This window comes from Paenibacillus sp. 1_12 (assembly GCF_900114475.1).
Classification (GTDB): domain Bacteria; phylum Bacillota; class Bacilli; order Paenibacillales; family NBRC-103111; genus Paenibacillus_S.
Map to the genome: position 1 here is coordinate 1 of NZ_FOTE01000009.1, position 57,671 is coordinate 57,671.

Genomic DNA, 57,671 nt, shown 5'->3' on the forward strand with positions numbered 1-57,671 from the left:
CAGGTCGGCTACGCATCGTCGCCTTGGTGAGCCGTTACCTCACCAACTAGCTAATGCGCCGCAGGCCCATCTACAGGTCACAGATTGCTCCGTGTTTCTTGATCTCAACATGCGTCAAAATCACTTATCCGGTCTTAGCTACCGTTTCCGGTAGTTATCCCGATCCTGTAGGCAGGTTGCCTACGTGTTACTCACCCGTCCGCCGCTAACTGTTCCCGAAGGAACAATCCGCTCGACTTGCATGTATTAGGCACGCCGCCAGCGTTCGTCCTGAGCCAGGATCAAACTCTCCATTAAGGTAGAACTTGAATTGCACTCATTCGTCTTGCTGGCGAGAATTCGCATTCTCTTGTACTGCTATTTTACTCACTCGTTGATTCAGTTTTCAAAGGACAATCATTTATATTTTTCGATCATTTTCGACAACCTGTCAAAAGCGACCTGATCAATATACCACATTCATTCAATCAATTGCAAGCATTATTTTTTAACACTTTTGATTTTATGAACATTTTCGTCTTCTTCAAAGCTTCCAAATTTCGACTGCCTCAGAAGCGACAAGAAGTAATATAACAAATCCCGATACAGAATGCAAGCACTAATTTCATTTTAATTTTGGCGATCAAGAAAAACCAGATTTAGACTGCAAAAAAGCCGCCCTACTCATAAGCAGGACGGCTCGAAGACGCAAATTATACGGACCACTCTTCAAGACTAAGCAAAGGCTCAGCTTTGAAATCCAATGATGTAAACTGACCACGCTGAAACTTCAAGAATGCAGCAGCTCCAATCATAGCCGCGTTATCCGTACATAAGCCAAGTGGCGGTGTAAGCAACGGCACGTTCGCTTCCGCACAACGCACAGCCAGCTGCTGCCGCAGTCCTTGATTGGCTGCTACTCCTCCTGCTAACAACAGCTGCTTAGCACCGTACGCCTTGACGGCACGCAGTGCTTTTTCTACCAGAACCTCAACAACCGATGCCTGAAAGCCTTTGGCGACAGATCGAGGATCCAGCGGCAATCCTTTCATATTAGCCTGATTTAATGCTGCCAATACAGCTGATTTTAATCCGCTGAAACTAAAATCGTAAGAATCCGGCTCGAGCCAGGCGCGAGGAAGAGGCAGCGCCTCGCCATCTTCCTCGGCAAGACGGTCTATATATGGACCACCGGGGTAAGGAAGCTTTAAAGCTCGCGCCACTTTATCGTACGCTTCACCAGCAGCATCATCACGCGTTTGACCTATAATCTTGAAGCTTCCCTCAGCCTCAATGTAGACAAGCTCCGTATGTCCACCCGATACAACGAGCGAGACCAATGGGTACCGCAGCTCATGAACAAGCTGATTGGCATAAATATGACCGGCAATATGATGAACAGCAATTAAAGGGAGCTCTAATGCATAGGCCAAAGCTTTGGCAGCCACCACGCCAACTAATAAAGCTCCAATAAGCCCGGGTCCCTGCGTAACAGCAATCGCCGAAAGCTCGCTCGGCGCTACACCTGACTTTTCAAAAGCTTCTTCAATGATCCAAGTTATGCTTTCCACATGCTTGCGTGATGCCAGCTCAGGCACAACGCCGCCAAAGCGCTCATGGGTTTCGATTTGACTGGAAACAATATTAGCCTTAATAACCGTACCGTTCTCGACAATAGCTACCGAGGTTTCATCGCAGCTCGTCTCTATGGCTAAAATATATATGGGTTTGTTCGAATCGGAAGAGGACTGATTTGCTTGCATATCGTTGCTATTCATTTTAATTCCCCTGTATGTTATTTGACATGCGCTTGGAATCAGGCAAATCCGCCCACATGATGATTGCATCTTCTTGATTATCTGTGTAGTACCCTCGTCGTACACCTACTCCGTAAAATCCGAGCTTTTCGTATAGTCCTTGGGCTATGCGGTTAGAGGGTCTTACCTCCAGCGTCATACGCGCAGCTCCCAAAAAAACAGCTGTTTTTTGCATCTCCATCAGCAGTCTTTCACCAAGCTTTTTGCCTCTGTGATTTTTACGGACTGCGATATTCGTAATGTGCGCCTCATCGATAATGATCCACATCCCGCCATAACCAAGCACACCTTCATCTGAATCCATCACCATATAACGGGCAAATTGATTGTTCGTTAATTCATTATAAAAAGCAGCAGAAGTCCAAGGTGTTGTGAAGGCTTCCTGCTCGATCTCACAAATAGTCGGGATATCCTCAAGGCACATGGAGCGAAACTCTAGGTTTCTGGGGGCATCTGCGGATTCGTTATGATTCACTTATTATTTCCCCTCCTGTGCTTGAGCTTGCCATTTGACCTCAGCTTCTGTCAGCTGCGTGTAATTGGGAATTAAGCCATGCGGCTCCTGGATATGTCCGTTTTTCCAATGTTGTCGCCCCAAATCAGCCGTATAACGGGCTCTCATTTCATGATGAACGATCTCTGCTCTGCCCGACCAGCTTTCACAAAATTGCTTAATGGTTGCTTCATGCAATCCGGTCTCACCTGTAAAAATAATACGATCCGGTCGCTCAGCCATCCCATTCATATCCATTGCTCTCTCCAGCAGCTCGTCCGACCAGTTAGACATAAGACGAATGCCATCGGTCGCCAAGCAGCTCCATTTATGGTTCGCAGCCTCATAAAGAGCTGTAAAAGCCTGACCTCTCCGAGCCTCAAACATCGGAACCACCCAGACAGTTTCCTGAAGCTCATCTAATTGGGCAAGTGCTGATGCTCCCAAAGTATGAACCTTTACCGTGTTGGACTGAGACTCCATCATCGTATGGACGCCGCCTAATGCCAAAGCTTCCAGACTCGATACGGCTAGCAACACCTTATGATGTGTCCATGCTAAGGTTTTAGCTACGGTAACTCCTATTCTTACACCTGTGTAAGATCCGGGCCCGACTCCAACCGCGAACGCATCCACATCACGAGAATGAAGTCCTGCAGATGCAAGCACCTGCTGAATATGAGGAAGCAAATGTATCGAATGATTGCGTTCTGCATTTGAATTCAGTTCGCCCAGCAGCTCACCGCCGTTCGTTAATGCAACTGACATTGAACTCGTGGAAGTATCTATGGCAAGCAAAGTGCCTTGTAAGATGGTTTGATCGTTATTCATATTAAAACTCCGTTCTCCTTAAGCTGTTCGCACCATTGTTCATAGGAATCCCCGTGTGGGTTCAGCCTGAATAAGCGGGTCTGGTCTCCACAATTCTCGATGGTTACGGACAAACGATCTACAGGCAACAGCTCCTCTATGAGAGAAGACCATTCTATCAATGTTACGCCCGATCCATAGAAATACTCGTCCAATCCGAGATCATCCGCCTCCTCTATTGAAAGACGGTATACATCCATATGATAAAAGGGGAGCTTCTCCCCTTCGTATTCTTTTATAATAGTAAAAGTAGGGCTGTTCACAATACCATGTACGCCAAGAGCTTTGGCGACCGCTTGAGCGAATGCGGTTTTGCCTGCACCCAGATCACCGTCGAGTGTAACTACAGTGCCGGGTATAAAGCAGGATGTAAGAGAATCCGCAAGATATACGGTTTGCTCGAGACCAACTGATTGATAGGAATAAGAGCGCGTTGATGGCATACAAGGTCAATCCTTTCGAAAATGATTGTAGCCTTTTTTCTCAATCGGAACGACATATCCGCTGCTTTGCACAAGACGCACTCCGCTATCTTCCGCATTCACATAGCCGATAATATATAGCGAATGCCCGGCTTCCCTGAATTTAATTTGCATTTCAATTGCATGCTCAGCCTGCATCGTACCGATAAGCTTGTAGTCTTCACCGCCGTAAAGAATATAATGGAGCGGATCTTTTTCTGCTTTCTCGGCATAAGCCATCAGCTCATCCGCAATCGGAATGCGATCCTCAATCAAGTCGATCCCCACACCGGATGCCTGGGCAATTTCCCAAGCCTCGCTGGCAAGTCCATCGCTCACATCGTTCAAAGCCCCACAAACTTTAGACTGCTGCAAGAGCTGCCCTATTTCAATCTGAGGCTCAGGCCGGCAATGAGCCGCTATCAAACGAGCTTCTGCTGAGTCCTTGTCAATATTAGGCCACTGTTCAAATGGCAGTGCTTGCTGCAGCAGGTAATCCAGACCCGCGGCAGAGCAGCCAAGTTCGCCTGTTGCGAACAAAACATCACCTGTTTTGGCCGATGAGCGGAGCAATGCCTGACCCTCGGAAACTTCACCGATCACGGTAACAGTCAGAGTCAGCCCACCGATACATGAGGTTGTGTCACCCCCGACAATGACGACACTCCAACGATTGGCACATTCATATAGACCTTGATAAATAGCTTCCAATTTATGCAGTGGCGTTTCCTGTGGTATGCTGAGTGCAACCAGCGCATAGCGCGGTATCGCCCCCATTGCCCCTATATCGCTAATCGCTGCAGCCATGGCTTTATAGCCCACATCGCTGTCACGCATCGTATTCGGTTGAAAATGAATGGATTCAGTCATCGTATCGCAGGTCATTACAAGCTGGCATCCGGGAGCTAAATACGCGACTGCCGCATCGTCTCCGATACCTTTATCGACCCCGCTAGCCTGCTGAAAAGCAGCCGACTGTTTTCCTTCTGTCAAACGCCTTATAAGTGCAAATTCGTCCAAAGAACTCAACGTTTAGCCGCCTCCGTATAGGTTTCCCCCTATTATATCCCTCTCCATCAAAGGTGGCAACAAAGAGGTGTGCCCCTCCCCATAAAGGGAGGGACACAGAGAGCATGGCTACTTCGATTCCCGTGTAGTGAGTGATGATCGTAATGTGTTCGAAGCGATTTCGTCCCGGACGGACGAGCGCTGACGCGGACGCGCCCGATTCTTGTGGAGAAGTTCTGTTGGGTTGAATACGGATATGAATATACCTAATAAGGCTTAACTCGTCTCTTCTTTATGATTAAGGACAGATTCAAGATACGTCATCGTATCCGTAGTCGATTCTCCAATGTGACCGTTGCTCAATGTGACATTACCACCGCCTAATCCCTCGTTGACCATCCGATCGATATCCATGAAATAATCCTCACGGCCCTGAGCATCTACGCTTGTACCTGGTGAGGCTGAGCTCATTGATGAAGCGTCAGCTTCGGTTCGTGCCTTTGTGATTTCATTGTTCGGTTTTTTTGCTTCGGATTCGTTCGTTTCTGAATAGGAATTGCTCATTGGTTAACCTCCCTGGAGTTTACGTTTCTGATGGACTACCCAGCTTCAATGTGGATGGAAGAAACCACACTGCCATACAGCGTGCCGCATCGATCCAACTGCTTGAACACGCTCTTTTTAGCATGTCCATTCAACTCCTGCTACCATTCATTTCGCCACGGACAACGCCCTTAAAAAAGCGGTGAGAGCAATCGGGCTGCGATTTCTTTAGTTCGATGCCAGCGGGAACGACGTTGGAAGTCCTCTAGTACCAACTCGGTGCTGTTCCGTAAGTCTGCGTCACAATCAGCTTCAAGGCGGCCAATCGTCTTTTTGTCGAATAATAAAGCATTTAATTCAAAATTGCTGTAAAAGCTGCGGAGATCTACGTTGGCACTGCCAACAGAAGCAAAGTTGTCATCAATGATCAAAATTTTGGCATGCAAAAAACCTTTTTGGTACACGTAGATCCGGACTCCCGCCTCCAGCAGTTCCCCGAAATAGGAGTTGGCCGCATAGTTAACAGCAGGGGAATCCGATTTCAACGGATATATAATTTTCACATCCAGACCGCTGATCGCTGCTGTTTTCAAAGCCATTCGCAAACTCGGATCCGGTATAAAATAGGGAGTAACCAGAATAATCCGTTGCTTCGCACAAGTAATGGCTCCAAAATACAGCTGTAAAATATGCTGCTGCTCCGTGTCCGGACCACTGCTTATGATCTGAACAGAGCTACTTCCACATATCTGAAGATCGGGGTACAAGCCCTCATTAACTTTATTAATATCGTTAACATCCACCACATGCTTACCGCTCACAAACATCCAATCCTTCAAAAAAATAGACTGCAGGGTATGTACAACAGAGCCAACAAGCTCTACATGTGTGTCTCTCCAAAAACCGAGCTTTGGGTTACCACCCATATACTCCGCCCCAATGTTAAGCCCTCCCACATAACCCTTGTATCCATCAATGACCAGTATTCTGCGATGATTACGGTAGTTCATCCGTTTATCGAAGAAAGCAATCAAAGGCTTCAGAAAGAAATAAACCTCCACCCCGCTCTGGCGCAGCTGATCGATAAACCGATGCTTCAACTGATAACTGCCAACCCCGTCAAATATACAGCGCACATGAACACCTTGCCTCGCTTTTCGAGTCAATAGCTCCAGAAAGGTCAGACCTATAGCATCGTTTCGGAAGGTATAGATTTCAAGATGGATATGCCGCTTTGCACCTTCTATTGCCTCCAGCATCGCTGGATAGGCTTCGTCTGCATTAGTCAGAACCTTGACTATGTTATTGCTTGAACGCGGAGCATCCGTTATTTGGTCGAGCAGTTCATCCAAACGTGCCGTCGTAGACAGCACATCAGGCTTTACCTGTGGAATAGGCTCGTGTTTCCTGTTATTTATCGCTACAGCAGATGACGAATCTTCATAACCTGCTGTAGCCAGTAAAGTTTCGTAATTATGCTCATGCTGCCGAACCTTTTGTCTTCGTGAATATTCTGTAGCCAAAAAATAATACATAATAAATCCGATGATGGGGAACACAAACAAAATAAATAGCCATGCGACGGTCTTGGCGGGTTTACGGTACTCCATCAACAATATGGCTAATATTTGAATAATAAATATCAATAGTGCCGTCACCAGCCATGCCATTGTATCGCCCCCCTTTTACTCATGTAATCAGCCTTTATCTTTCGTCCTCTAGCTTTGACCTATCGTGAAGGCGCTATACAACAGGATCAAGGGGCGCAGAGAAGTTAGATCAAATTTTTCAGGGGAACAGACATAAAATTTTCAATTTAAGGCAACCTACACGGGAGACGCTCCGCCAATAGCTGGCAGCATAGGAAACTCAAGGAGGTCGTCACCATGTTACGTAGGCGTAAAGAAAGCAAGTCCAACAAACAACAGGAAGACAAGCTGCAACGTTTCGATTATCAATTTATTGACGAGTTAAAATCTGTACCCATCTTCGTAACGCTTGAGGAAAATAAAAACTATTTGACGCATTTGTTCGAGGACTGCTCGGATTTTGTCGTTCGGGAGTTCACTATTGAAGGCGGCATCGCGGCAATTATTGTTTTCGTGGATGGCATGGTCAATACCCAATTTGCCAATGAGGCTATGAAATCGCTCATGATCCTTGAAGGACGGGAGCAGTTGATCGATGCCATCGTTGAAGCCACGCTGCCCATTAGCCAAACACAGAAAACAGATAACTATTCAGATATGCTCCTCTCTATATTGAGCGGTGATGCCGGATTGATCGTTGAAGGTAACAATCAGGCACTGCTCATGGGTATTCGTGGCATGGAGAAGCGTTCTATTAACGAACCGGAGACGGAATCCGTCATTCGCGGTCCTCGTGAAGGTTTTGTGGAAAATATTCGCACCAATACGTCGATGATCCGGCGCAAGCTGAAAACTCCACATTTGAAAATGAAGCCCATGACAATCGGGAGAGAAAGCAACACCAGTATTGTTATTACTTATCTGAACGATATTGCTGATCCAGAGATTGTCAAAGAAGTGGTTCGCAGGCTGGAGAAGATAGATATTGATGCGGTACTTGAATCCGGCTATATCGAAGAATTTATTCAGGATTCAGCTTTTTCTCCTTTTCCTCAGATTCAATATACGGAACGCCCAGATACGGTCGCTGCAGCTTTATTGCAAGGTAAAGTTGGTATTATCGTCGATGGAACGCCGTTCGTTCTGTTAGTGCCCTTCGTCTTTACCGATATTTTGCAATCGAATGAGGATTACTACGAACGGTTCCAGATTTCATCTTTGATTCGAATCCTGCGTTATCTATTAATGCTTCTCTCATTATTAACGCCAGGGTTATATGTGGCAATCACCACATTTCATCAGGATTTGCTGCCAACTACCTTACTTCTGTCCGTAGCTGCTGCTAGAGAAGCCATCCCGTTTCCTGCTGTCGTGGAGGCGCTAATTATGGAGGTCACATTCGAAGGGCTGCGTGAGGCAGGCATCCGACTTCCCAAAACCATCGGCTCTGCCGTCAGTATTTTGGGAGCATTAGTCGTGGGTCAAGCGGCTGTGCAAGCGGGGATTGTTTCCGCACCCATGGTCATTGTGGTGTCGCTAACAGGAATCGCTTCTTTCACAATCCCCCGCTTTAATGGAGCTATTGCGATTCGGATGCTGCGCTTTCCGATCATCATCGCCGCATCCATATTCGGAATGTTTGGCATCTTGATAACGGTACTAATCATTATCGGTCACGCAGCTAATTTGCGCTCGTTTGGGATTCCTTATCTGTCACCACTCGGTCCCTTGTCCGTCAACGACTTGAAGGATACCGCTATTCGTCCTCCCATGTGGCTTAATAAGCTTCGACCCAACTTTATGCCAGTTCAGGATTCTGTCCGTTTGGGAGACGAGCTGCCTAAAGAAATCATCGAGCAAAGCGGGCAAAAGGGGGAAACTATCCGTCACGATAAGAAGGAGGATACGCTATGAGAAAGCGTAGTACCATCTTACTTCTGCTAATGCTTGCTTCGACCTTACTTTCGGGTTGCTGGGACCGTACGGAAATAAATGACGTTGCCTTCATCCTGATTTCAGCTATCGATTTGGAGAAGGACGGCAAACTGCGTTACACCGTTATGGTGCCACTGCCTGGACAAATGGGAGGAGCAACTGGAGGTGGCGGAGGTGGCGGTTCCGGAGGTGGCAAGAGCTACTACATTGATTCCGAGGTCGGCAATACATACCGTGAATGCCATATGAAGCTACAAGGACGGATGTCTCGGCGGATGTTCTTAGCGCATCGAAGAACCATTCTAGTCGGGGAAGAAATGGCACGAAAAGGGATCCGCGATCTATTCGACACTGTCCCGCGAAGCCCGGAGAGCCGGATGACCACTTACCTCGTTGTCACTCAGGGAAAAGCTTACGATATGTTGCAGTCGACACCCAAATTCGAGCATTTCCCCTCCGAGGCTATACGTGAATTGATAAAATCCAAGTCTGTTATGGATATCAATTTCAAAGATTTTGGGATTGCCTTGAGCTTACGAGGTGCCGATCCTGTCGCCGTGTATATGGATGTGAAAAACTCGGAAAAGGGTATTGAACCTTCCAAGGAGGTCTCTCTCAAAGGCTACGCGCAATTCCGTAAAGATAAAATGGTCGGCACGCTGGAGGATGATGCCGCACTGGGCCTCGGTATCCTTAATGGACAGAAAATGATCAGCCACTCCATTGCACTTCAGGCAGGGGATGGTCAGTTCATGTCTGCACGGATCTTTGAAGCGTCAACGACTATCGATACGCTGCTAGTCGATCAACAGCTGCAATTTAAGATAGGTGTAAAAATAAAAGCTACGCTCATGGAGGATTCGACTCACTATGATCTGAGTCAAACGGAAAAGAGTCTCAATGTAGAAGCTGACATCTCCAAGCGCATCAAGCATGCTCTACAGGAGCTAATCGATGCATCCATCAAAAATAAAGCCGATTCCGGTCAGTTTGGATCTGCTGTTTGGAGAACGTATCCCGCTGCATGGAAGTCACAATTCGAGAATGACTGGCCTCAAGGACTGAAGGACGCCAAATTTGATATTCAGGTCCAAAGCAGCCTGGTGGATACGGGGCTTATTTACGATAATGTAACGAGGGAGCGTCTTACAAATGAATAGCCTGTTTCTTACAGTGGTTTTTATTTTGCTGATGGCCAATCTGCTGTTGAACCTGAAAAAGATGCGTAAGCAGCCATTGACGCTTAGATGGCTGTGCCGTATCGCATACGCCGTATCGACAAGCCTGATTATATGTACCGTACTTCATATTGAGATTCCGATGCCAACCCGTTTTTTTGTTAACCATGTATCGCCCTGGGTGTTCTCTCTGCTCGAAATACCAGCGGCCACATTTAAATAGAAATTTACAAAGGCAGATGAGCTGATGGATTCTAAACAAATTATTAATTACCGCCAATTCGCATGGTTGACCGCTGCCATATTAACAGGAGGCGGACTCGTCAGTATCCAGCAAATATTGGTCCGGGTTGGGCACTCCGACGCGTGGTCGGCTTACATGATTCCCATGCTGTATGCTCTTGTGGTTGCTGCTTTGTTCGGTATGCTGGTCAAACGTTTTCCCAATAAACATATATTTGAAATTAACAAAATCGTCTTTGGCTCTGTGATCGGAACCATCGCAAATTTGGTGCTGCTCTTTCACCTGTGGCTTATTCTGACACGTGATTTATCATCGTTTGGCAAATTTGTCGGGATCACACTGCTGCCAAATACACCTGGGGAAATCATCATCCTTCTATTGGTACTGCTGCTGATATCATTTGGGAATACAAGTATTGAGGTATTGGCCCGAGTGAATGATCTGTTTTTCCCTGCTTTTGTGGTGATCACACTGCTGACACCGCTTGCCCTCTCCAATGAAATGGACTTGCGGTTAGTCCAACCTATACTCACCCGTTCTTGGAGTTCTATTTTTTCTATTAATGTGCTGACGCTTGGCTGGTATGGGGATATCTTTGTCATGGGCGCCTTTTTGCACACATTATGGGGCTCCCAGCACGTCCGCTCAGCCATCCGCCATGGTGCCCTTCTGGCGACTCTCATGATCAGTTTGTTCATCCTGCTCGAAATTGTGGTTCTAGGCTCAACCATCCCTGGAAATCTAGTCTACCCCAACTACAGTCTGATTCAGCAGATTCATATTAGCGACTTTCTGGACCGGATGGATTTGATCATTCTGAGCATTTGGTTCCCGGTTACTGCCTGTGCCGTGCTCATTATTTATTTAGCCTTTCAGATCGGAGTTGCCAGCTTGGTGAGCCAACGTGATTACAGCACGATTAACACGCCAATCGCTTTATTAGTCCTAATAACGACCGTGCTCGCTTTTAAAAGCACCACAGAGGTTTTCAGCTTCGGCAACTTCAGCTCTCCCGTCATTATGCTCAGCTATCAACCTGTCTTATTTGTGATGCTTGGGCTGTTATCCCTGCGCCACCCGATTCCACAGCCAAAGACGAATAAGCAGCCAGAAGACGAGAAGGCTAGTACATCCAAGGACAATGAGGCAGCACAATCATCCAAGACTTCCAAGCCAGCATCTCCATTACAACCAAAACCCTTTCAAGGCTGGGAGCAATGGACCCATCTTTTGCTGACTATTAGCTTGGCAGCCTTAATCATCGGGCTTTGGAAGGGCAATGGGTGGGCAAGCCTTGGCCTTGTCTGTGGATGCATTTATGGGCTATGCTCCATCCTGCTCGTATATACCTCTTATATGGAGACGCATTCGCTTCAGCAAAAGTTGACCAGCTCGCCACAGAGCACAAGCCAGCAATAAACACATATCATTGCGACACTCGCTCCAGGAGGACATACTGAGGATAGGATTTTCCCTGAAGCCGTGATATAATCTGCATAAAAAATAACGGAGACAGCCTATGACAAAGCAAACGATATTATTTGATCTGGATGATACATTAATTCACTGCAATAAATACTTTGATCTGGTCGTCGAGCAGTTCGCGGATTTAATGGAGATGTATTTTCATACCTACCATGTCCCAACCAGTGAAATCAAAAAAAAACAGGCGGAGGCTGATCTGGACCGTGTGATGCGGCTCGGCTTTGACCCTAATCATTTTCCCGAATCGTTCGTTGAAACTTATGACTATTTTTCCGACTTGACCGGACGACCGAAAAATTCCGACGAAATTGCCCGATTGACTGAAGTCGGCAAGACCGTATACGGTCACAGCATTGAGCCGTATCCAGGTATGAAAGAGACATTAACCGAGCTGGAATCCGAAGGACACGAGCTTCATCTCTATACAGGCGGCGACCAAATGATTCAGATGCGCAAAGTAACAGAAGCCGATTTGGTACGTTTTTTCGGTAACAATATTCATATCACCCGCCACAAAACGGACGAATATTTGGAGCAGCTGATTATTGAGAAGCAGTTTGATCGCAAATCGACCTGGATGATTGGCAATTCGCTTCGCACCGATGTTACTCCCGCTCTAAAAGCAGGTCTGAACACGATCTTCATGCCAGCCCTTCAGGAATGGATCTATAATAACGTCGATGTTGACACCGAGCCGCAGGGGGCCTTCTTCACATTAGCCTCACTATATGAAATACCGGCCGCGATCCGCAGCTATCTCGAATAATTTTCCAATGGTTCCAATGGGATACCCTGCAGCGCTCTATCAGCCTTCCAAACGGATAAATTGAAAGACACCCATGACGTCTCTCCGTGCAGCGGAAGGCGTCTTTTCATCATTTGGATTGCTTTATTCGTTCCATCCAGTTCGGGGTGCTTCTTTTTCAATTCTATTAAATAAGGCACGGCATCGAAGCTTAGAGAACTCAGATAATCGGTATCGATACTGCCAACGGCCTCAAAGCGATTGATATTGTTGGAAGCTACGATGGCATCCACCTGCATATAATTAACGATCAAATACGCGGCCAGCGCCAGAATCGCATACGGCTTCATCAGTTGGAGACGATCCTTCCACAGCTTCACTAATGCAATTGCAAACAATATAGACAGGAATACGATAAATACATCGACCAACAACCGCGTCTCCGAAAAACCATAAGCTTCCTCATACATGAACATCCGCATAAATGCTGAACAAAGCATAACGCCAGTACAACCGATCAGTACAGCCAACAGCAACCGCAGGAATATGTCCATCGAGCGTACGGAACGGTCCGTCCCATGCAATGTGATCATGAGCAGCGTGAAATTAATGACCGTTACGACAACCAGCTCAGCAAAGCCGCGGTGAGCATAGTCCGCATAGGTCATTTCAGCAGGAAGCGCAGTCACACCTCCTCCAAAAAAATAAGAAAACTGTACCACAGCAAACAAAACATACATGGTGTTCAAAATCAGCAGCATCGTTATCGTCACCGTTGCGTCCATACGGACTTTCTTCCTGGGTACAGCAGGTATGTTAGCAGAAGACGGATTAACAAATTCAGAGAGATCCGCTTTACCTTCTGATGCTTGAGCCTCGTAACCCCAAAGCTCTACCTCAGGTTTATGTCTTTTCTCCAGCGGATACAATAAGCCCCATATATAAGCGAACAGCACGGTTGCTATGAAACCTATCCATATGATCCTGAATATCGTTTCACCTAAATGAACATCGCCCAGAAGCTCCGGAAGCTGAGACAGCAGACGATCAAACATCGTATCCGCTGAAGCCAGCAGCGCTCCGACAAGCAGAACAAGCGGCAGGGAAATGACGATCCCGATGAGTATTTTCCACATTCGCTGCGAGCGTCCGGTTTGGATTCGGTCCTTGATGCAACGAATCAGTACGACAGCGGGCCGTGGTACATGGCGCATCGTATGTACGAGCAGCTGCTCCAGCACAGCGACCACCATACTCGCATCGTACCAGCGAATAGCAGGCCGCCGCAGCGTCCATGTCGTATGCACAAAGATTAGGCAAGGAATTGCTAACGCATTCAGCACCATGAACAAAGTATTGGAAAATACCGCATACGTTAATGAGAGCAGAGCTATCGGTATAAGCAGCATGAAGGAAGCATCCAGACGCAGCACGATTTTCTCTCTCAAAGCCCAGTAGTAATATATATAAAAAACAGCGATAAATAAGGGATAAGAAACGCCCCATTCTTGATCATAAAACAAGAGATGATGAATACAACCGCAGACGAGAGCGCCTATGAGCAGCAGGGCTTGCTGTTTGCTTCGTTGTTCGTCGAATATCAGCATGTACTTTATACCTCCGACTATTTATTTTAATGCAGCCAATAGGTTCCAAACCCGTTAACTTTCTCTTTAATCTGGCTGATGTACCTACTCGCAAATGAATGGATATACGTACGCTCTTCGAGAGTCAGCAAGCTCTCTTCATCTTCTATTACCGTCCTAAGAGACAATTTCAGTAGGGGATGGAAGGATTCCGCCGTGATCTCCAAGGCAGCTTTCACTACCTCCTCCTCGGGAGCAAGCAGCCAATCGTTAATCGTTTCTTTCTGCGCCGATACAGCTTGTAGAGTACCATTCAGCTGTTGGACTTGAGAAGTGGCTTGTTGTTTTTCTATTTGTACATGCATACCTGCATAAAACAGCACAGTCTGCGCGGTCGTCCTCACATTTTCCAATTCCAGGGCTTGCTCTGCTTCCATTACAAACTGCTCAATCCACTGCATGTGTAAAGTAAAGCCTTCTGTGGTTCTCATGGTTTTCATTATTATCCCTCCATTAATAGCCCAGTCCGTGAGCATAGCTCTATTGTAGACGTAAAAACAGGAATAAAAAGGGCAACTTTCGAAATGTAATTTTCCTGTTTTTCCGATTCAGGTTAGGTTATGCTTAATCCTATAAGAATTGCCCTACACAGTGCGGGGCGATACTCTGTATTTAGATGAGGTGATAGCATGAAACTGGCAAGTCATTATGTACGTTTGCGGGAAAAGCTGCCTTATGCTAAAGAGCATCAGGAGCAGGAAATCATGCTCGATGAGATCGCAGCGATTCTGGATTGTACGCATCGGAATGTAACTATGATAATGCAAAAGATGGACAAGCAGGGTTGGCTGCGATGGACGCCAAGAAAAGGTCGCGGCAATCGTTCCTTGTTACAGTTTCTGACACCTGTGGAGGAGGTCGTGCTGTTCTTGGCCAAAGAGCTGGTCGAGCGCAAAGACCTTCGTGGCGCCTTGGAGCAAATGAATATTTCTTCGATACCCGATTCACTGAAGGAGAACTTTCACAGCTGGCTAAACGGCTATTTTGGTTATAGCAGTGAGCTGCGGGACAGTAAAAGGTTTGATACGCTGCGGTTTCCTTTGACGCAACCGATCCAATCGCTTGACCCCGCTTTTACAAATTTTTCAGCTGAGTCGCATCTCGTCAACCAGTTGTTTGACAGCTTGGTAAGCTACAATCGGCTGACGCAAACGGTTGAGCCTCATTTGGCCCATGCATGGGAAGCCAACAAGACGAGAACGGCATGGACTTTTTATGTGCGCAAAGGGGTCCGCTTTCATCATGGCAAGGAGCTGGCTGCCGAGGATATTGCATTCACGCTGGAGCGTTTAAAGCTCTCTTCTGCACGTTCCTTATATCGCTGGGTGTTTCAGCAAATCGAACGGATCGAAATCATGGATCCTTTGACCTTAACGATCCATTTGACTGAGCCTAATGAGCTGTTTCCTCAATTTATGAGTACGAACCGTGCTGCTATTATTCCTTCCAATGCTTATCGGGAAGGAGAATCCGCTTTTGCCCTGGCGCCTATTGGTACCGGGCCGTTTAAGCTCAACTTTCACGATGCGTCGATGTCGATTCTCGATGCTTTTCCTGATTATTTTCAGGGGAGAGCGCATCTGGATAGGGTCGAGCTGTGGCATGTACCCGATATGCAGGAGCAGCAGAAGGATCAGCTTCGAACATTGGAAAGCTTTCAGATTATTCATAATTACCGGATGCCGGATTCCAAAGAAAACGATTATATGCAAGTACAGCAGCAGGGCACTACCTGCAAATTCGTTACCTTCAATTTATTGAAGCAGGGTCCTCTCAAGGACCCGGCGATTCGGGAGGCGGTATACGAGGCGTTTGATCAAGCCAAGCTGCTGAACCTCATTGACGGCGATGCGATCTATGCGGCAGACAGCTTCATCCGCCATACACCTGTCCACCCCATCGAAACGGAGCTGGAGCACGTACGTGCGAAGATTAAGAAATCGGGATACGAAGGGGAGCGCCTTGTACTCTGCACTATCCCCCATTACGAGCGGGATGCGTTGCTTGTGCAAAGCCTATTGCGTGAGGCAGGCTTAAACATTGAGGTGGTACTGCTTCCGGTTGAGGAATTCAAGGGGGATCGGCGTCTTCAGGCCGATCTGCTGCTGTTCTCCATCATGCTTGATAATGATGCCGAGCTGCGGCTGATTGATTTGTACAAAAGCATGCAGCATCATTTGGAACCCGCCTGCAAGGCTGCCGTTGAGCAGTTCATTCGTGCCGCGCTCCGCGAGCCGCAGCGCGACGGGCGTGCAGGGCTGCTGCACAGCATCGAGCGGCGCCTGCATGATGAGCATGTGCTCCAGCTGCTTTATTTTAAAAGACTCAAGACGGCCTTCCATTCCTCGGTCAAAGGGATTACTCTCGATTCTCTCGACTGGGTGCAGTTTAAGAATATTTGGTTCAAGCCTCATAGCGACAGACAGGGTGTACAGGACTTATGATCCATGAAAATTTTGTCGAAAATTACGCAGCAAGGACTATTTAAGCCACTTCCGGAGTCAACTATAATAAGAGCAGGTTGCCAAAAATAGGAAATGGGAGTGATCCCTGTCAGCTTCGATACAACTGACTGATTGAAATGAACAACTATGAATCGAAGGAGAATGAGCTTGAATTTCATCAACCGAAGCAGTGCCCGTATTCTGATCAATTATGTAATTGTTACGGTATTGCTCTTATCCGTGGTCTCTGCGGCGTGTGAGGCTGCACCGCTGCGTTCCAATCAAATGAAAGCCACATGGCTGTGGGATACATCATTGATCAGCACTTTGGAGAACCGGCAAGCTGTCCTCAAATTTGCTAAGGAACAGTCGGTCGGCCGCATTTATTTACAAGTGAATCCAGACGCAGCCAAAAGCACCTATCGCGCCTTTATCCAAGCAGCAGCAAAAGCAGGGATTCAAATTCACGCTTTGGACGGCGCTCCGAATTGGATACATTCTGATCAACATCAGCAAATCCTCAACATGGTTAAATGGGTAAAGGACTATAATGCAAGTGTTCTAAAGGATGAACGATTTACCGGAATCCAAGTCGATATTGAACCTTATGTACTACCGGAATGGCATGACGAGCGGGATGTAACAGTGATCAATTGGATAAACGCTATGACATTATTTACAAAGGAAGTCAAACAAGACTCCACTTTAACCGCCAGTGCCGCCCTCCCCTTCTGGCTTCAACTCATATCGGTTCCCGATGACAGCAGCCTCAGGCTGAATGAGAAGCTATTCAATCTGCTTGATGAAGTAACACTGATGTCCTACCGGGATCAAGCGCAAGCTCTTATAGAGATTACCGCTGCAGATGTAGCTTTAGCTGACCGTCTGAATAAAAAGGTTTTTGTCGGTGTCGAAACAAATCCTTCTTCGGAGGCAGCTTTTGTATCCTTTTACGAAGAGGGCCGGGCAGCTATGAATAAACAATTAACTTTAGTGGATGCTGCATTGAAGGGCCATCCCTCATACGCTGGTATAGCCATTCATGATTATACAGGCTGGAAAAATCTGAAGCCTTAGCAGTCTGATCCATCAAATACCATCACCTTGAAATTAGGGGTGCTTGCAAATCGATGTTCCTGAATGCGTTAATGTCAGCTTGTCCTCGCATTGCAGCGGGCTTTCCTCGACAAATGCGATACCAAGCTTGGTGAGTCTTTCCCGATTTGACCAGCTGTACGTAAAATCGGCCTTAACCGGCTCTTGAGTATTCTGAATTGTGGTTAACTGCTCGCGAAGCGTCTGGTTCCACGTATATTGGTAATACGTATAGGTACTGCCTACGATTACCGTATTAATGGTAATGACCGCTATTAAGAGCCAGCTTACCCCCGCTACTACCCGGTTACCTTTTATACTAAAGCCAAGCCACACACAAATGAGTGGAATGAACCAAAACTGCGGTACGTAGCGGGCCCACCATGCAACCGGATTAACAAAAGCCGAGATAGCCAGTATACCGATCAACCCAATTGCAGCCAGCGCAGCTCCTTTACGATAGTGATATCCAAGCGCCAGCAGCACGAGGGAGAGCAGCAGCACCCCACTAAATAGCGGACCAAAGCCCGAGACTGCCGCGTCCGGTGCACTCAAGGCAACCAACTCACGCTTCGAGAACGTAAAAGGCAGCTTGATCTGTGTAGGCGTCTTCTCCAAGGTATTTTCCGCCATAACGGAAAAGTAAGAATTCACGGCCTGCTCGAAACGATTCATCGACTCCAGATTTCGCGGAATGAAGTCTTCGACCACATCAACCGCCCCAGCACCCGCCAATGGATAGAGCGGATTCCCCTTCGTAAGGGTATTGGTGACATAAGGATTATAACCTATGAGAAACACGCCAAGCAGTCCGCCTACTGCCGCAACTTTAAATAGCTGCTTCAAACGCCCGAACTGCTCACTCATGTATAAAGCCACCAGCAGCCCGATAGTCAACACACCTGCATAAGCAATCCCAGTAAACTTAATATTCATTGCAAAAATCATCAGAGCCGAATAAGCGCTCAATAACAGCCACCCCGGTCTAGTAAAGATCAGGCATGCCAAAGCCACTAAGCATAAAAGAACCGAAGCTAACAATCCATCGACATAATAACTGAACACTTGATACACGCTGACCGGATTCAACGCAAGCAATGCGGCAACGATAACAGCACGTTTAGTTTGATCCGGTCTCAACGCAAGCAGCGCTGACATACTGAGCAGGAAGGAGGCAACAATCATCAAGAGGTTAAATACTTTGCTATGTTCAATCAATCCGGTTGCTGTATAGATGACGGCCGAAGCGATCTCAGATGCCCGACCATAGTGGTTGATCCACAGGGAATGTCCGGTCGATACGTTCAATGCCTCGTCATACACAGGGTTCCAGCCGTTTGCAAGATAAATAACCGACTCCTGATGATAAGCTTGCCCATCATAGGATAGATCATAAAAGCTGCCGCTTATCCAAAAGCATAAGGCGAATAGTACAACAGAAACAGCCAGCGCTTCCCCACACAGACGACCTGGACGCTCCACCTGTAGCATCTTCGCTGCCATCCACGACATACCGACAGACAATGCCGCAACAAGCCAAATGTGCAAACCCGTTATAGAAATACCGAACATGAATAACAGCGAAGGCACGATCAAGGAGCCCGCCGTTACTGTCAATAGCGTCATTCCGCTAACCATACTTATTGCTACCATCCGATTTTTCATATACTTTCCACCTCACCGTTTTATCTCCTGTCATTGTCATACTGAACATCCAATGTGCGTGATCTGGTGCTTTCATACAGCTGAAGCTTTATACATCAGGTCTTTAACAAGATGATTTCAAATCACAGCAAGCTCGAAGCTGCCCAAGCGAGCAGCAATCCAACCGCCAAACCTCCCGTGTTCTCCATGCGTGTATGCCCCTGCTTTTCCCGTAAATGTACCTTTCCTTCCGCTAATGTGTTAATCCACCGAGCATTCTCACCAACAGCACGGCGAATGCCAACAGCATCAATCATCACAATATAGGTAATTGCCGCAGCCAGACCGAATAACGGGGTACCCCAGCCCTGCTCAAAGCCGATGAATAATGTGATCGAGGAAATCACCGAGGTATGGGTACTAGGAAATCCTCCATTACCGATATGCTGTCTGGCATCAGCACCATAACGAATCCGATTTATCACATATTTCAGTGTGCCGGAGCATATCCAAGCAGCGAATGGTAAAAGCGGATACAGATACCCTGCATCTAAACTCATCAATATCAACCTCCTGAACGGGCTATCAATGCAACACCACCCAAAATAACCGCTGCCCCGAGCCATTTTTGCATCGATATCGTTTCTTGAAACAACCAGATGCTCATCAGCATCACGAAGACATAACCTAAGCTAACCATCGGATATGCCGTGCTTAACGGAAACTTCCTTAACGCAAGCAGCCAGCATATCGAGCTGAGAGCATAGCTCCCCAAGCCTGCTGCAACAGGCCACGCACGAAGCAAGCCCAACCCTGTTACTGTAGTCGTGTCACCCACCTTCAACGATTCTATCCCCCACTTCATCAACACTTGTCCCACAGCCCCCAACACAATGGAGGCTATCAACACTATGTAATTCATACTCGGTACCTCCATTGCCGTTTATTTATCAAAAACGATCAAAATAAACATCACCGATATCGCATACAGCACGACGGTTACTAAAATATGCTTATCTTCCAAAAGGAGCTTATCCGGTTTACCTCCCCTGCCTTTCACATGAATCAAATACAAATACCGAAAAATACCATATAGCACCAAAATCAACGTCCACATCAGATGGATCGTATGTCCGGAAGTGAAGGTAAAAAGTGCATAGCTCATGATCGTGGCTGTCGTAACGATAGCGTTCATCTGATTCAGCAAATCCATCGAATAATGCTCCAGTACTTGACGGTGTTCGCCTTTATCGGATTTCAGCAAAACCAATTCATGCCTCCGTTTACTAATCGCCAAGAAAAGCGCGAGCAACAGCGTGCAAATAAGAAACCAGGGTGTCAACGGAACTCCAATGATAAGTCCGCCACCAACAGCCCTCAGCACAAATCCGGAAGCCACAATCAATAAATCCAGGATAACTACATTTTTAAGACGAAACGAGTATAGAACATTCAAGACAAAATACAGCAGCAATATAAATCCGAATGGAGGATGGAAGCGAAAAGCTGCAAAAAAACTGGCTGCCAATATAACAACACCGAGCGCTAGTGCTTTCTGCGGGTTCAAAGCACCTGAAGCCAACGGTCGGTTCTTCTTCTCGGGATGCATGGCATCCCGGTCCCGATCCACATAATCATTCAAGATATACACGCAGCTGGAGACGAGGCAGAACAAAATAAATCCAGTGAAAGCTTGTACCAGCATATCCGCTTTGGCGATTCGAATCGAAAAGATTAATGCTGCGAATACAAGCACATTTTTGGTCCATTGTTTAGGCCGCATTAACGTAAAGAACAACCCGAGAAGCGGTTTGTTCACCTCTTCTTTAAGCTTAATATCGGCTTTGGTAGGCGCCATAACTGAATTCTCCTTTGTTCGTTCAAGATAAGCGAAAGAAAGCGAAAGATAAGCGAATAGAAACCCATCCGTTCCGGAATTCATTATAACGAACTACGTTTTTGTTATAAAGAACGAATTTGAGGTGTTATTTGGAGTATATCAGCGAAATAAGTAGGATATTGTTCTTTAAACCGAACTAATCCAAGTTCAAACATTTTTATTTTTCGATAATTTACGTTATAATCCTCTCTAGTGTTCGTTATTAAGAATAATGGGTAATGGTAATTGTTGCTGATCACCAGAGGGTAAGTCAGCCAAAAAGGATCTGAGGAGGAAACATAAACATGTGTGGTATTGTCGGATATATAGGAAATAGAGATTCGCAGCTTATACTGCTGGAAGGTTTGAAAAAATTGGAGTATCGCGGTTATGACTCTGCGGGAGTTGCCGTACAGACCGATGAGGGTCTACATATTCGTAAGGCTAAGGGAAAAGTATGCGAGTTGGAGTCACGGCTCGCGGATTTTCCATTGATCGGCTCCGCTGGTATTGGTCACACACGTTGGGCAACGCACGGCAAGCCTTCAGATACAAATTCTCACCCGCATGTAGATAACGAAAAGAAAATTTCCGTTGTACACAACGGTATTATTGAGAATCACATGCAGCTAAAAGAAGAGCTTGAACAGTTGGGTCACCACTTCGTATCGGAAACCGACACTGAGGTCATTAGCCATCTTATAGCGCATTACTATACGGACAACCTAATCCAAGCGGTGCAGCAAGCGGCAGCCCGAATTCATGGTGCATATGCTATCGTGGTGTTATCCGAGCATGAGCCGGACAAGTTGATTGCCGCTCGCTTGGCAAGTCCTTTGATTATTGGCGTAGGTGAAGGTGAGAATTTTATCGGCTCAGACATCCCAGCTATCTTGGAATATACACGGAATGTATATGTATTAGAGGATGGGGAAATGGCCGTGCTGTCACGAGAAAACATTGAATTAATGACATTAGAAGGAAACTTTATCACCAAGCAGATGCTTCATATCGACTGGGACATTTTGATGGCAGAAAAAAATGGTTATGATCATTTTATGTTAAAAGAAATTGAGGAGCAGCCTCGTGCATACCGAGACACCATTCGTGGTCGGATCGACGAGGAAAGCCACAGTATCACACTACCCGATATGATGATGAGTCCTGAGCTAGTTCGCAAAATTCAACATATTCATATCGTTGCTTGTGGAACCGCCTATCACGCAGCATTAGTCGGTAAATCCATTATCGAACGGTTGACGAGAATCCCGGTTGAAGTCGATGTAGCTTCTGAATATCGTTACCGTCAACCCATTATTCAGGAACATACACTCGTCATTGCTGTCAGTCAATCTGGTGAAACTGCCGATACGTTAGCGGCGATTCGCGAAGCCAAGCTGAGTGGTGCACGAGTGCTGGCGATTACCAATGTTGTTGGCAGTTCAGTAGCGAGAGAGGCCGACCATCGATTGATGACTTGGGCAGGCCCCGAAATCGCGGTAGCTTCTACGAAAGCTTACACCTCCCAATTAATAGCCTTCTATTTATTGGCCTTGTATATAGGTCAAAGCATTGGTTCTATGGACCTCGCTGCACGCTCGAATCTGCTTGCGCAAATCAAAGAGCTTCCGGATCAAGTGCAAAATATGCTTGCGCAACTGACACAAATGGATCAGATAGCTCAACAAATTGCAAGTTACAATGATCTATATTTCATCGGTCGCGGACTCGATTACATGGTTGCCATGGAAGCCTCGCTTAAATTAAAAGAAATATCCTACATTCACTCAGAGGCTTATCCAGCTGGCGAGCTGAAGCACGGATCACTAGCTTTAATTGAAGATGGAACACCAGTCATTGCGCTTGCTACGCAGGAAGTTGTGCTTGAGAAAACCATCAGTAATATTCGAGAGGTCAAGGCGCGCGGCGCTTATGTGATTGCGGTCGCTTTCGAAGGAAATACAGAGCTTGCTAAAGCCGCTGATGAAGTGATTTATGTGCCTCGTACAGATGCTCTGCTTGCACCCGCTATCGCCGTTATTCCTATGCAGCTGCTTGCTTATTTTGCAGCCTTGGCTCGGGGCAACGATGTCGATAAACCGAGAAATTTAGCGAAAAGCGTTACCGTAGAATAGGTAATGTCATAAAGCTGAATGAATACTTAGCGGAAGGAGCTGACTGAATGCCCACGGATTCCTTACAACCCATGATTGTGATAGCGGCGATACTCGGGTTCCTTATTATGGTCATGTTTGTTATCTTGTTCACATTACGTGCAAGAAGCCTTTCCTTAGAGCAGCAAACAGCCTCATGCTTGCTCCAACATCAGGAATACTTTCAATATCTCAGCATTCATATGGATAGCCCGGACCGATTATTACCTCCACCCGGTAAGCTTACCAACAAGGAGCTCAAGGCCATTCAACAAAAACTATTGGAATGGATCGAGGTACTTGAGGGCTCTCATCGCGATAAGTTATGCGAACTATGCCAGCAGATGGGACTTGTCGATCTGGATCGCGATCGCCTGCATAGCCATCTACACTGGGAACGTATAGATGCCGTATATCATCTTGGTGTGATGCGAGCCAAGTCATGCACGGGCGAATTGCTTTCTCTGCTGGAACGCGAAACGGATGAATCCACTGCCTTTGTGATCGGCCGCGCTGCTGCCAAATGCGCACAACAGCCGGGTGAGCTGCGCAGACTCATATTGAGACTCGTCAAGCATCACCCGCAGAGCCATCATCTGATTCTGGACATTATAGGATCATCCGACTTAGATCCTGTCCCTGTCTTTCTGGAAATGCTGCTGACACAGGAAGAGGACCTGATCACCGTTGCATTAGTCGGACTTTCCGGGCGTAATGTACCAGAAGCCATTCCGTTTCTAGACAACCTTGTACACTCGGAGAACAAGGAGTTACGTGTCAAAGCCTCCAAGCTGCTGCTCCAGTACACTCATTTGCTTCTCCCTGATAAGCTTCTTGCTTTTATGCAGCATTCGGACTGGGAAATTCGGGCAGCAGCAGTGAAAATTGCAGGAGAGCAGCCTGCTGGTGATTTCATAGATATATTAAAACATGCCATGTTGGATTCTGAGTGGTGGGTACGTCATCACGCTATAGCAAGCTTGTCCAAGCTGGGTATTAGCGGTTTCCAAGCCATTTGCGATGCTGCCATCGCTGCCAAAGAAGAGCCCCATCGTGATATGGCTCTTGATGCTATACATGAAATGATGAAATCCGCGGAGGCCTTAGCCGTCCAAGATATCAAGCAGCTTTTGTATTTCAATGAGTGCTCCCACTTGTATGAAAAAATGTTCAATGAGTCTTATGTTGACCGCAACGAGACACAACTGCGAATCAGTTCGTAGAAAGGAGAACCAGATGAGAGCTTTTTTACTAGAATATGGGTTTATCACCACCTACCTGATCGCAGGTTCCAGCCTCTTATACTTTTTGATTATGGCCCTTTCCTCACAACGAATGCGGACTCAAATCAAAAGCACGATGTATTCACGATTTCGCGAGTTATCCGGCTCAGAGCATGTCCCACCTGTGTCGATTCTCGTTCCTTCCTACAATGAAGAACTGACCATCATTGATAATGTCCGTTCCTTGATGGCGCTGGAATTCCCCCAATACGAAGTTGTAGTGATTAACGATGGCTCACAGGATAGCACCCTGCAGGTACTGGTGGAGGAATTTCAGCTCACAAGCAGCCGTCCGAGCGCCTTTCGCAATCTTGTAAAATCAAAATCCATAGAAGAAGTGTATGATAATCCGCAGTACCCCAAGCTGGTCGTGATTAACAAGAAAAACGGAGGCAAGGCCGATGCGCTCAATGCCGGTATCAATGTAGCCCAGTACCCACTGGTCGCTACCATAGATGCCGATTCCATGCTGGAGAAGGATGCACTGATCCGTTTGGTCCAGCTGTATATGGAAAACCCGGAGCAGCATATCGCCATTGGAGGGAATGTGAGGATTGCGAACGGCAGTACCATTCAGGGCGGGCGTGTTACGAAACACCGCTTATCCCGTAAAGCTTTGCCGGCTATGCAATATGTAGAATATATGAGAGCCTTCCTTGGTGGCCGTATCGGCTGGAGTGCCTTAAACGGCCTGTTGATCGTATCCGGTGCTTTTGGTTTATTTCGAAAAGACTATTTGGTAGAAGTGGGCGGGTATGAGGCGGATTGTCCAGGTGAAGACATGAACATCGTCATGAAGCTGCACCGTTATATGCTTCAGCAAAAATTGCCTTACCGGATACTTTTTTGCCCTGATGCTGTGTGCTGGACACAAGCACCCGATACGTTAAGCATACTTAGATCTCAGCGAAAGCGCTGGATCCGAGGGAATTTATGGAATGTTATTCATTTTAGAGCAATGCTCTTCGTTCCCAAATATAAAATCATCGGGTGGCTGGCCCTGCCCTATACCATCCTGTACGAAACATTAAGTCCTTTTATTAAGCTCTCCGGCCTGATAGCACTTGTAGCTTATGTGGTGTTGAACATGACGCAATGGCCGATTTTGTTAGCTTTTATTTCAATCAATTTGCTTATCAGTCTGTTATTCACAGCCGGGACGCTCATCATCGAGGAAATTGCTTTTAAACGCAGCACACAGACTACTGACATTTGGAAAATCATCGGATATTCGATGCTTATGACGGTCGGCTATGACCAATTGAACGCGCTCTGGAAGCTCCAGGGGCATGCGGACTACGTACGTCGTAATAACAGTTGGGGCACTATGGTACGCCGCAGCTGGAAAGAGGATGTCACCGAGCAGCCTCAAACTCAGCTATCACCAGGACAATCAACCAAAGCGACGGTTATGTAAGGTTGTTCACCAAACATAAATAAAAGGAGTGTTCCCCTTATGAATATGTCAGTCTTAATCCAAAATGATTTAACCAACCTTCTATATGAGCAGGTCACTGAGCAGTTGCTCGCTTCCGGGCATAGTAAATGCGGACTCATTCTGGCACATAGCAGTCACGTCGGATCGATTGAGCTTCAGGATTTGGAAACACGCCTCCGAATGGAGGATTCGACGCTAAGCATCCAAACGAGCTATGAACCCAAGGAGTCGCTTCTGATTGTTGTATTGCCTGTGCAGCCTCTCTCTTACACACACTTTCTCTCCCTCCTCATTAAGGACTTCCTGCAGCGGGCTGGCCTCTTGGAAGGACCCCTTACCGTAGCCAGCTTTCCTGAGAGCGCGGTACTGAATGCGGCAGCAATTTCGGAAATGATAGCTATGACGAATAGACAAGATACGATAGATCGGGAAATCCGCGTGTTTCATCGCCATATTCAAGTTGAAGCCGCGCCCTCTATCGTCATGATTGATCAAAATACCGATCTGCTCGATTTCCTGTCAGCACGGCTTAGTCACCGCGGCTACGATGTGCGCCCGGCTCTGGACGGGATGGAAGGTCTACAATTAATTAATGAAACACCTCCAGACCTTGTGATCACGGAGCTCAATCTACCCGCACTTGACGGTTATCAGCTGATTCACAGAATTCGTCAATCCCGCGCATTAAAAAATCAATGCAAAATCATGGTGCTTACCGATCTGGGACTTGAGCAGGAGTTCAGCAAATGCTTTGACTTGGGCGTCTCCGATATCCTTACAAAGCCATTTTCCCCCATTGAGCTGGAGGCCCGAATTCATCGGCTGCTAGCATAATGAAATAAAGGAGCACACCCGATATGGATGCGAAAACAACCGTATATGCCAAATGGCTGATCCGAATACTTGCAGCACTTGTTGCAATCTACCTCGTCTGGCATTATTGGCCCGCCAAAAGAGTGGAGACTGTTCTGGCCGCCGACGGGACGCATTTGAAATTCCGTACACAGCAGGATCATATCGAAATGTATGATCAGCAAGCCTGGAACCCCTTCTTTGTTAAAGGGGTTAATCTGGGTGCCGCCCTCCCAGGTTATGAACCTGGGGATCTTCCAATTACAAAGGACCACTATTTGCTATGGTTTGGGCAAATTCAGGACATGGGCGCGAATACAATCCGTGTATATACCATTCTGAAGCCAGTCTTCTACGATGCACTGGTCGAATACAATCAACAGCATGCCGGGAATCCACTTTATTTCATACAAGGAATATGGTCCCCTGAAGAAGAGCTGATTGCGAAGAAAGATGCCTATATCGATCAAATCTACGATCGTTTTAAAAGTGAGATCACGGATGCTGTCGGAGCGGTGTATGGCAGCATTAATATCCCCGAGCAATTTGGACAAGCCAGTGGAATTTATCGTTCCAATGCGGGTCCTTACCTGCTGGGCTGGCATATCGGAACCGAGTGGGATCCGGCTATGGTAAAAAACACAAATGAGCAGCATTTGGATAAAAAAGACTTTATGGGTACTTATCTGTCCGCCAAACCTCAAGCAACCCCATTCGAAAACTGGCTGGCAGAAATGCTGGATCATCTTGCCAACACGGAAGCTCCGTTCGGCTGGAAACACCCGCTCTCTTTTACGAACTGGGTAACGACCGATCCGCTGACCCACCCCGGTGAGGTACTGATCGAAGAGGATATGGTTAGTGTGGATGCAACACATCTTCAGGTCAAGGATTGGGCGGCGGGTTACTATGCGACTTTTCATGCTTATCCGTATTATCCGGATTTTTTTCGTCTGGATGAAACGCTGCAGGATGTCCGTGAAGCTGACGGTACGGTCAATACCTACAAAAGCTACCTCCGCAAGCTGAAAGCGTATCAAGCAGGTATGCCCGTTATCATAAGCGAATTCGGTGTCCCTTCTTCACTGGGCGTTGCCCATCTTGGAGGGATGGGACGCGATCAAGGCGGACATGACGAACAGGAACAAGGCCGGATTAACGCCTCTTTGCTGCAGGATATTTACAGTGAAGGCTTTGCCGGAGCTGCCGTGTTTTCCTGGCAGGATGAATGGTTTAAACGCACCTGGAACACCATGCACTTTGAAATTCCAGCGACCCGACGCAAGCTATGGCACAATGTATTGACCAATGAGCAGCATTTTGGACTTCTCGCTATGCTGTCTTCCAAAGATGGTCCACTTATTATCGATGGTGCTACCCGTGATTGGGATACTTTGAAATCTGCGGACAAGCAGAAGCTGGATATGACCTATCCTGGCATGAAAGAAATCACGATGACCCATGATGAATCCTATGTTTATATCAATGCCAAATTGGAGCAGCCGTTTGACCCGGAGCGCGAGCTATTGTACTTTGGTGTAGATACACTGCCTGGCGGGAACAAACATGCTAAAGAGCTGGGTGATAAACAGCTTGATGAAGGCTTGGAGACCTTGATTGTATTAGGTAAGGACGGCGAATCCGAGGTGCGAATCGCCTCTAACTATGATATGCATACCCGGGTATATGGAAGGCAGTATGGGATGAAGGCTTGGACACCGGAGGAGTTCACTGACAATACGGGTGTATTTAATGCTTGGAAGCTGGCAGTTGGCTTGGAATTCAGCCCTCCCGATTCCAAGAAATACGGTCCTTTCGAGGAGGTTACTGTCGGCGCATTGCGTCGCGGTACTACGAATCCAGATTCGCCGCAATATAATTCGCTGTCCATGTGGCAAGCGCAAGGCGATACGATAGAGGTTAGAATTCCCTGGATGCTGCTTGGTTTCACAGACCCAAGCTCACTGCAGGTCATCAGCTACGAGGATAAAGATAAGAGGTTGTTTGCACAGCCTACAGAGGGCATTCGTCTGGTTCCATGGATTGTCGATCGTGCGACAGGCCAAATTACCGGTTTGGAAGGAACTGGCAGCTATCCGGTATCCCAACTGCCTTTGTACAGTTGGAAGGCCTGGGATCAAGTAACTTATGTGGAACGTGTCAAGCAAAGCTATAAGCTGATGCAGCAAGCCTATCAATCGATAGGCCAAAAGTAGAAGCCACACGGTTTCATTCCTTCTGGTGATCTTTGCGCCATTTATTATATTGTAGAAACTCCAGAAACTGATCTTTGCTAATTCCCGATTCCATAGCTTCCCGCACGAGCTTCAGCCACTCCTCATCGAGTTCCTCTTGGGGAGTGGTTTTATTATGCAAGAACGTTTCCATGGGAACCTCAAGCACAGCGCAAATTTTCTCAAGAAAATGGATCGATGGGTTGGATTGGATATCCCTTTCGATTGAACTTAGGTAGGACTTCGCAACACCTGCCCTTTCCGCTAACTCGGTTAACGAGTATCCTTTTTCCAGACGCAATTGCTTGACTCTTTTGCCTAACATAGCAGCTACTCCCCTATCTAGTGACTGACAAGACTTTTAATTATTTTAACATATTTCTATCACTCTGTAGCTGTATGGGCAAAAAAAATAACACAGCAAGCGCTTGACGCTTCGTGTTACAAGATGGGTATGGACTTGGCTTCCCTAATATTCATCTAATTTTTCGTTTATTTTGTTTTTGTAATTGTCGGATACAATGCAATACTTCTTTCTTGGAAATACCCATGCTGCGGGCCGCAATCATTAGTTGGACCCAGTTTTCGTCGAGGCTCTTCTTGAGTGCAAGTGTTGGTGAAAACGACATTTGCCTGATCCCTCCAGATTCCTAAAACTTAACTTGGCATAAAATAGTATTCGCCGCGAGCATTCGGTTAAAGGGGGTATGGGACAGGAAGGGCTTCTCGCTCCTTGTTACTTAATCAGACGAATTGTTAAGGGATATCGGTACATTTCACCTCTATAGGCTTTAATCGATGCGATAATGATGAGGATCAGCGTGGCGATACCGATCAAAGGCAGAAGCAGAAAGCCGATAAAAACCAAGCACAAGATTCCGGCAACAGCCGAATAAATGATGACCGATATTTGAAAATTAAGTGACTCCTGCGCATGCTCGCTTATGTAGACGGATTGATCTTTTTTAATGAGCCAGATGATCAATGGGGCAAGAAAACCTACAATCAGGCATAAAATGTGTGACAGCAGCGCTAATATTTTGTCTTCTTCTGTTAGCATACCATTCACCTCCTGAATAATTGATTAGGTTAATTTTGGATCATTTATCCGTTTAATATATAGAAGCATTCGAATTAAACCAGCATAGGTCCTTAAAATTATCCCTATATAGAGTATGTTCAAAAAGGGAAGTCGAGAACTGGGTATCTTCAAACAAAAAAACGATTACCATAGTCGGTAATCGTTCCTGTACGATGAAGCACTATCACTATGGCAAATTCGAAGACCCCATCAAAAACCGGTCGCATTCGCGTGCAGCCTCACGACCTTCATTGATGGCCCAAACGACCAAGCTTTGCCCACGACGCATATCTCCAGCCGCAAATACACCCTCCACATTAGTCGCATATTTGCCGTAATCAGCTTTGGCATTCGACCGCGCGTCTTTCTCAACGCCTAGCTGATCAAGAACTGTAGATTCCGGCCCCATAAAGCCCATTGCCAGCATAACCAGCTGAGCCGGATACACCTTCTCACTGCCTGGTACTTCAACGGGAATGAACCGTCCCTGCGTATCCATTTGCCATTCGATCAGAACCGTATGCAGTTCCTTCACATGCCCGTTCTCGTCACCGACAAATTTCTTCGTATTAATCAAATATTGACGCGGATCCTGTCCCTGAAGCTGGGTGGCTTCCTCTTGCCCATAATCGACCTTAAGCACTTTCGGCCATTCCGGCCAAGGGTTGTTCGCGGGACGTTTTTCCGGTGATTTGGGCATGATCTCGAATTGCGTAACGCTTCGGCATTTATGGCGGATCGAGGTGCCTACGCAGTCCGTCCCTGTATCGCCGCCACCGATTACAATAACATCCTTGCCTTCCGCACAAATATATTGTCCATCCTGATGCTTGGAGTCAAGCAGGCTTTTCGTGTTCTTGGAGAGGAACTCCATCGCAAGATGTATACCTTTCAGCTCCCGACCCTCAATATTAAGGTCACGGCCTTTCGTAGCACCTCCGCACAATACTATCGCATCAAACTGTTCCTTGAGCTGCGCAGCCGGAATATCCTTGCCGATCTCGGTGTTGGTGATGAATGTTATGCCTTCCACTTGAAGAAGATCGACCCTCCGCTGAACATACTTTTTGTCCAACTTCATATTCGGAATCCCGTACATCAGGAGACCGCCGATACGATCGGCTCGCTCGTAGACAGTTACGGTATGACCCGCTTTATTAAGCTGTGCTGCGCAAGCCAATCCGGAAGGACCTGAGCCTATAACCGCCACCTTCTTGCCTGTTCGAATAGTCGGAGGCTCAGGCACAACCCAGCCCTCTGCATAGCCTTTATCGATAATCGACTTTTCAATGTTCTTGATGGTAACAGGTAATCCGCTCAAGCCCACTGTACAGGAGCCTTCACATGGTGCTGGGCAAACACGACCGGTAAATTCGGGAAAATTGTTCGTTTTATGCAGACGCTCCAACGCTTCACGCCATTCACCGCGATAGACGAGATCGTTCCATTCAGGGATCAGGTTGTTGACCGGACAGCCGGCTGCCATACCGCTAATCAAGGTGCCTGTGTGACAAAACGGGATTCCGCAGTCCATACAACGTGCACCTTGCGTTTGCAGCTTGTTTTCTGACAACGGAACACTAAATTCATTCCAATGACTAATGCGCAGCAATGGTGCAATCTCGCTTGGTGTTTGGCGCTCATATTCAATAAATCCGGTTGGTTTACCCATTCCCATACCTCCATATTGGATTGTGAAAGCGCTTTATTATTAATGTGCTTAAAGGTTTCATGCCATCAACATAGAGAGGTAAGAGCTGTCCGTCACCTTTACTTATCCGCTTAGGAATGGTAAAGGTGATGGAGCCAACTCGAAGCGATCCATATTTTCAAGTGATGTCATGAAACCTGATCTAGAAGTGTAGTGCATAACTAGCGGATTGGCCAAATGATCCTGGAGAAGCGTGATTGCTCACCTTTGTTTCCATATTTTTACCGAAAAATTAGTTGCCGCCGACGCGGGATACATCCTTCATATTTTCTTCAAAGGCCACAAGCATAGCTTCCTGTTGACTTAAACCGGACCGTTTGACGCGTTCAATCGCTTCAAACATCCGTTTGTAGTCCTTCGGAATGACCTTGACGAATTTCCATACGTACTCTTCCCAATTTTTCAGGACACGGTCAGCCACAGAGCTTCCTGTAAAGGTTGCATGGCGCTGAATCATATTGCGCAGCTCCTCTGCCTCAAAGGTCTCTTCGACCTGCTCCAGATAAACCATCTCCTGGTTGCATTGGTCTTGGAAGGTGCCATGCTCATCAAGCACATAAGCCGTACCACCCGACATCCCTGCAGCAAAGTTACGTCCTGTTGGACCTAATACCACTACACGTCCACCGGTCATGTACTCGCAGCCGTGGTCGCCCACACCTTCTACTACAGCGCGCACACCGGAGTTCCGTACGCAGAAGCGCTCCCCTGCCATACCGCGAATATAAGCATCTCCATCGGTAGCTCCGTAGAAAGCAACGTTCCCGATAATGATGTTATCTTCCGCCGTGAAGCCCGATTGCTCCGAAGGAAAAACGATGACTTTACCACCGGACAAACCTTTGCCCACGTAGTCGTTAGCGTCCCCTTCCAGCGAGAGCGTAATGCCTTTAGGTACAAAAGCACCGAAGCTTTGACCAGCAGAGCCATTAAAATGAATGCGGATCGTATCGTTAGGCAATCCCTCACGTCCATAGCGGCGTGTGACCTCACTGCCAAGAATCGTTCCAACAACGCGGTTCACGTTACGGATCGGAAGGATCGCATGCACGTGTTTCTTTTCTTCCAGTGCAGGTGCACAAATACTTAGCAGCTCTTTCATATCCAATGAATTTTCAAGTCCATGGTCCTGAGCCATCGAGCAGTAGCTGCCTACATCTTCACCAACCTCCGGCTTGTGCAGGAGCGGCGTCAAATCAACACCTTTGGCTTTCCAGTGGGCGATAGCTTGCTTGGTTTCCAAATATTCGGTGTGACCTACCATTTCTTCAATGGTGCGGAATCCGAGCTCAGCCATCAGCTCACGAGCATCCTGAGCCACGAAGTTCATGAAGTTCACCACATGTTCAGGGTCACCCGTGTATTTGGCACGCAGCCGCGGATTCTGTGTAGCGACGCCAACTGGACACGTATCCAAATGGCATACTCTCATCATGATACAACCAAGCGCTATCAATGGCGTAGTCGCGAATCCGAACTCTTCGGCACCCAGCAGAGCAGCAACCACCACATCGCGACCTGTCATCAGCTTGCCATCGGTTTCAACCACAATCCGGCTTCTGAGGTTGTTCAGCATCAACGTTTGATGCGTTTCGGCAAGACCCAGCTCCCATGGAAGACCTGCGTGACGAATACTTGTTTGCGGTGAAGCACCTGTTCCTCCGTCATAACCGCTGATCAAGACGACATCCGCTTTACCTTTGGCTACACCAGCCGCAATTGTACCGACACCTACCTCGGATACGAGCTTAACGCTGATTCTTGCACGCGGGTTAGCATTTTTCAAGTCGTGAATAAGCTCAGCCAAATCCTCGATTGAATAAATATCATGATGCGGCGGCGGCGAGATCAGACCTACGCCTGGTGTAACACCGCGAACCTCGGCTACCCATGGATATACTTTCGTACCCGGGAGCTGACCGCCTTCACCCGGCTTGGCGCCTTGCGCCATTTTGATCTGAATTTCATCCGCATTCACCAGATAGTTGCTCGTTACGCCAAAGCGGCCCGATGCAACCTGCTTGATGGAGCTGCGGCGTGAATCGCCATTCTCGTCCGGTGTGAAGCGATCATAATGCTCGCCGCCCTCACCCGTGTTCGACTTGCCGCCGATTCGGTTCATAGCAATCGCCATGTCTTCATGGGTTTCCTTGGAAATGGAGCCGTAGGACATCGCACCGGTTTTGAACCGTTTGAACATCGATTCTACCGATTCGACTTCATCAATCGATATCGATGCACGCTGCGATTTGAATGAGAACAAAGCACGAAGCGACATGAATTTCTCATCTTGACCTTGCACCAATCCAGCAAATTTTTTGTACATCTCATAATTGTTCGTTCTTACCGCCGCTTGCAGCGCATGAATCGTTTCCGGATTGTACAGATGCTCTTCGGCATTTTTACGCCATTGCAGCTCTCCACCTGTATCCAGTCCACGATCACGACCCTCTTGCTCAGAGTAAGCACGTTCATGGCGTAAAATCGCTTCCTGGGCAATCGTATCGATCTGGATTCCACTCACTGGCGTATAGGTCCATGTAAAATATTTATCGATAACGGATTGATGCAAACCGACAGCCTCAAAAATTTGTGCGCCGCGATAGCTTTGAATCGTGGAAATTCCCATTTTAGCTAAAACTTTAACAACACCTTTAGTTGAAGCCTTAACATAATTGTACAGGGCTTTTTCGATAGTCATATCTTTCAATTTGTTCTGGCTGGACAAATCAATAAGTGTTTCCATCGCGAGATAAGGGTTAATGGCGCTCACACCATAGCCAAGCAACAGAGCAAAATGATGAACTTCACGCGGCTCCCCAGATTCTAGCAGCAAGCCGACCTTGGTACGCGTACCAACGCGAATCAGATGATGATGCAAACCAGACACAGCCAACAAAGCAGGAATAGCTGCGTTATTCGCATCCACGCCACGGTCGGACAATATGATCAGATTAGCCCCATCAACAATAGCCTCATTGGCAGCTGTATACAAAGCTTCCATGGCTTCTTCCAGCGCCTGTGTGCCCGATGATGGATTGAATAATATCGGTAGTGTTACCGTTTTAAAGCCATCACGCTTGATCTCACGCAGTTGAGCCAGCTCGCCATTGGTTAGAATTGGAGTCGCCAAACGGATTTGACGGCAGCTTTCCGGCTCCGGCTGAATCAGGTTGCGCTCCGGTCCTACTGTTGTTCCTTGAGCCGTAATGATTTCCTCAAAGTTGGAGTCAATCGGCGGATTGGTTACCTGTGCGAACAACTGCTTGAAGTAGCTGTACAGCAGCTGCGGTCTGTCGGAAAGGACGGCAAGCGGCGCATCATAGCCCATCGATCCCAGCGGATCGACGCCAGTCTTGGCCATTGGCTCAATCACTTTACGAATATTCTCAAAGGTATAACCAAACGCTTGCTGACGCTGCAGTACAGTAGCGTGATCCGTTTGCGGTACGACTTCAGCCTGTGGAAGCTCCTCCAAGGAAATGAGGTGCTCATCCAGCCATGCACGGTAAGGCTGCTCAGCCACGATCCCAGCCTTAACCTCTTCGTCCGGAATAATACGTCCGGCGACCGTATCGATCAGCAGCATCTTGCCCGGCTGCAGGCGCTCCTTGCTAGCAATTCGTTCCGGAGCAATGTTTAGTACCCCTACCTCGGAAGCAAGTACGATCAAATCATCTTTAGTTATATAATAGCGGCCAGGACGCAATCCGTTACGGTCCAAAACAGCTCCGATCATTCGGCCATCTGTAAAGGAAATAGCTGCGGGTCCATCCCACGGCTCCATGAGACAGCTGTGGTATTCGTAAAAAGCTTTTTTCTCGTCGCTCATAGTCGCATGTTTGGACCAAGGCTCAGGGATCATCATCATCGCCGCATGAGGCAAGGAGCGTCCGGAGAGCATTAAGAACTCCAGCGTGTTATCGAACATTTGGGAGTCAGAGCCGTCTGCATCAATAATAGGTAGAATTTTTTTGAAATCATCACCGAACAGATCGGTATCACACATTGCCTGACGCGCATGCATCCAGTTCACATTGCCGCGAAGCGTGTTGATTTCACCGTTGTGGATGACATAACGATAAGGATGGGCGCGTTCCCAACTCGGAAAGGTATTCGTACTGAACCGGGAATGGACAAGCGCAAGCGCCGTCTCAAACTTCGGATCTTTCAATTCAAGGTAATAATTGTCTACCTGTTCAGGTGTAAGCATACCTTTGTATACAATAGTACGATTGGATAAACTAGCAAAATAAAAGGCTTGATCCTGATCCAGCGCACGAACCGCATTTTCCGTCAGCTTACGAATGACAAATAGCTTGCGCTCAAATGCCAATTCCTGTGAGGCACTCACCGTCGATCCGATAAATACTTGACGAACGAACGGTTCTGAAGCTACTGCGGAAACGCCTAACGAGGAGTTATCTGTAGGAACGGTTCTCCAGCCGATCAGCTTTTGCCCGGTTTCCTTGATTTGCGCTTCAACCACCTGCTCACAGGCAGCACGCAAAACCGCATCCTGAGGTAGAAACACCATCCCAACAGCATATTGGCCAGGCTCTGGCAATTCAATATGTTCAAGAGCAAACTCCGCTTTAAAAAAGCTATGTGGAATTTGCAGCAAAATACCTGCACCATCCCCTGTATTACTTTCACAGCCTTGACCGCCGCGGTGATCCAGATTACAAAGCACATTCAATGCTTGACCCACAATTTCATGGGACGGCTTTCCCTTAATGTTAGCTACAAAACCGATGCCGCAGGCATCATGCTCAAACTGTGGATCATAAAGACCCTGTTTTATTGGTAATCCTTTTCTGCTCATGTTGTACAACCTTTCTTCCTGTAAGATTAACTTCCATACCGACAAAATTATTCCGAATCTACGAACGTTATAAATGATAATATGTTTTATATTAACACCTGAGACCTAACATATCAATTTAAAAAATATCATTTTTACGATAAAAATTTATCTTTTTTTTAATGATTTCACTTAATATTCGGTTTTTACTGCTCAAAAACAGCAAAAATCTAACATAAGATCCTCAAAAATCACGAAAACAGGATCGTTTTTATGATAAAACATTCAATAATCGATAATTTTTAAAAGACATGAAAATTTATCTCTCCCAAGCCCCTGAAGCTTCATTATTCTTGGTCTGAACACCTTCAGATGTTCGAAACCCTGACATTAAAAGTGTTGTGATCAATGAGCGGAGCGACCGTGACTTCTTGGATATAGCGTCAGCGATCGGAAGCATATTTGGCCGCGCACCAGGACTTATTCACCGGACTTTTAGAAATGGTCTGAACTTACAGACATGGACCTATACATTTATAAGGCATCCTGTGCTATGATAATGGTCATATTTTAGCGGAGAGGACTGTCTGCACCAGTGGCCAAACTATATTTTCGATATGGCACCATGAACAGCGGTAAATCAATCGAGGTTTTAAGAACCGTCCACAACTATGAGGAACAGGGTAAAAAGGTGCTGCTGTTCACTCCGTCCGTCGATAATCGACATGGGGTCGGTACGGTAGCATCAAGAATCGGTATGCAAAAAAAGGCGATTATCATTGATGACCGTCTGAACATGATCGAGCTCGCCTCCTTGGAAAAGCCGAACTGTATTTTGTTGGATGAAGCGCAATTTTTAACGAAAGCCCAAGTTCAGCAATTGGCGGACATTGTGGATACGCTGGACATCCCTGTTATTGCTTACGGTCTGCGTGCCGATTTCATGGGAGTCTTGTTCGAAGGCAGCTATCATCTGCTGGCAATCGCCGATAAGATTGAGGAGATCAAAACGGTGTGCTGGTATTGCGATAAGAAAGCGATTATGAATATGCGCTGCAAGGATGGGGTTGCCCTATTCGAGGGAGAGCAGATTCAAATAGGCGGTAATGAAAGCTACTTGCCTGTGTGCCGCAAATGCTATGCATCAAAACGCAAGGCGACTCATAAGCTGTAGCAGGGATGTCCACACAAGGGGATGAGGCAATCGGATCGTTCGACCTGCCTGGTCCTCTTTTTTGCATAAAAAAACCGGCCACAGGCACCCGCATACGCGGAGCTTACCTATTGACCAGCTCTTTAACCTTTTTGTAGGAAAGACCTGTATGATGAACCAGATCCATGACGTTGGCTTGAGGATGTTGATTCAAAAAGTTTTTCACGGTATGCGTGTCCTCAATAAATTGCTTGAGGCATTCCACACATAAAATTTCCGCGTGTTGGATTTGCAGCTTTCCGCAGCTGCTGCAGTTGGATAGAACCATCACTTCTCACATCCTATGTCAGCTTAATCGACCGTGGCAGCTTTCTTACAGATCATTACCCTTTTGTTCGACAAAAGAAACAAAATAGACTCTAAATAATAGACAATTTCGTCGATCAAGCTGATTTTAAAGGGGTAGAAGTGAAATCATTGTTAAAAATTGTTTTTTGGAGTCTCATAATCTACAGATTCTGCCAGGAAATCGATCAAATGTACCGCTTTTCTATGCTGGCCCTGTTCGGAACGTAAAATTCCCCACTGCATTTGCAGCAAACAACCCGGATTGGCTGTAACAATTGTTTGCGCTTGAGTCTGATCGACCAGCTCCATCTTGTGATCAAGTACCTGTGTGGACATTTGCGGTTGTGTAAGATTGTAAATACCCGCAGAGCCGCAGCACGTATCCGCACCCTGCAGCTCATTCAGCTGCACACCGGGAATGGACTTTAACAAATCGCGCGGCTGCCGGTTGACCCGCATCACATTCCGCAGGTGGCAGGAATCCTGATATGTCACCCGTTTTACGGGAGAATCGGGTTGCGGCTGCTTCAAGACCAGTGGACGGCCATAATCAATCAATAGCTCTGATACATCCTTCAGACGGCTCACAAAATCCTTTGCTGCGGGGCCAAGCGACGAATCTGCATGGAGCAGATGATCATACTCCTTCAGGCTGGCTCCGCAGCCACCCGCATTGCTCGCGATATAGTCGACCTTGGCATGGGCGAATACATCCAAATTCGTGCGAGCCAGACGGCGGGCACTCTCCGCTTCTCCGGCATGGGCATGCAAGGCTCCGCAGCAGGTTTGAGCTTCAGGAATCGCAACCTCGAAGCCTGCTTCACAGAGCAGCTTAACGGTATTAATATTTGTAGATGTAAACAACACATCCATGATACAGCCGCGGAACATGCCTACACGAGCCTGCTTGGCACCGACCTGTGGAATAACTAGAATCCGCTGTCCATTGGCTGCAGTTTCCCAGGCCGCCGGCAAGCCCAGCTTCTCCCACGCAGCAATGACGCCATCAGAGGAAGCCTGCGGCAAGATTTGCTCCATTTCCCGCATATGCTGGGGAAACAGCTTCATCACGCCGCTTTTGCGCGTTAGGGTCTGGATTCCAGACCGCTGGTACAGCTTAAGCAATCCGCCAACCATCCGCATACGACCATGATTCGGGAACAATCGTTCCATGAATAATGTCCGAACCGCTTTGACATGCCAAGGAAATTCAGCTTCCGTCGCTATCGATTCTCTCGCTTGCTCAATCAATTGGCCATATTTCACATCGGACGGACAGGCCGGCTCGCAGGCTCTGCAGCCCAGGCATAAATCCATCTGCTCCTTGAACTGTTGGCCCGGCTCCATGAATCCATCGGCGACCGCCTTCATCAGCGCGATCCTTCCTCGGGGCGAAGCCGCTTCAAGCCCAGTTTCATTAAAGGTAGGACAGGCGGTCTGACAGAAGCCGCAGCGCATACAATTCGTCAGCTGATCATAGTCCAAGGTGGCGACCAATTTATCTTTGAGTGCTTGTTGATTAGTGTCCACCCTTTTCCCCTCCCCCTTGATTGAGCTCGTTATGCGTCCGATCCACGTTCTGTTCCGCCCCCGAATGGGACCCAAGCAGCGCTGACTCGTCTGATTCGCTCTTAAATACGATCCGCTTGCGCGTTTCGGCGAACAGCTTGCCGGGATTCAGAATGTTGTCCGGATCAAAAGCCGTTTTTAGACGTTTCATGATATCAATACCAGCAGCCCCCACCTTCCATTCTAAAAAGGGCGCCTTAACCATACCGACACCGTGCTCGCCGGTAATCGTCCCGCCCATGCCAATAGCCGCCTCAAAGATTTCCTCAAAGGCCAACTCAACACGGTGCAGCTCTTCTTCGTCCCGCGCGTCCGTCATTGCCGTTGGATGTAAATTGCCATCGCCTGCGTGTCCGAAGGTACAGATCTGTACATTATGTTTACTGGCGATCCGCTGTATCTCCAACACCATATCAGCAAGCCTTGAACGAGGTACGGTCGCATCCTCCAGAATCGTCGTTGGACGCAAGCGCGACAAGGCGGCAAGTGCCGTACGGCGTGCCTCCATAACCTTGGCACCCTCCTCAGGAGTAGCTGCGACCTTGACCTGAATCGCTCCTTGTTGACGGCAAATATCGGCGATTTTCAGCAAATCGCGCTCTACCATCGCCTCGTCCCCATCCTGCTCAATAGCCAGAATCGCTTCTGCATCAATCGGCAAACCGATCTTGGAAAAGTCCTCAACGACACGAATTGTCGCCTTATCCATAAATTCCAGCGTACAGGGTGTAATCCGGCTGGCAACAATCTGGGATACGGTTCGCGCTGCCGATTGAAGATCACTAAATATCGCTATCATGGAGCGTCGATACTCCGGCCGCGGAACAAGCTTCACTGTAGCTTCTGTCAAGATGGCCAAGGTACCGCCAGAGCCGACAAGCAGCCTTGTTAAATCATACCCAGCTACATCCTTGACGAGCTTGCCACCCGTACGTAAAATTTCGCCATTGGCCAATACAGCCTCTAGACCGATCACATAATCCTTGGTTGTTCCATATTTTAGTCCGCGCAAGCCCCCTGCACCAAGTGCAATATTGCCACCCATCGTGCAAATGATCATACTGCTTGGGTCCGGTGGATAAAATAAGCCCGTCTCCTCGACGGCCAAATGAAACTTTTTCGTATTCAAGCCCGTTTGGAAGGTCGCAGTCAAATTGTTCTGATCAATCTCGATCAGCTTGTTCATCCGCGTCATCACCATCACGAGTCCACCCTGCATCGGAACTGTGCCTGCGCATAGATTACTGCCTGCGCCGCGTCCGATAACAGGAATCTGGTTGGCGGCACATATCTTCATAACAGCCGACACCTCAGCAGTTGAAGCCGGAAAAACGACGCCGTCAGGCATTGCCTGATAAAGCGGGGTCGCATCATAGCTGTAGGAAACGAGCGTTTCATTATCATATTTGTACCAGCCTGGGCCCACAGCAGCCTTCAGCTCTTCATGTATGGATGGTGTTATCATCGAATACAACCCTCCTTATTGCATATGGAATCGTTCTGAATTACAATCATAAATAGATAAAATTAGTCAGGTCATCTGATGACTTTAATTATAAGAGGTCGCTTTCATCTATGTCAATATAGATTTGCCACAAGCTCCCAAACCGATTTCAACACTTGTAATTTTTCAGTGGAGCGCCTATATTCAGGGATAAACTCGATTTAGACTTCGAACAATGAAAGGACGGCTCCCATGCTGATTCCAAAAGCTTCCGCTGTGGTTTCCGAAGCCATACGCGAACAAATTAATAAAGGTGATTGGCCTATAGGTTCCCGGCTTCCGTCTGTTGAAAAGCTGGCTGAGCTCTTTCAGGTAGGACGCTCCACGATCCGCGAAGCACTTGCCTCGCTGAAGGCACAAGGCTGGGTTGACGTACGACATGGCGGAGGCACCTTCGTGCTCAAGGATAAAGAGCCCGTCAATGGTGTATGGCAAGCTCCTGAAATTCACGATATCAAACAGCTACAGGCTTGGATTGAGCTTCGCTACATACTTGAAACGGAAAGCGCAGGCTTGGCAGCCAAACGTCGTTCGGCTGAACAGATAGCACAGCTTAAACAAATCATTCAGGAAATGATGACGCTCCAGGAGGAGAGCCAGCTCGATCAGGCCGACATCCGCTTTCACGTTGCGATTGCCCAAGCGTCGGGAAATCCGCTGCTTGCGGGAACGCTCGAATCGTTATTTTCTTCGATGGGCCCGATCATGCGTGAAAGCCGCCGTCTGTGGCTGTTTGCCGAGCAGAGCGAAGCGTCCAGATTGTCAGACGAGCATCTTCAATTGGTTGAAGCGATTGAAAATGGCTCCTCCACACTCGCCAAAAAACGAATGGCCTCTCATCTGCGCAAAGTGGAGCAAACGCTGCAAAGGCTCAGCAATAGCTGAATCAATAGCTGAATGGAGTTATTATTGGCTATCCGATAATGCATGATGGTAAAGCTCCAACTTGTCGTTACGGTCTTGAAGAAAGTATCCGCGCCCTAAATATTGATAGCTCGTATTGAACTTAAGCTGAGGCTGAAGGCTTTGAGGTTCCAACAAATAGCGATTCAGAGATTGACGCTTACTATTCATCGTTAATACCTGAAGGCTCGAATTGATATCATCTGGATACAATCTGTTGCTTTTTTTCTCACCCAAATAAGCCTCTGAGACAAGCTCGCCCTCTGGCATGAACGAAGCTTGAACCTCTCCTGTTTGGTTATTGATTTTATTGAGAACTCCGCTGCTGTCATGGTAATAAATATCGTTGCCCATCGTAATCAGCCTGGCGCGCGAGCCCTTTGCTAATGATAGAGACCACAATGGAACTCCATCCTCATAAACGACTATTTGTTGTTCTGCATTTGAAGTATTTTCCGCTGTGAGTTCGCCCGGAGGTTTCGATGAATGCAATATCGTCTTTCCATCCTCAAGCAAACGCAGATCGGCAGATTCATACCGTTCCGGCGCATAATAAAGGGTTTCATTTCCGCTCCACTCATACATTCTAAACGCACTATAACCACCGTTTTCATTCCCTGACTTGACAAAGGAGCTCACTAAATAACCATTCGAAAATAATGTAACCGTACCAGGTAACTTATGCTTCTCAAGTAAGGAGCCGTTCACGTCGAATTTGCAAAGATAATTAAACGAGTTGCTCACATCGCCAAAAACGGTGATCCAGAAAGATCCATCTTCATTTAGATAGAGCCCCCCAATCCGTTTCGTTCCAAAATCCCCTTGGGCCCAGAGTGCAGATGGTTCCCAGGCTGCTTGACCATCGGGCTGGATAACTTGCAGATCATCTTGGGTTTCATTGCCTGAAACGATAAAGACATGACCATCTGCCCCCTCTGCCAAGGTGTCATCAAAAAACTTTGCATAAAAAGAATACTGCCATAACAAACGCCCATCGGAGCCAATAGCCAGAACCACAGTATCTTGAGTTTCTCTATCTCTTTGCCATACATATAAAGTTCCATCTTTTCCAATATGTTTAGTTGAGTTATAAACAGAGTTCAGATTGATAAAATCCTTCTGATCGATCGTCCACTTATGTACAAAGGTATCGTTAGTATTCGCTAGTTCTGCAGCTTGAATGGGTTGAACTGTTAGTAGCGGTGTTAGGGTTAGGGTCATGACTAAGAGCAAGAGTCTTCGCAGTTTCATTGTAATCTCCCCTATATAGAGTTCGTTGTCGCTGTTGTTCATCATTCCTTGCCTATTCATTACATTACAAAAAAGCCCCTCAATCCTTGGTCCACAAGCATTGAGGGCCTCTCAGCACACCTTAAATCTTCTATTTACGCTCTAGCTCCTGCCGTGCCAGAACTAAAGAGCCGCTCAAGCCAGCATTGTCACCCAAAGCTGGAGGCACAATGTATTCCCCGATTTTTTCAGGTGTTAGCTCTTCCTTTTGGACATAGCCGTTTAATATACTCATAACATGACGGTGGACTAACGGAAATAATTGCTTTTGCTTCATAACGCCGCCGCCAAGAATGATTTTTTTAGGGGAAAGAATATAGATGAAATTCGTAACTGCCTGCGCTAAATAGTAAGCTTCAAACTCCCAGACCTGTTCATTCTGCTCCAGCTCAATGCCTTTACGGCCCCAGCGCTTCTCGATGGCAGGACCTGCAGCCATACCCTCCAGACAATCGCTATGATACGGACAAGCTCCATTATACGTATCCTCTGGATGACGTTTTATTAAAATGTGTCCCATTTCCGGATGGAGCAAACCATGCAGCAGCTTTCCTTCGACAACGGCTCCTGCACCGATTCCGGTACCTACAGTAACGTATACGCAGCTATCCAGTCCTTTGGCTGCCCCCCATTCCGCTTCTCCAAGCGCTGCAGCATTTACATCGGTATCAAATCCGATAGGCACATGAATATGCTTGCGCAGTTCATTCAGGATCGGATATTGACTCCAATACGGCTTGGGTGTTGTCGTAACACTGCCGTAGGTAGCACTTTCCTTGTTCAAATCGATCGGACCAAACGAACCGATTCCAATCGCCTCAACATGCTTGTCTTCATAATAACGAATCACTTGACCCAAGGTCTCTTCCGGTGTTGTTGTCGGAAAGCTGATTCGATCCATAATTTCCCCATGCTCATTGCCAATCCCACAAACAAATTTAGTTCCTCCTGCTTCTATTGCTCCCAAAATCATAATAATATGTCTCCTCCATCAATAGCGATTGGCTTGATTTTTAATATACAATAACACCTTTGTTTACATTCATTTTGGGATAGTCACCCATCACCTGCGGAATTTCCGTAAGCTTAAACTTATGGCTGATTAACGGTTCTATACGGACGATCCCCTGTTGAATGAGGGCAATGGCTTCTTCATGCGTGTGAGGATTAATAAAAGAGCCCAATATACGAAGCTCCTTGGCAAATATTGCAAACGGCGACACCTTGATCTGTGTAGTAGGAGAAGCGACTCCAAACAGCAGTACCTGACCGCCTTTGGCTGCAGCTTCAATCGCCAGTTCCATCGACTCCGGACGTCCAACGCATTCAATAACAACATCGGCCTGACTACTCAACCGCTCCACAACATCCGCAGTCGGGCTTACAACCTCATCTGCCCCCAAAGCAAGCAAAGCTGCATGCTTCTCTGCCGCAGGGTCACTGACAATAATTCGGGCTGCTCCCTGCTTCTTAACCAGCTGTAGGAAGAGTTGTCCGATAAATCCGCCACCAATCAATAGTACGGTATGAATCGGACGAATATCAAGCTTTTTGAAACCATGCAGCACACAACCCAGCGGCTCAACCATAGCCCCTTCGATATAGCTCAATGAATCTGGAAGCAGGTAACAATTGGCTGCAGGAGCTACGCAATATTCGCCCATTCCGCCGTCCCGCGTAACGCCGACAGCCTGAAGATGATCGCACAGATTGATCTGACCATTGCGGCAATATCGGCAGCTGCCGCAGTAGATGTTGGGATCCACCGATACACGATCCCCTACTCTAAGAGCAGTGACACCTTCTCCGCATTCCGTTACTTCTCCAGCAAGCTCATGACCGAGCACAATGGGAGGAGTCACTGCTGCAGAACCCGGATTTCCGTGATAAATATGTTGATCCGTACCGCAAATACCACAGCCCTGAACACGAATTCTAACTTCTCCGGGTAAAAGCTCGGCTGACTCCCACGCGACTACTTCGATATGATGCTTCCCTTGCAATACCGCTGCCTGCATGTCTTCATCTCTCCTTTAGTTTAAATGCACTTTATCTATAGCTTACACCGTATTGGGACTTTAAAAGATCATTCCAGCTGGTGCCATATACTTCTCAAATCTTAACAAAAAAACAACAGCCCTACAATACGAAGCAAGTCACATGAACGACTTTGTATTGTGAGGCTGTTTATTCAACTTTTTAAGGCGTGATATTCAGATGCGGCCGTCCTCCGATATCAGTGCTTTCTCTTGAAGTATAGGAGACATTCCCGTTCGAATTCACAGGGGATGTACTATAAACCCGAATGGAAAGCTTCTTTCCGCTCGACATAGCCGCTTGTAACTGAGTAGTCACATTAATTGTGATCGGCGTGCCGGCCGTAATGGTATAGGTACCAAGAACTGTGCTGGAGGCTGGCTTGGTGTTCCATGTTATGGCCCCTTCTGTCCATGTGTTGTCGCTAACCAAGGCTACCTCATTCTGGATACCGGCTGAGGCCGCCACTGTTGGTGTGAGTGTAATCGATGCCGCTGATACGGTTCCGCTATAACTGCCAAAATCAAATTTAAAATAACCATCACGCTTGTAGCTTGTTAAGTCGTTCTTGGTATCTATCGTAACTGCAGTAGTTCCTGCCTGATTGATTCCGGCATAGGTTCCATCACGCACCGTAGCATCATCCACAGCAGTCCATACATTGGGAAGAGCCACGCCGGCACCATTGTAAGCACCGCGGTTCGGAGCGCTCGAAGCAGATACGGTATTCCCCCAGTAGTCCTTGCCGCCATTACTGCTCATGAGCACACCTGATCCCAGAGCAGGCGAACCCGTTCCGAGCTTGTAACCATTAACCGAATTTAATCCTGTGCCTCCGCTGCCTGCACCTGCTAAGAGAGGATCGGTAGTAAGCTTGTGTGCGTCGCTCGGCTCGCTCGCAGGATGATTCCCATAGAAGACGTTATAGTCGTAAACATCATTAGCTTTCACTGAATATCCACCGCTGCCCGAGTTGTACACGATATTATTTTTGAAATAGAGCGGATTGCTGCCGCTTAAGCCAGTCGTAATGCTTGTGCCTAAGCCTGAGCGAATATAAAAGGTGTTATTATAAATATTTGCATTTAGCGGCGTGTAGTCGCTATTAAATTGAAAAATCCGTGCACGGTCATTTTGGCTGATGTTATAACGAACAATCATATTGTCGTTACGGATCGATCCGTTGCCCATGACTAGAAGAAACCCACCTTCATTGTCATGGCTGTAATTGTATTGGACCGTACATCCAGTCAGATTATAATCACAATCGAAGCCCTGTCCATCATTGGTCGTCTTCGTATTATAGGCTTCATTATACTGCATCACCGGATTGGTGCTGTTAATGGCCCATATCGCAACATTATAGTGGGTATCCCGCGCATGGGCTGTGTTTACAACATTATTTTGGATTAGGCCATTTATCGATGCACGCATCACAATGCCATCTCCGCCGATATCATTCAACGTATTATTACTGATGACGAGATTCGTATAAGGCTCGAAATATCCGCTGCCGTCATTATTGCCCCAGGAGCTTCCATTGCTAATTCCGGTCCGGTCGGCGCTTTCCACTGTATTGCCGTCGATCAAAACATCGTTCCACTTCGTGCGTACAGCGTTACCAGACACCGTAATATAAATGCCCCCAGTAACTTTTAGTGCATCCGTGTTCGTTCCCTTAATATCGTGAATATACAGATTCTTAATATAAAAATGATTATAGGACCCTACATCCTGCGCTTCGACTTTAACCCCGTATCTGTCACCTTCGGCTGCCGCTGTATTGGTTACCTCCAAATTATTAATTTCCCAATACTGCTGGTTGTAAAAGTATACAGTCGCTCCGGTCAACCCGTTACCGTTAATAATCGGCTTATTCCCCGTACCGTACTTATCAATAATAATTGGAGATCCGGCTGAGCCGGAGCCAAGCGGATGTAATTGCCCCGACCAGGTAGAACCTGATTTAAAAAGAATTTTATCACCTGGCTGAAAGGTAATGCCGTTTACTTTCATTAAGCTTTGCCAGGCAGTTCCGGTGCTAATTCCATTGTTGCTGTCGCTGCCGCCTGCAGAATCTACATAATAGGTCGTATTGTTGGCATAGGTGGTAGCCGTCCAGGAAGGTACGGACAAAACGAACGTCAGCATAAGTGAGAAGACCAGACCGAGCGGCAGGCAAAAACGAAGGGCCTTGGTTAATATCATTAATCATTCTCCTCTTTAATTAAAATAAAAGCGTTTACAAGATCCTGATGCAAAAAATATAATTATCGCATCTGGATTTGTTGATATCCCTGCTCCATAATCACCACCTTTGCTGCCTCAAGAAGCTGCTTCACCTTGGACTCGTACCTATCGTCAATCATTCGCTGCCTGACACTATCCTTGACCTCTCTGTAGGGCCTGTAATCACCTTCTTTCCGCTCCACGGTCTGGATAAGACCAAAGCTGTTAGGAGTCATTTCCAATACGCCGCTGATCTGGCCGGCAGGCAATGAAAGAGCTTCGTTCATCATCAGCTCGTCGGGATTATGAATATCTCGCCTGCGCAATTGATCTTCGTTAATAACTAACTCTTCAATAATCCAGTGTGACGTCTCATCTCGCTTCAAGCTTTGGCGTAATTCCTGAATATCTTCGCCTTTTTCAAGCCGAAGTTTGATTTGATCTATTTTTGCCTTTGCTTCGAGTTTGGCAGTTTCATTCGGAATTCCCGGCAGCGTGGAATAGGGGATCACTATTTTCAGTGCTTTCAGTTGTCCAAATCCTTGATACAGCTTACCCTTCAGCTCCTCATACTGGTCAATCAGCTCTTGTTCAGATAAGGGCTCTTCTCGATCACTTAAAGCTGCCTTTAATTGGTTGACCATCGTCGAATACACATAAGTATAGTAGCCCCACTCATCGTATTGCTGTGGCCCATAAATAACACGATGGTTATTCACAGCCTCCTTTCTCCTCTGATTCTCTTTGGCCCATTTATCGAGAAACGACGAATAATCAGGATCTTCCAGCAGCCCATATTGCTGTGCCAGCAGCTGCTGAACCTTTACCCGCTTCATTCGCTCTAAGGCCAACTGCTTGGCTTTTTCAAAAGGAACCTCACCCTGAAAGCTGGTAGTCCAAAAAGAAGGTGAGTCATTGGCATCGTATTTTTGTTGGAAATATCCGCTAACCAGCGCTTTTACCTGTGCTAAAAACAGATGAAATTCCCGTTCATCTATAGCTGCCCCATTTATATAAGCCACCGTTGGATTAGTTTGATTCGATGAATAGGGCAAATTCCCAGGCTCTGCTGCGTGTACTGGATTGCTCCATTCTTCCGTATGCTGCCAGGTGATGTAGCCTGTGCAAACAACCGCCGATATAAAGATAGCCATTGCAAAAACGAAGGTTCTGCCGCTTGTTGGTATCATGAGCTCCCTCCCAAAGCCTGGCACATGAAGCACCATGCAAAATAATTGAAAATATGAAGGTTAGACTTCAGACTTCGTCTGCAGTGATACGGAATGACCAATCCCCTTGCACCACCTGCTGCCGGATAGTAAATTTGATTCGATACAAGCTATTCCCCCAAACCTGCTGTAAATTTGTATCAACTACATGAATGTGCTCAAATTCAGCCTGCCATTGTTCATCTTCGAAGCTCACTAGCAATCCATCGCCTTGGGCATCTCGAAGACTGATCACACCCTTACCTGACAACTCGGGACGATGGCAGGTCATCATATGGAGCACGATTTGCTCGGAAGGCTCTGTAAGCTGACATTGCTCCCTCAATCTAATTTCTGCAGCATGTGCATCCCCCCGTTCCATAACTAGGCTGCGGTTCCAGCTGGAGACTCCTGCATGAGCCGGGTATGCGCCTGCCAAATCGAGTTCAAACCGGACAGAGGTTTCGCTTTGCTTGTAAACCACGTTCCGTGCTCTGAAGGGACGTCCTTCCTTTTGCTCGAAGCCATTGATCACTGGAACGCTGTGATAACCGGATTGCATCGTCCAAATTTCATAACGTTCCGGACTAAAAGTTTTGTAAGTGTAAGTCTCGACTCCAATGTCGATCAGGAAAGGCTTGCCATTCCAATAAATCACATAATGACCGATATCGTTATGATTATGGCTCTCGTCGTTATGTCCACCTTTGGCAGCCACATACAAGCCTTGTGACGAGCTGTCATATTGTCGCGCAGCCATCACCTGCAGGTCAGGAAGCCACGTATCCTTGATTAAGGGCCGCGGAAGCGCAAGTTCCTTCTGTATATCCGCATAGGACAACAGGCTGATCATTTCCTGAAAAAAAGAAATCCCCTTCTTGCTCCTGCCTGACACTCGGTAAGAATCAACACCCTTTTGACCCAATGCCTGAAGCTGCTCATCCTGGATCCTCAAGCCGTATAAATGGATCATGCTGTAATCCTGTGAAGCTATTGCAGATCCATCGGCAAAATTAACGAAGTAGTGGTCGTCAATATACATTTTATAAACAAATTGACCCAGCTTTCGGATCAACGGCTGATCATATACTTGAAGGGCTCCCTCTGAGCTGCGGTATATGAGCTCCAAATTGACTAACAGCATACCGGCAGCTCTGGCCCAGTACGATGAGCCTTCATCACAACCGCCGTCTTCAAACTGCACTTCCAGATAACGGTCAAGGCTGCGCAATATTTTATCGATGATAGCCAACTTTTTCTCGGATGCCATTTCTTGCAGCAGCACGACCGTCAGCATATTCGCATTGCACCAGGGGTTCCAATTGTTAACTTCTCTTTCACCAAACCCCATCCACCAGAAATCGTTTCTTTCCATGTAGGGTGTTAGGATGCGGCGTTCGATTTCCACACGGATACGCTCCCGAATAAGTGTGGTTATCTGATCCAGCTGATTATGCAGCAGATGGGAGGTCCACGCCAACAGTGAGGCTGTTTCTCCTGCCGTCAGGTCGAATAGTGGTTCTTTGGTATCCGAGAGCAGCTGCATCGGATTCAAAGATAAGTAATGATGCGCCGGAGCGCACCAGGTTGTCTGCTCGCAAATCAGCCAAATCACATCGACAATCTGCCTCAGAAATCTGCCTTTCGCTTCCAAGCATTCCGCAATCAATAAGGTACAGAGAGCAGCGCGTCTTTCATTATCAACCGAGTCGTAGGGCTTTCTACTACCCTCCTCGAAGTAAGCCATGAAGGCAGAAGCACGTAAAGATGGCCATTCGTAGTTCAAATAAAGCTCCGCTTCGCTGATCCACTCGTTCCGTAATTGCTGCGGAATCTGCTCCCAGGCTTGGCGGTCTTCAAAGGATGGAAATAAGCGGCCGGCCATTTCCTCGCCGAGCATACAGCGATTGATATCAGATAAGGTGATGTAATCGGTCAGTTTCATTAGGTAAAATCCCCCTTGCTATGGTCGTTGGCACAGACAGCTAACCTATTCTTACATACACAAAACCAAAGGCCGTCCCAACAGTAGTTTATCTACGATTGTGACAGCCCAAGGAGTGACTCCTATTTATTTGATGACATCTGTGTACTGCTTTTCGATTTCATTGGCACCAGCTGCTCTTGCTTTTTTCACATACTCATCAAAGGAATCGATCGGCTGCTCGCCCGTAATGATCTTGATGTAATTTTCGGTGGTCAGCTTTTGCATATCAGCCGTGTACTTTCCTGATGCTTCAACGCTTGGCAGGTAAGAAGGGGGAGTACCTGTACCTTTCACCTTGTCGGCAAGCTCATACTTTGCTTTGAAGATCTCCTTTACTACTACAGGATTGTTCGTATACATCCCAAAGGTGCCAACGCCCCGTTGAGCCGATTCGGTCGGGTTTTTCAGCTTGGAGACAACAGCTCCGTCCTTGTTAACCGTGTAATCCTTATCCTTGACTCCAGCACTGGCCAGCATGTAGTAGTCTTTATCCGTCACCAGGGTATCGAGCATTTTTAGAATCGTGTCCAGCTTCCGCGGATCTTTGACTGCATTTTTGGTGATCACGAGTGTTTCATTGTTATAGCCCCAAATATTGGCACCGAAAGCTTTCCCATCCGGTCCTTTGATCGCTTTTCCTAGTGCCCATGTTTCGCCATATTTGGCATCCGGCTTCACTTTCATGAATTCCTGATACACCGCTCCACCCAGATCTCCTTCCGTCAAAGGCGGCGTCCAATGGTAGAACATCACGTTGCCGGTCACTCCCACCCGATTGTTAATAAAGGCATGAGAGGTTGCCCAGTAGCCGCCTTTGTTCTCTCCTGTGACGAATTCGGGATCAATCACACCATCCTTGTACCATTTGGCGAGCAGCTTCAAGCCTTCTTTCATTTCCGGCTGGATAGCATCCATGAGCACCTTGTTATCCTTTACCGTATACCAAAGAGCTGAGTAAGGTGTGGTTCCTTTGATGACATCTGTAGGGATCGGACCAAAGGCGCCAAGGACAGCTTGCATCGCGGTACTGGAAAGCCCGTAGGTGTCCTTTTTACCGTTTTTGTCCGGGTCATTGTTCGTAAACTTGTAAATGGCGTCCTCAAATTCGGCCAGCGTTTCCGGTACTTTCGTAATACCCACATTGTTCAACCAATCCATACGCCATACCAGACTCGTCGGATAGGTGCCATCCAGCTGGAATGCGGATAATCCGTAGTTTTTGCCTTTGTACATGCTGGCACGGAAGGCGGAGCCGGAGGTGTCGTTATCCAATATCATTTTGTAATAATTGGGCGCCTTCTGCTTGATTGTTTCCACCGGAATCTCTGCCGCAACCCCGCTGTCTACGAGCTTGGCAAGCTCAAAGCCCTTCAGCCTGAGAATGTCCGGGATTTCTCCAGAAGCCATTCGCACATTAAACACTTCACTATATTTCTGGGAGTCCGCAGTCCATACATTGATCTTGGCATTAAAACGTTTGGAAATTTCCTGCAAGATCTCCGCATTGGGATCAGGTGCTACGTCATTGATGTTGTAGCCTGCCCATTCAATCGTTACAGGTGCTTCATTCTTCGGCTGTGCAGTCGCTCCTTTATCTGCAGCTGCGGGAGCTGTTGCCGGAGCCGCTGGTGCTGGTGTATTGCCCCCACTGCTGCAGGCTGCCAACGTACTTGCCAACATAGCGGCGCTCATCCAACTGCCTACATGACGCATTACTTTTGGATTCATCTAAGACCCTCCTAAAATGTATGTGATCAACCATCCCGATATGGAAATCGTCAAAAATCCGAGGTTCAAAAGGTCGACTTTTCAGCAACGAGAAGTACAAGTTTTCATAGAAAACTCGCTTCGTAAGCAGTGAAGAAGGAGGAGCGGAGTTTAGGAAAACCTAAATGAGCACCGCACTTCGAGCCTGAATGCAAAATTCGATGCCGAATACGCTTCCTGTGAAACTTCGTGATCAAAAGGTGATTTTTTGAACAACCTCTAAAGGGACGGGGTTAACCTTTTAATGAACCGATCATAACTCCCTTGACGAAATACTTTTGCAGGAACGGGTATACCGCCAGCAAGGGCAGCAGCGATACCATCAGGGCAGCCATTTTCATCGTGTCCGTATTGGCATAAATCGTATTAGCAGTCTCGACTGCCTGTGGCTCCGAGCCCTCGAATAATATCTTGCGCAGAACGAGCTGCAGCACGGCTTTATTGGAATCCTTAAGATAAATCATCGCGTTAAACCATTCATTCCAATGGTAAACCATCGTCCACAAACCGACAGTAGCCAGAATCGGAATTGAAATCGGCAGGATGATCCGTGTCAAGATGACGAACTCGTTCGCGCCATCAATTCGGGCTGATTCCTGAATTTCCTCAGGTAGCGACATAAAATAATTACGGATGATCAACATCGTAAACGTATTAATCGCGACTGGCAGTACCAGCGCCCAGATGCTGTTGTACAATCCCATACCTTTGACAATTAAGTAAGTCGGGATCAACCCCCCGCTAAAAAACATCGTGAATACCATGAAGATCGTCCAAAACTTACGATGCACCAGATATTTCTTCGATAAGGGATATGCTGCCAGAATCATCAAGGTCATGGAGACGATAATCCCAATAAGTACCCGCAGGATCGTGTTCATATATCCCGTCCAAATTTGTTGATATGCAAGCACCTTGCGGTAGCCATCAAAGTCAAACTCCAACGGGATTAAATGAATACCATAGCTGCTAACGACATGCGGCGGACTCATCGAAACCGTAACCACCTGCATGAAAGGGATAATCGTCAATATACTGAGCAGGATCAGGGTTGCATACACAATCGTATCCACGACAAGATCTTCAACCGTTCTCTTCTTGTTCTTGCGTACCGTTTCCATTACTCGAGTCACCTACCATAGAGAATAGTCGTTGGTTTTCTTAGCTACATAATTAGTTAGTAATATTAACAGGAAGGCGATGATGTTTTTGAACAAGCCCACGGTCGTAGCAAAGCTGTAATCGCCTTTCACAAGTCCTACCTGATACGTATATGTCGATATGACATCACCTACCGAGAGAACCGAGGCGTTCAACAAATTGTAGACCTGGTCAAAATCGTCATTGATGATGCCGCCGACCGCGAATATAAACATGATCGTAACGACAGGCATGATCGATGGCATCGTAATATTCCAGATTTTCCGCAGCCTGCCCGCCCCATCCATATCAGCTGCATCGTACAGTTCTGGATCGACACTCGTGATAGCAGCCAAATAAATGATCGTAGACCAGCCAACCTCCTTCCAAATGGAGGAGAGCACGAGAATCGTACGAAACCACGCTTCACTCGTTACGAAAAAAATCGATTTGTAACCGAGCCCCATAATGATCGCATTGATCAGCCCACGGGTCGGGGAAAGAAATTCAATCACAATCCCGCCAAGAATAACCCAGGAAATGAAGTGCGGCAGGTACGTGATCGTCTGGACCGCTTTCTTGAATATCACAATGCGTACCTCATTCAAAATCAAACACAGGATAATGGGCGCAGGAAATCCAAAAATCAATTTATAGGTGCTGATGATAAGGGTATTCTTCAATACAGGCAAAAAATACAGCCCTGTGAACAGCTCCCTGAAATGGTCTAACCCGACCCATTCACTTTCCGCAACCCCCTTCAGCGGGTAATAATTTTGAAAAGCAATTACGATTCCATACAAGGGCGCATAATGAAAAATAAGGTAGTACGCGATGACTGGGATCAGCATGAAGAAAAAGTATTTTTGTTTCCAATAGAGATTGGTGGCGCTTTCTTTATTAGTCTTATGCTGCAAGCGATTGTTAAGTTTTGCTGTGGGAGCGACCGCATCGGTCTCCATGCCCATTCCTCCTGTTCGAAAATCTGGTCTGTGTCTGATGCCCTTATCGTACGTCCTGAGGTCCACAGCCGACAAGCGTTAATAACTTTACTACTGTGCTGTTTTTTTTACGTCTTTGACCGCATTCCCTTATTTATTCATACAGCAGCCACCGGACTACCTATTTTTTTACCTGTGCATATATTTTTACTTTTCCCACGTTTGGCAGCACTTAAGGTACTTTAAGTGCCTTATATTTCTTGTACCATAAGTGAAAAACAAAAAAACCGTGGCAGCTTACTCACCACAGCTTGGAAAAAGACAGCATACATCAGGCTGGTTAACCATTCAGGCTATCCCGATAACTTTTAGGCGTACAACCAAACTTCTCCTTAAATAATTTGGCAAAATATCGGGGACTCGTATAGCCGAGCTTCTCGGCAATGTCCTTGATCGATAAATCCGATTCCCTGAGTAGACTTTCTGCATGCTTCATCTTGATTCCCGCCAAATGCTCCGAGAAATTCGACCCCATCACCGATTTGTAAATTCGGCTTACATAACTCGAATTCATATGTATCCCCTCACTTAAGGAGGAAAGCGAAATTTCGTTATAAATATTTTGTTCGATATAAGCCAAAATTTGCCGCTCCAGTGCAGTTCCGGGGTCGTTACCCTTAGCGTCCGCTGTATGATAATCCATGATTTGTAACGCAACTTCAGACAGCCAATCCGTTAAGCTTGCAACATTATCTAATTTTCTTCCATAATCCCGGATATCGTAGCCGAGAAAACGCTCCAGATCAATGTCCATGGCAATCGCGCTTGTCCGAATAACCGAAATGGCGTCAAACACCGTGTTACGGCAAAAATCGATATGATACCTTCCCGAAACAAGTCCCTTCAGCACAATATCGAGAATGGAGAATACCATTTCTTTATTTCGGCTGCGAACCGCTGCGGACAGCTGCTCCATAATTTGCAAACCACTGCCGTTTTCCTTACGACCAGGTATCGCCAGTTCTTCATAACTAATTAACGATTGAGCTGGCATAATAAAAGAATAACTCAAACACTCGCACGCTTCCGCATAGGACCGAGCCATGTTGGCGTAACTATGATCGTATTCCTGGCCGAAGCCGAGCACATACTTTCCTTTGATCTGCGTACCAATGCTGCTGCGAATTTCCTCCTTATCCAAGGGCTTGGAATAATTCAGAATCGCCACTATATTTCCCGCATTATCAATCGTTGAGCAGAGCCAATGATCCTCAAGATCCTCAAGATCATGCAGTAAATTGTAAGGAACGATCATTTCATTTCCAAAACCTGTACCCTCGGTATCAAAAACCTTTAAGGCCATACAAGCTGTTTTTTTCTGAGTAAAATGAATTTCGAGCATCTGCTCCATTTGTTTGACATGAGGATCATTCTGATCCATATCCCCCTGCAGCAGCCGCATAATAAACTTATCGCGAATAATCGGCTTGTTGGCTTCCATCTGATGATTCAAATCATTAATAGTATGGGATACGCGGTCTATTACATTGTGAAGCAGCGTATACTCGCTCTTCGTTCCCTTTTCCAGCTGACTTTCGGCATTTCCCAGCTTGAGAATGGTCTGAATCACCCTACGCAAAGGCTTGTTCGCACGGTGAGTTACATAGATAGACAGCAGCAAGCTGACAGATAGCAAAATAATGGTCGTGATAATCAAATAATGAGTTAACTGCTGGGATTTCTGATAGAGCGCATCAATAGAAATAATGGAAACATATCTCCAATTATTGTATTTCGACTTCGAATAGGAAATAACGCTTTGGGTACCCTCGACTGAAGCTTCAAAAGTACCGTCACTCGCATTTTGCAGCAGGGTGCTAATATAATCCTTTTGCTTGAAATTGTGGCCGATCCATTGTTTATCACTATGAACGAGTACATTGCCCGCTTCATCCATAATAAATAAAACTTCTCCGTCTGTGGGTGAGGATTGAATCAAATTATGAATCGCGCTTTCTTTAATATTAATGGCAATGACCGCTTGTCTGTTGGTTGGATTGTCTATTAATGGGATATTCGATAAGTAAGTGATGACCGGCATATTCAATGGCATGGATATTCGGGGAGCCAGCCAACGATTCGGTGTTTCCTGATTTTTCAATACGTCGATCCATGCATCATCTAAGCTTTTTCTGGAGCCTGCGGAATCGAGGTAGGAATTGTATTTATCATTAATATATACATTCCCTGCTGTATACCAGACTTCAACGGACTGCAGGAAGTTCAGCTTATACGGGATGTCCGTAAGATAGTTGCTCACCTCTGCGATCTTGAATCCGTTTCCACTAATATCATGTGTCAGTGGATAGACCAAAATTTCATTGCTTGGAATATCGGAGAAATAAATGTTCACCAGCCGGATGACACGATCGAGAATAGTTTCATCCACCGCATACTTCAGCTTATTGACGTCCTGTGTGCTTTGTCTCATAATCTCCCGATTATAAGCAGTTGAGAAATAATGGATATACAGTACCTGAGGAACCAAGGAAATGATGATCACGAGCAAGATGTTGAAAATAAGAATTCGTGAATAAACGGTATTCATCCTCGCTCGTATATTAAACATGGAACACCCCCTCAGGTTATGGCCACCTCTGGCCCGCAGGATTCAAGGATTATTATACAATATTTTCCGCTGTAGCATCACAAAAAACCTTCCGCATGTCGCGAAAGGCTCGTTCGTAAATACACAAATATTAGCTACATAAGATGAACCAAAGAAACACACAGCCCCAGCGGAGAAAGCGGACCCTTCTGGAGAAACGAAGTGTTCGCCTTTGCAGACGGATTCTTACCCCTATGGGGCTAAGAATCAAAAGAATCTGGCTGCAACAGCGATTGGAAGAGGGGTCTGCTTTCGCAGCGCCTCTTTGCTGTCATGATGTTTAGTTCATCTTATATAGTGAAGCAGCTTACAGCTC

General features: G+C 46.9%; 45 protein-coding genes and 1 rRNA gene (1 of these 46 running past the window's edge). 14 read left to right on the forward strand and 32 right to left on the reverse strand.

Features of this window, described 5'->3' with window-relative positions; all coding sequences use genetic code 11:
- The 8 genes from BM210_RS19605 to cls form a co-directional block, all read right to left on the reverse strand.
- Positions 1-297, reverse strand: a 16S ribosomal RNA gene (locus tag BM210_RS19605); the annotation flags it as partial.
- A 395-nt stretch (positions 298-692) separates the two neighbouring features.
- Entirely contained in the window at positions 693-1,757 is a 1,065-nt protein-coding gene (gene tsaD, locus BM210_RS19610) for a tRNA (adenosine(37)-N6)-threonylcarbamoyltransferase complex transferase subunit TsaD (protein ID WP_256223835.1), read from the reverse strand.
- 1 nt (position 1,758) lies between these two features.
- Entirely contained in the window at positions 1,759-2,271 is a 513-nt protein-coding gene (rimI, locus tag BM210_RS19615; protein ID WP_371263505.1) for a ribosomal protein S18-alanine N-acetyltransferase, read from the reverse strand.
- A 3-nt stretch (positions 2,272-2,274) separates the two neighbouring features.
- Complete coding sequence (gene tsaB, locus BM210_RS19620) at positions 2,275-3,120, reverse strand: tRNA (adenosine(37)-N6)-threonylcarbamoyltransferase complex dimerization subunit type 1 TsaB (protein ID WP_091172528.1); 846 nt, start codon at positions 3,118-3,120, stop codon at positions 2,275-2,277.
- On the reverse strand, positions 3,117-3,602 hold the full coding sequence (gene tsaE / locus BM210_RS19625; protein WP_091172530.1) for a tRNA (adenosine(37)-N6)-threonylcarbamoyltransferase complex ATPase subunit type 1 TsaE: 486 nt from the start codon (positions 3,600-3,602) through the stop codon (positions 3,117-3,119). Before tsaE ends, tsaB begins: the two co-directional genes overlap by 4 nt.
- Positions 3,603-3,608: 6 nt before the next feature.
- Entirely contained in the window at positions 3,609-4,649 is a 1,041-nt protein-coding gene (thiL, locus tag BM210_RS19630) for a thiamine-phosphate kinase (protein ID WP_091172531.1), read from the reverse strand.
- Between the two features lie 255 nt (positions 4,650-4,904).
- The gene (locus BM210_RS19635; protein ID WP_256223836.1) at positions 4,905-5,192 is read right to left on the reverse strand and encodes a hypothetical protein; all 288 of its coding nucleotides are present in this window, start codon (positions 5,190-5,192) and stop codon (positions 4,905-4,907) included.
- Between the two features lie 170 nt (positions 5,193-5,362).
- Entirely contained in the window at positions 5,363-6,841 is a 1,479-nt protein-coding gene (gene cls / locus BM210_RS19640) for a cardiolipin synthase (RefSeq protein ID WP_091172533.1), read from the reverse strand.
- Between the two features lie 216 nt (positions 6,842-7,057).
- On the opposite strand from cls, the gene BM210_RS19645 reads away from it, so the two are divergent.
- The 5 genes from BM210_RS19645 (at position 7,058) to BM210_RS19665 (ending at position 12,368) form a co-directional block, all read left to right on the forward strand.
- Positions 7,058-8,674 carry a spore germination protein gene (locus BM210_RS19645; RefSeq protein ID WP_091172534.1) on the forward strand — a complete coding sequence of 539 codons (1,617 nt, stop codon included), beginning with the start codon at positions 7,058-7,060 and terminating at the stop codon, positions 8,672-8,674.
- Positions 8,671-9,855 carry a Ger(x)C family spore germination protein gene (locus tag BM210_RS19650; RefSeq protein ID WP_091172536.1) on the forward strand — a complete coding sequence of 395 codons (1,185 nt, stop codon included), beginning with the start codon at positions 8,671-8,673 and terminating at the stop codon, positions 9,853-9,855. The genes BM210_RS19645 and BM210_RS19650 overlap by 4 nt, the downstream gene beginning before the upstream one ends.
- Entirely contained in the window at positions 9,848-10,096 is a 249-nt protein-coding gene (locus BM210_RS19655; protein WP_091172537.1) for a hypothetical protein, read from the forward strand. Before BM210_RS19650 ends, BM210_RS19655 begins: the two co-directional genes overlap by 8 nt.
- Positions 10,097-10,120: 24 nt before the next feature.
- Entirely contained in the window at positions 10,121-11,536 is a 1,416-nt protein-coding gene (locus tag BM210_RS19660; protein WP_091172539.1) for a GerAB/ArcD/ProY family transporter, read from the forward strand.
- Positions 11,537-11,636: 100 nt separating this feature from the next.
- Entirely contained in the window at positions 11,637-12,368 is a 732-nt protein-coding gene (locus BM210_RS19665; RefSeq protein WP_091172541.1) for an HAD family hydrolase, read from the forward strand.
- Here the strand turns inward: BM210_RS19665 and BM210_RS19670 are convergent.
- Entirely contained in the window at positions 12,356-13,954 is a 1,599-nt protein-coding gene (locus BM210_RS19670; protein WP_091172542.1) for a DUF4153 domain-containing protein, read from the reverse strand. The genes BM210_RS19665 and BM210_RS19670 overlap by 13 nt on opposite strands.
- Before the next feature lie 26 nt (positions 13,955-13,980).
- Positions 13,981-14,433: a hypothetical protein gene (locus BM210_RS19675; RefSeq protein WP_091172544.1), complete on the reverse strand. Its 453-nt coding sequence runs from the start codon at positions 14,431-14,433 to the stop codon at positions 13,981-13,983.
- A 189-nt stretch (positions 14,434-14,622) separates the two neighbouring features.
- Between BM210_RS19675 and BM210_RS19680 the strand changes: the two genes are divergently transcribed.
- Together BM210_RS19680 and BM210_RS19685 are read left to right on the forward strand one after the other, a co-directional pair.
- Complete coding sequence (locus tag BM210_RS19680; protein WP_091172545.1) at positions 14,623-16,437, forward strand: ABC transporter substrate-binding protein; 1,815 nt, start codon at positions 14,623-14,625, stop codon at positions 16,435-16,437.
- 168 nt (positions 16,438-16,605) lie between these two features.
- Positions 16,606-17,514, forward strand: a complete 909-nt coding sequence (locus tag BM210_RS19685; RefSeq protein WP_091172547.1) for a hypothetical protein — start codon at positions 16,606-16,608, stop codon at positions 17,512-17,514.
- Between the two features lie 33 nt (positions 17,515-17,547).
- Here BM210_RS19685 and BM210_RS19690 read toward each other — a convergent pair whose 3' ends face one another.
- From BM210_RS19690 to BM210_RS19705, 4 genes are all read right to left on the reverse strand, one after another.
- Entirely contained in the window at positions 17,548-19,197 is a 1,650-nt protein-coding gene (locus BM210_RS19690) for a hypothetical protein (protein WP_091172549.1), read from the reverse strand.
- A gap of 122 nt (positions 19,198-19,319) precedes the next feature.
- On the reverse strand, positions 19,320-19,736 hold the full coding sequence (locus BM210_RS19695) for a divergent PAP2 family protein (protein ID WP_091172550.1): 417 nt from the start codon (positions 19,734-19,736) through the stop codon (positions 19,320-19,322).
- Positions 19,737-19,741: 5 nt separating this feature from the next.
- On the reverse strand, positions 19,742-20,098 hold the full coding sequence (locus tag BM210_RS19700; protein WP_177237903.1) for an SMR family transporter: 357 nt from the start codon (positions 20,096-20,098) through the stop codon (positions 19,742-19,744).
- A gap of 21 nt (positions 20,099-20,119) precedes the next feature.
- On the reverse strand, positions 20,120-21,034 hold the full coding sequence (locus BM210_RS19705) for a decaprenyl-phosphate phosphoribosyltransferase (RefSeq protein ID WP_091172553.1): 915 nt from the start codon (positions 21,032-21,034) through the stop codon (positions 20,120-20,122).
- Positions 21,035-21,360: 326 nt separating this feature from the next.
- On the opposite strand from BM210_RS19705, the gene glmS reads away from it, so the two are divergent.
- From glmS to BM210_RS19730, 5 genes are read left to right on the forward strand one after another with little or no spacing between them, the layout of a single operon-like run.
- The gene (glmS, locus tag BM210_RS19710; protein WP_091172555.1) at positions 21,361-23,190 is read left to right on the forward strand and encodes a glutamine--fructose-6-phosphate transaminase (isomerizing); all 1,830 of its coding nucleotides are present in this window, start codon (positions 21,361-21,363) and stop codon (positions 23,188-23,190) included.
- A 47-nt stretch (positions 23,191-23,237) separates the two neighbouring features.
- Entirely contained in the window at positions 23,238-24,431 is a 1,194-nt protein-coding gene (locus tag BM210_RS19715; RefSeq protein ID WP_091172556.1) for a HEAT repeat domain-containing protein, read from the forward strand.
- A 13-nt stretch (positions 24,432-24,444) separates the two neighbouring features.
- Positions 24,445-25,908, forward strand: coding sequence for a glycosyltransferase family 2 protein (locus tag BM210_RS19720; RefSeq protein WP_091172558.1), 1,464 nt, complete (start codon positions 24,445-24,447; stop codon positions 25,906-25,908).
- A 39-nt stretch (positions 25,909-25,947) separates the two neighbouring features.
- Complete coding sequence (locus BM210_RS19725) at positions 25,948-26,763, forward strand: response regulator transcription factor (RefSeq protein ID WP_091172559.1); 816 nt, start codon at positions 25,948-25,950, stop codon at positions 26,761-26,763.
- 23 nt (positions 26,764-26,786) lie between these two features.
- Entirely contained in the window at positions 26,787-28,997 is a 2,211-nt protein-coding gene (locus BM210_RS19730) for a hypothetical protein (protein ID WP_091172561.1), read from the forward strand.
- Between the two features lie 13 nt (positions 28,998-29,010).
- On the opposite strand, the gene BM210_RS19735 is transcribed toward BM210_RS19730, so the two are convergent.
- From BM210_RS19735 to gltB, 4 genes are all read right to left on the reverse strand, one after another.
- Positions 29,011-29,340, reverse strand: coding sequence for a helix-turn-helix domain-containing protein (locus tag BM210_RS19735; protein ID WP_091172562.1), 330 nt, complete (start codon positions 29,338-29,340; stop codon positions 29,011-29,013).
- Between the two features lie 411 nt (positions 29,341-29,751).
- Entirely contained in the window at positions 29,752-30,075 is a 324-nt protein-coding gene (locus BM210_RS19740) for a DUF4870 domain-containing protein (RefSeq protein WP_091172564.1), read from the reverse strand.
- A gap of 208 nt (positions 30,076-30,283) precedes the next feature.
- On the reverse strand, positions 30,284-31,768 hold the full coding sequence (locus BM210_RS19745; RefSeq protein WP_091172565.1) for a glutamate synthase subunit beta: 1,485 nt from the start codon (positions 31,766-31,768) through the stop codon (positions 30,284-30,286).
- 271 nt (positions 31,769-32,039) lie between these two features.
- Positions 32,040-36,632 carry a glutamate synthase large subunit gene (gene gltB, locus BM210_RS19750; protein ID WP_091172567.1) on the reverse strand — a complete coding sequence of 1,531 codons (4,593 nt, stop codon included), beginning with the start codon at positions 36,630-36,632 and terminating at the stop codon, positions 32,040-32,042.
- 574 nt (positions 36,633-37,206) lie between these two features.
- Here gltB and BM210_RS19755 point away from each other — a divergent pair.
- The gene (locus BM210_RS19755) at positions 37,207-37,785 is read left to right on the forward strand and encodes a thymidine kinase (RefSeq protein WP_091172569.1); all 579 of its coding nucleotides are present in this window, start codon (positions 37,207-37,209) and stop codon (positions 37,783-37,785) included.
- 103 nt (positions 37,786-37,888) lie between these two features.
- Here BM210_RS19755 and BM210_RS19760 read toward each other — a convergent pair whose 3' ends face one another.
- The 3 genes from BM210_RS19760 to BM210_RS19770 form a co-directional block, all read right to left on the reverse strand.
- Positions 37,889-38,092, reverse strand: a complete 204-nt coding sequence (locus tag BM210_RS19760) for a hypothetical protein (protein WP_091172571.1) — start codon at positions 38,090-38,092, stop codon at positions 37,889-37,891.
- Between the two features lie 152 nt (positions 38,093-38,244).
- Positions 38,245-39,642: a (Fe-S)-binding protein gene (locus tag BM210_RS19765; protein WP_256223841.1), complete on the reverse strand. Its 1,398-nt coding sequence runs from the start codon at positions 39,640-39,642 to the stop codon at positions 38,245-38,247.
- Positions 39,632-41,146 (reverse strand): FAD-binding oxidoreductase, encoded by a 1,515-nt coding sequence (locus BM210_RS19770; protein ID WP_091172572.1) that lies wholly within the window; start codon positions 41,144-41,146, stop codon positions 39,632-39,634. The genes BM210_RS19765 and BM210_RS19770 overlap by 11 nt, the downstream gene beginning before the upstream one ends.
- Before the next feature lie 231 nt (positions 41,147-41,377).
- On the opposite strand from BM210_RS19770, the gene BM210_RS19775 reads away from it, so the two are divergent.
- Entirely contained in the window at positions 41,378-42,070 is a 693-nt protein-coding gene (locus tag BM210_RS19775) for a FadR/GntR family transcriptional regulator (RefSeq protein WP_091172574.1), read from the forward strand.
- Positions 42,071-42,091: 21 nt separating this feature from the next.
- Here the strand turns inward: BM210_RS19775 and BM210_RS19780 are convergent, their stop codons facing one another.
- The 11 genes from BM210_RS19780 to BM210_RS19830 all read right to left on the reverse strand — a co-directional run.
- On the reverse strand, positions 42,092-43,339 hold the full coding sequence (locus tag BM210_RS19780; RefSeq protein ID WP_091172575.1) for a hypothetical protein: 1,248 nt from the start codon (positions 43,337-43,339) through the stop codon (positions 42,092-42,094).
- A 130-nt stretch (positions 43,340-43,469) separates the two neighbouring features.
- The gene (locus BM210_RS19785) at positions 43,470-44,351 is read right to left on the reverse strand and encodes an ROK family protein (RefSeq protein ID WP_371263507.1); all 882 of its coding nucleotides are present in this window, start codon (positions 44,349-44,351) and stop codon (positions 43,470-43,472) included.
- Between the two features lie 40 nt (positions 44,352-44,391).
- Complete coding sequence (locus tag BM210_RS19790) at positions 44,392-45,396, reverse strand: zinc-dependent alcohol dehydrogenase family protein (RefSeq protein ID WP_091172578.1); 1,005 nt, start codon at positions 45,394-45,396, stop codon at positions 44,392-44,394.
- 181 nt (positions 45,397-45,577) lie between these two features.
- Positions 45,578-47,623 (reverse strand): CBM96 family carbohydrate-binding protein, encoded by a 2,046-nt coding sequence (locus BM210_RS19795; protein WP_091172580.1) that lies wholly within the window; start codon positions 47,621-47,623, stop codon positions 45,578-45,580.
- Between the two features lie 62 nt (positions 47,624-47,685).
- Positions 47,686-48,834, reverse strand: a complete 1,149-nt coding sequence (locus BM210_RS19800) for a peptidylprolyl isomerase (RefSeq protein WP_091172582.1) — start codon at positions 48,832-48,834, stop codon at positions 47,686-47,688.
- Between the two features lie 67 nt (positions 48,835-48,901).
- Positions 48,902-50,797, reverse strand: a complete 1,896-nt coding sequence (locus tag BM210_RS19805; RefSeq protein WP_091172584.1) for a heparinase II/III domain-containing protein — start codon at positions 50,795-50,797, stop codon at positions 48,902-48,904.
- A gap of 126 nt (positions 50,798-50,923) precedes the next feature.
- Entirely contained in the window at positions 50,924-52,567 is a 1,644-nt protein-coding gene (locus tag BM210_RS19810; protein WP_091172586.1) for a type 2 periplasmic-binding domain-containing protein, read from the reverse strand.
- A 272-nt stretch (positions 52,568-52,839) separates the two neighbouring features.
- A complete protein-coding gene (locus tag BM210_RS19815; RefSeq protein WP_091172588.1) occupies positions 52,840-53,727 on the reverse strand; it encodes a carbohydrate ABC transporter permease in 888 nt (295 codons plus the stop codon).
- A gap of 12 nt (positions 53,728-53,739) precedes the next feature.
- Positions 53,740-54,708 (reverse strand): ABC transporter permease, encoded by a 969-nt coding sequence (locus tag BM210_RS19820; protein WP_091172590.1) that lies wholly within the window; start codon positions 54,706-54,708, stop codon positions 53,740-53,742.
- Positions 54,709-55,027: 319 nt separating this feature from the next.
- Positions 55,028-57,316: an AraC family transcriptional regulator gene (locus tag BM210_RS19825; protein ID WP_091172592.1), complete on the reverse strand. Its 2,289-nt coding sequence runs from the start codon at positions 57,314-57,316 to the stop codon at positions 55,028-55,030.
- A 346-nt stretch (positions 57,317-57,662) separates the two neighbouring features.
- Positions 57,663-57,671: the final stretch of a Gfo/Idh/MocA family protein gene (locus tag BM210_RS19830; RefSeq protein ID WP_091172594.1), read on the reverse strand. 1,065 nt of this gene lie beyond the right edge of the window; the window shows 9 of its 1,074 coding nt (coding positions 1,066-1,074); the start codon falls outside the window, past its right edge — the gene reads right to left on this strand; it ends in the stop codon at positions 57,663-57,665.

Excerpts from the sequence above, each read along its gene's own strand:
- tsaD (WP_256223835.1), bottom strand. The coding sequence starts at position 1,757 with ATGAATAGCAACGATATGCAAGCAAATCAGTCCTCTTCCGATTCGAAC.
- tsaB (WP_091172528.1), bottom strand. The coding sequence starts at position 3,120 with ATGAATAACGATCAAACCATCTTACAAGGCACTTTGCTTGCCATAGAT.
- tsaE (WP_091172530.1), bottom strand. The coding sequence starts at position 3,602 with ATGCCATCAACGCGCTCTTATTCCTATCAATCAGTTGGTCTCGAGCAA.
- BM210_RS19635 (WP_256223836.1), bottom strand. The coding sequence starts at position 5,192 with ATGAGCAATTCCTATTCAGAAACGAACGAATCCGAAGCAAAAAAACCG.
- cls (WP_091172533.1), bottom strand. The coding sequence starts at position 6,841 with ATGGCATGGCTGGTGACGGCACTATTGATATTTATTATTCAAATATTA.
- BM210_RS19645 (WP_091172534.1), top strand. The coding sequence starts at position 7,058 with ATGTTACGTAGGCGTAAAGAAAGCAAGTCCAACAAACAACAGGAAGAC.
- BM210_RS19650 (WP_091172536.1), top strand. The coding sequence starts at position 8,671 with ATGAGAAAGCGTAGTACCATCTTACTTCTGCTAATGCTTGCTTCGACC.
- BM210_RS19655 (WP_091172537.1), top strand. The coding sequence starts at position 9,848 with ATGAATAGCCTGTTTCTTACAGTGGTTTTTATTTTGCTGATGGCCAAT.
- BM210_RS19660 (WP_091172539.1), top strand. The coding sequence starts at position 10,121 with ATGGATTCTAAACAAATTATTAATTACCGCCAATTCGCATGGTTGACC.
- BM210_RS19665 (WP_091172541.1), top strand. The coding sequence starts at position 11,637 with ATGACAAAGCAAACGATATTATTTGATCTGGATGATACATTAATTCAC.
- BM210_RS19670 (WP_091172542.1), bottom strand. The coding sequence starts at position 13,954 with ATGCTGATATTCGACGAACAACGAAGCAAACAGCAAGCCCTGCTGCTC.
- BM210_RS19675 (WP_091172544.1), bottom strand. The coding sequence starts at position 14,433 with ATGAAAACCATGAGAACCACAGAAGGCTTTACTTTACACATGCAGTGG.
- BM210_RS19680 (WP_091172545.1), top strand. The coding sequence starts at position 14,623 with ATGAAACTGGCAAGTCATTATGTACGTTTGCGGGAAAAGCTGCCTTAT.
- BM210_RS19690 (WP_091172549.1), bottom strand. The coding sequence starts at position 19,197 with ATGAAAAATCGGATGGTAGCAATAAGTATGGTTAGCGGAATGACGCTA.
- BM210_RS19695 (WP_091172550.1), bottom strand. The coding sequence starts at position 19,736 with ATGAGTTTAGATGCAGGGTATCTGTATCCGCTTTTACCATTCGCTGCT.
- BM210_RS19700 (WP_177237903.1), bottom strand. The coding sequence starts at position 20,098 with ATGAATTACATAGTGTTGATAGCCTCCATTGTGTTGGGGGCTGTGGGA.
- BM210_RS19705 (WP_091172553.1), bottom strand. The coding sequence starts at position 21,034 with ATGGCGCCTACCAAAGCCGATATTAAGCTTAAAGAAGAGGTGAACAAA.
- glmS (WP_091172555.1), top strand. The coding sequence starts at position 21,361 with ATGTGTGGTATTGTCGGATATATAGGAAATAGAGATTCGCAGCTTATA.
- BM210_RS19715 (WP_091172556.1), top strand. The coding sequence starts at position 23,238 with ATGCCCACGGATTCCTTACAACCCATGATTGTGATAGCGGCGATACTC.
- BM210_RS19720 (WP_091172558.1), top strand. The coding sequence starts at position 24,445 with ATGAGAGCTTTTTTACTAGAATATGGGTTTATCACCACCTACCTGATC.
- BM210_RS19725 (WP_091172559.1), top strand. The coding sequence starts at position 25,948 with ATGAATATGTCAGTCTTAATCCAAAATGATTTAACCAACCTTCTATAT.
- BM210_RS19730 (WP_091172561.1), top strand. The coding sequence starts at position 26,787 with ATGGATGCGAAAACAACCGTATATGCCAAATGGCTGATCCGAATACTT.
- BM210_RS19735 (WP_091172562.1), bottom strand. The coding sequence starts at position 29,340 with ATGTTAGGCAAAAGAGTCAAGCAATTGCGTCTGGAAAAAGGATACTCG.
- BM210_RS19740 (WP_091172564.1), bottom strand. The coding sequence starts at position 30,075 with ATGCTAACAGAAGAAGACAAAATATTAGCGCTGCTGTCACACATTTTA.
- BM210_RS19745 (WP_091172565.1), bottom strand. The coding sequence starts at position 31,768 with ATGGGTAAACCAACCGGATTTATTGAATATGAGCGCCAAACACCAAGC.
- gltB (WP_091172567.1), bottom strand. The coding sequence starts at position 36,632 with ATGAGCAGAAAAGGATTACCAATAAAACAGGGTCTTTATGATCCACAG.
- BM210_RS19760 (WP_091172571.1), bottom strand. The coding sequence starts at position 38,092 with ATGGTTCTATCCAACTGCAGCAGCTGCGGAAAGCTGCAAATCCAACAC.
- BM210_RS19770 (WP_091172572.1), bottom strand. The coding sequence starts at position 41,146 with ATGATAACACCATCCATACATGAAGAGCTGAAGGCTGCTGTGGGCCCA.
- BM210_RS19775 (WP_091172574.1), top strand. The coding sequence starts at position 41,378 with ATGCTGATTCCAAAAGCTTCCGCTGTGGTTTCCGAAGCCATACGCGAA.
- BM210_RS19780 (WP_091172575.1), bottom strand. The coding sequence starts at position 43,339 with ATGAAACTGCGAAGACTCTTGCTCTTAGTCATGACCCTAACCCTAACA.
- BM210_RS19785 (WP_371263507.1), bottom strand. The coding sequence starts at position 44,351 with ATGATTTTGGGAGCAATAGAAGCAGGAGGAACTAAATTTGTTTGTGGG.
- BM210_RS19790 (WP_091172578.1), bottom strand. The coding sequence starts at position 45,396 with ATGCAGGCAGCGGTATTGCAAGGGAAGCATCATATCGAAGTAGTCGCG.
- BM210_RS19795 (WP_091172580.1), bottom strand. The coding sequence starts at position 47,623 with ATGATATTAACCAAGGCCCTTCGTTTTTGCCTGCCGCTCGGTCTGGTC.
- BM210_RS19800 (WP_091172582.1), bottom strand. The coding sequence starts at position 48,834 with ATGATACCAACAAGCGGCAGAACCTTCGTTTTTGCAATGGCTATCTTT.
- BM210_RS19805 (WP_091172584.1), bottom strand. The coding sequence starts at position 50,797 with ATGAAACTGACCGATTACATCACCTTATCTGATATCAATCGCTGTATG.
- BM210_RS19810 (WP_091172586.1), bottom strand. The coding sequence starts at position 52,567 with ATGAATCCAAAAGTAATGCGTCATGTAGGCAGTTGGATGAGCGCCGCT.
- BM210_RS19815 (WP_091172588.1), bottom strand. The coding sequence starts at position 53,727 with ATGGAAACGGTACGCAAGAACAAGAAGAGAACGGTTGAAGATCTTGTC.
- BM210_RS19820 (WP_091172590.1), bottom strand. The coding sequence starts at position 54,708 with ATGGAGACCGATGCGGTCGCTCCCACAGCAAAACTTAACAATCGCTTG.
- BM210_RS19825 (WP_091172592.1), bottom strand. The coding sequence starts at position 57,316 with ATGTTTAATATACGAGCGAGGATGAATACCGTTTATTCACGAATTCTT.